This is a genomic window from Pseudoalteromonas sp. 120-MNA-CIBAN-0494 (assembly GCF_040308885.1).
In the GTDB taxonomy this organism is placed as follows: Bacteria; Pseudomonadota; Gammaproteobacteria; order Enterobacterales; family Alteromonadaceae; genus Pseudoalteromonas; species Pseudoalteromonas nigrifaciens.
Genome location: NZ_JBEOOE010000028.1, coordinates 1 through 45229 on the forward strand (window position 1 = coordinate 1; position 45229 = coordinate 45229).

Consider the following 45229-nt stretch of genomic DNA (forward strand, 5'->3'; position numbering starts at 1 on the left):
CTTTATTTTTCGAGTCAACACTTTGTTTTAAACTTTCTTTTTGGAAGATTTAAAACCGAAGTTTTATTTAACTCTCTGAGTAGTTCGCGTCTCGCTAGGCGTTGTCCGCTGCGCGTCGCCATATCCCGTCTCAGTGGGGTCGCATTATAGGGAGCCGCAGATTTTACGCAAGCGTTTTTATCGCCTTTTTTGCATTTAATTTTTACCCCAAAGATACACAAGCCAGACCCACAGGTTACCCACAAAAGCCTGTGGACAAGTCATTTTTTTACCTCGATTACTAAACTATTTCTCAAGCTTATGCTAAGTTGCGCGACAGATTTAAACTCGTTGATTAGGCAAATAGCATGACAGATATAATAAACAGTATAAGCAGCCTCTTATGGGGCCATGTTTTAGTATACTTATTAATAGCAGCAGGGCTGTTTTTCACCATTCGCCTTCGCTTTATTCAATTTGTACAGTTTCCTCACATGATAAAAGTGATGTTTTTGAGTCGTAGAGGTTCAGGCGATGGCATCTCTTCATTCCAAGCCTTTTGTACTTCACTCGCAGCGCGTGTTGGTACTGGTAATATGGCAGGTGTTGCAGTTGCACTTTATTTAGGTGGTGCTGGGGCTATTTTTTGGATGTGGCTTATTGCTTTAATTGGTATGGCGACTAGTTTTGCCGAGAGCACATTAGCGCAAGCTTATAAAACGCGTGATGAACAGGGGAACTTTCGTGGTGGCCCTGCTTATTATATGGAATATGGTTTAGGTAAGCGCTGGATGGGCGTTATTTTTTCACTGTGTTTAATATTAGCGTTTGGTTTTGTATTTAACGCAGTGCAATCAAACTCTATTGCAGCTGCATTTAAAGTCGCTTTTGATATTCCGAACTATGTAGTAGGTATTGCTTTAGTTATTGGCTCTGGGATCATTATTTTTGGCGGTTTAAAAACTATTTCTCGATTTGCAGAAATGGTAGTGCCTTTTATGGCTCTTGCTTATTTACTAGTGGCTTTGTACGTTTGTGCTTTAAATTACTCTGAGCTACCTGGTGTTTTTATGCATGTTATAAATAGTGCATTTGGCATTGAGCAAGCAGGCGCAGGCGCAATTGGCTACGGCGTTATGCAAGCGATGATTCAAGGCATTAAACGTGGCTTGTTCTCAAACGAAGCGGGTATGGGTAGCGCTGCTAACGCAGCTGCAACAGCAACACCTAACCCTCCCCACCCTGCTTCACAAGGGTATGTGCAAATGTTAGGCGTTTTTGTTGATACTATTGTAATTTGTAGCGCTACTGCGGCATTAATTTTATTATCACAACAACTTACTGCTGGCTCTGGTTTAACGGGCATAGCTTTAACTCAAGCAGCACTTGAGGAGCATGTAGGTAGCTGGGGTGCAATATTCGTTGCGATTGCTATTTTATTCTTTGCTTTCACATCTATTGTTGCTAATTACTCTTATGCAGAAACAAATTTATTATTTTTAGAGCATAACCATGCATACGGCATGTTGATTTTTAGATTGTTAGTATTAGGTATGGTGATGTTTGGCGCTATGGGTGAGCTACCATTAGTGTGGACTTTAGCTGATATATCTATGGGGTTAATGGCTATTGTGAACGTTATAGCATTATTTATGTTGTCAGGCGTAGTTGTTTGGCTTGCTAAAGACTACAACACGCAACGTCGTGCTGGGAAGTTACCAACCTTCGATCCAACTAAAAATAAGCATCTTGATAAAACAATTCCAAAAGGGATTTGGCATAAGTAATTATAGCTAATATTGGTTAAATTAAAGGGAAGCTATATTGCTTCCCTTTTTTTGCTTTTAAAACACACCCATTACTGGTTCGCTTTTACATACCTAATTACGCTTCACTCTACACCTTCGTACAATAACCTAAGCCTCAGAGACGCATGAGACCTAACCTCCCCCTCTAAACTTAGTAACGATGATCTGGCGATTTAAATGGTAACGCTTTGCCGATTACTTATTGCTAACGCCTAGTAATCGCTACTCATGGTAAGCATTTAGTTTTGCATTGTAATACGTTCTCATGCGGTAAATACAAAACCCTATACTAGTGTATAGAGTCCTCATGTTTTGATTAGTATTCTAACTAGATGAAGTGTAGCCATGTAGCTAAGCGCTGCGGCGTTATTTCGTTACGGGATCTTTGGCATTATCAGCAAGTGTGGCTATTTAAATACGTGTAATAACAATAAATAGCTAATTGCTTAATTGGAAATACTTATTTAGGTAAGGCTGTAGACTTTAAGATATAAATAAGCACTGAATCTAGCGTTATTTAAGGTAACTATTCACTTAACAGACTGGGTTTTATTGTAGTAACAAGATGTGTAGTTTTATTATAACGAATTGATGCGTAAATACTGACTAATGTTATTGCCAGCTTATAGCATTGTTATAAGTAGTAATAGCAAGAAAGTGGTGCCCGAGGCCGGAATTGAACCGGCACGACTTGTTAGTCGAGGGATTTTAAATCCCTTGTGTCTACCAATTCCACCACTCGGGCATCGAGTTTGCTAATTAAAGCGTGTGGAGTAAATTATATGGAGGCGGAACCCGGAGTCGAACCGAGGTAAACGGATTTGCAATCCGGTGCATGGCCACTCTGCCATTCCGCCTAAATGTATCCAAATAATTTGGAGCGGCACACGAGGCTCGAACTCGTGACCTCGACCTTGGCAAGGTCGCGCTCTACCAACTGAGCTAGTGCCGCATTTTATTCTATAAGCAATGGTATTTACTTATACTATAAATTAGTATTTTATTACTCTGCCACTTTATATAAAAGTGGTGCCCGAGGCCGGAATTGAACCGGCACGACTTGTTAGTCGAGGGATTTTAAATCCCTTGTGTCTACCAATTCCACCACTCGGGCATCGAGTTTGCTATTTAAAGCAAGTGGATAAAACTAATATGGAGCGGCACACGAGGCTCGAACTCGTGACCTCGACCTTGGCAAGGTCGCGCTCTACCAACTGAGCTAGTGCCGCATCATATTAGTTCTAAATTAAACATTTTATAAATTACACTTGGTAATGTAATTAAACCACAAAGTGGTGCCCGAGGCCGGAATTGAACCGGCACGACTTGTTAGTCGAGGGATTTTAAATCCCTTGTGTCTACCAATTCCACCACTCGGGCATCGAGTTTGCTATTTAAAGCATGTGGAGTGTTGCTATGGAGGCGGAACCCGGAGTCGAACCGAGGTAAACGGATTTGCAATCCGGTGCATGGCCACTCTGCCATTCCGCCTTAACAATGAGATAAACTGGAGCGGCACACGAGGCTCGAACTCGTGACCTCGACCTTGGCAAGGTCGCGCTCTACCAACTGAGCTAGTGCCGCATTTAATATTATTCAGTAAGCTTTCTATCAACTTGCAACGTATTGCAGTAAATATTCAGTAACTGATTAATTACCATTTAGTTTATCTTGGGGGCTATGCCCTCTCAACACGGACGCATTCTACAGAGATTATTAAACGCGTCAATACAAAAAATGCCACTTTCGAACTGTTTGATTATTTTTTATCTAATATGGTGCGTTATTAGACGTTTAGAATCAATTTTTGGTCAATTCACTCCATGCCGATACCAAATATTGCACCATAGAACTCAATGTTAGGAAGGTCGCAATATACAATAAACCAAAACTTAAATAATTCATCCAAGCATCGTATTGCCAAATTAGACCGATAATGGCTAACATTTGTGCTGCTGTTTTTATTTTACCCATATTAGATACAGCTACGTTATCACGCTTACCTTGTTCTGCCATCCATTCACGCAGTGCAGAGATAACAATTTCGCGGCTTATTATAATAAGTGCCGGGATAGTCATATACATAGACTGATAATGCTCTGATAACGCGACTAAGGCAGCGCACACCATAACTTTATCGGCAACGGGATCTAAAAACGCACCAAAGGGAGTTGATTGCTCAAGTTTACGTGCTAAATAACCGTCGAGAATGTCGGTTATTGATGCAAACCAAAAAATAAAGGCGGCAGCAAAAAGCGCCCATGAATAAGGCAAATAAAATACCACCAAAAAAATGGGGATAAGAAAAAGTCTAAAGGTTGTGAGTGTGTTTGGAATATTCCACATAACTGCTTGGGTATGTCTTTTTTGCTATATTCGCATGAAGGGCTAACCCTTGTCATGCAAATGGTTAAATATCTTGTCAGCCATGTCAGGGCTGATCCCCGGTACTTTCTTTAACTGTTCTATATTAGCAGCTTTTACCCCTTGCATGCCCCCTAAATATTTTAATAATGTTTGTCGGCGCTTAGCACCTACGCCATTTATTTCTTCTAATAATGATTGCGTTCGTTGTTTTTGGCGCTTATTACGGTGCCCCGCAATAGCAAAACGATGTGATTCGTCGCGTATATGCTGAATTAAATGCAGTGCAGGTGCATCTGAATCCATTGGAATAGTTTTTCGACCACCGTCTATTAACAGTGTTTCGAGGCCGGGTTTACGGCTTGTACCTTTAGCTACACCAACTAACAAGGGCATTTTTGCATGTGGCCAAGTAGCAAAATACTGCTCTGCACGCCCTAATTGCCCTTTACCACCGTCTATAAAAATCACATCGGGTATTTTATCTTCATCAACTAATTTGTTGTAGCGCTTATTAAGCGCAAACTCCATGGCAGCATAATCATCTCCACCGGTTATTCCAGTCACGTTGTAACGCCTATACTCTTTAGTATTGGGTCCTTGTGAATCAAATACCACACAGCTAGCAACCGTGTTCTCCCCCATAGTATGGCTTATATCAAAACATTCCATTCTGGTTATATCATCAAGGCGTAGGGTAGCTTTTAATTGCGCATAGCGTTTATTAATAGAGTCTTGGGTGCTTTGCTTAACGGTAATACTATTTAATGCGTTTTTATTGGCTAACTGCAAATACTGGGCACGCTCACCCCGAGTAACTACTTTAAGAGTTACTTTACGCTCACTTATTTGCGTAAGTGCTTGGCCTAATACGTCGCTTTCTTGTATTTCGAACGGCAAAATGATTTCTTTTGCGATACGCCCAGTTGCCCCCGGCGCTAAATAGTACTGGCCTAAAAACGAAGTCAATATTTCTTGTTCACTTGAGTCTTTTGGCACTTTTGGAAAGTAGGTTTTACTGCCCAATACTTTATGGTCGCGGATCATCAATAAGTGAATGCCATTTAAACCATTTAGGTGTGCAAAGCCTACAACATCCATTTCTGCAAAATTACCCGAAATAGACTGTTGTTCCTGCATTTTACGCAGCAACATTATTTGGTCACGCACTTTTGCAGCCAACTCAAAATTTAGCTGCTGGCTAGCTGCTTCCATTTTTTTAATGAGATCGGCGATTACCTCATGTGATTTACCCGTTAAAAACTTACGCACATAATCAACTTGCTCAGTATAATCTTCATCTGAAACTTTATTTACACACGGGGCTGAGCATCGTTTGAGTTGATATTGTAAGCATGGTCGGCTGCGCGCACGGTAATAAACATCTTCGCATTGACGAATGGGAAATATTTTTTGCATCAGTCGTAAGCTTTCTGATACCGCCCCCGCACTTGGAAATGGGCCAAAATACTCACCTTTTACTTTACGACTGCCACGATGAAACGCTAATCGAGGATGTTTATGATTAGTAAGTAATATATAAGGATAGGATTTATCGTCGCGTAATAAAATATTGTAACGAGGCTGATACTTTTTTATCAGATTGTTTTCAAGTAATAGCGCTTCGGTTTCGGTATTAGTAAGCGTTACTTCAACATTACAAATATTACTGACTAAAACACGGGTTTTGCTGTCGGTGATGTTACTTCTAAAGTAACTACTCACCCGTTTTTTTAAATGCTTTGCTTTACCAACATAAATTACTTGATTGTCACTATCGAGCATACGGTAAACCCCGGGCTCACTCGATAGTGTTTTTAAAAACTGGACGTGATCAAATTCAGACATAAATTATGATTAGTACGATACGTCTATATCAATCATTTTATAGCGAATAGCTAAATGAGTCAGCTCTACATCGCCACTCACATTTAGTTTTTCAAACATACGATAGCGGTAGCTATTAACTGTTTTAGAGCTTAAATTTAAACGCTCAGCTATACTTTGTGCTTTTTCACCTTTGGTGATCATTAGCATTATTTGCAGTTCTCGCTCTGACAAACTCTGAAATGGACTTTCATCTGTGCGCCCACTTACCTGTGCTAATGCAATTTGCTGTGCAATTTCAGGTGCAATATAACGCTGCCCGGCATGCACACAGCGTATAGCACGTACCATTTCATCAGACCCAGCACCTTTAGTTAAAAAGCCATGCGCGCCAAGCTGCATTACGGTACTAGGATACGGATCTTCACAATTAACAGTAAGCACTATAATTTTTACATCAGGGCAATAACGACATATCTTTTTCGTCGCCTCAAGGCCACCAATACCGGGCATATTCATGTCCATAAGTACTATATTGGGTGAGTGTTGACGACAAAATTGCACAGCCTCTTCACCTGTTTTAGCTTCTCCAACAACTTTAAAGCCTCGTACATCGTCAAGAATCCGCCTGATCCCTGTTCGTACCAACTCATGGTCATCAACTAAAAGTACATTAATCAATGGAACATCCTCACTAGCCTAATAAAATGCAATTTAATAATATTAATTTGCCACAGTAACACAGTTAAAATAAAACAATAACCGATATTATTTCATCGTTTAAGGTGTGTTAATACATGTATATTAACAGATTAACACACCCAGTTTATTATGCTTTTTCGCTAAAGCGATCTACCCACAAAGCAATAACGCCATCACCGGTTACGTTACACGCAGTACCAAAACTGTCTTGGGCTAAATATAGTGCAATCATTAAAGCTACTGCGCCTTCATTAAAGCCTAGCATAGTTGTTAATAAACCCAGTGCCGACATTACTGCACCACCTGGTGCACCTGGTGCGGCAATCATTACTACACCTAACATCATAATAAATGGCAACATGCCCATTAATGAAGGTGCTTGCATGCTTGGTGATAAAAACATGACCGCCATTGCACAGGTTACAATTGTAATTGTAGAGCCCGATAAATGAATTGTCGCACAAAGCGGAACCGTAAAATTGGCTACGTCTTCTTTTACGCCATTCGACTTACTTGATTGTAATGATACTGGAATTGTTGCAGCGCTAGACATTGTGCCCAAAGCGGTAAAGTACGCTGGTAGCATATTTTTAATTAATTCGATTGGGTTGCGTTTTAGTAACAAGCCTGTAGATACATATAAAACAGTAAGCCATAACCAGTGCATAACCAACGCTGCAATAAGTACTACGCCAAATGCTTGTAGGGTATCAACAACTGTTCCTGCTACCGTCATTTCGGCAAATACACCTGCAATATAAAATGGTAATGCCGGTATTATCACCTTAGATAATAAGCCATCAACAATATCACGCCCCTGATCAGACACTGTTTTAAGCGTAGTCAATTCAAGCTGGCTCATGCCAATACCAAATATAAATGCGCTCATTAATGCAGTCATCACGCCCATTAGTGGCGGAATTTCTAAATCAATAAAACTACCAACTTGTGTCGCTGATTCAGCTTCAAATGTAATACCGCCACTTAAAAATGGAATTACTGTGCTAACCAGTAAAAAAGCCAGTGTGCCAGCAATAACAGTAGAGCCATAAGCAAAACCAACTGTTTTACCTAATAAGTGCCCTGACCCTTTTGGTAGTCCAGCAATACCCGATGCAATAAAAAATAAAATGATCAGCGGTATAGTAAAGGAGATCAATTGTCCAATCAGTTCTTTAACAGTATATAAAAGTTCAACGCCTATTAGTGGTAAATAGAGTCCAGCTAAGATACCGGCCACAATACCGGCAATTAATTTTAAGATTAACTTCATTGTGATTGCTTTCTTGAATTTAGATACTGTGTTTTTATCATGTTTTGCATAGCTTGTATCATAAAACTGTTCAACTGCAGTTCATTTGCACAAATAAGCAACAATACGGTGAGTATTAAGTCTTTAATAGATTAATTGTTAGAATATAAATAAATATAACACGCCTTTCAAAAGTTTATTTTTCTACTTAATCTGAACTCTGATTAAGAGATTTACTAACGTATTGAATCATAGTTATATTTAATTTTATTTTCTCTAGCCAGAAGTTTTCAATGAAAACAAGGCGAATTTACGCGTCAATAGCTGGCCTATTGCAAGTAAATTCAACGCAATTAGCGCTGAAAATAGCTGCTTGAGATAGATTTATTATCCGGAGCTCAGGTTCCTTAAGTAACACTTGTAATGATCACGAGGCCAAGTTTTTATTTAATTAGGGTTTATTTATCTTTTAAGCGTCGTTAGCGTCAATTAATGGGCAGTAACCACATTAAGAAGGCCCTGCATAGCTCAAAAATCAACCACACCACGGTAAATTCAAGCTTGAGAAATAAACACATCCTCGTTATAAGCCCAATAAATATATGTTATAGCCAAACTTTACTTTAAATTTTTTAAACTCACAGTAAAGTATGCTTATATAGTTAATAGCAAAACTACTAACATGTTAAGCGGATTGTATCCAAAGGAACATTATGTCTACTATTTTTGAAGATAACTCACTAAGCATTGGTAATACACCGCTGGTAAAACTTAACCGTGTTACCGGTGGCAACGTATACGCAAAAATTGAATCTCGCAACCCAAGCTTTAGTATAAAATGTCGTATTGGTGCATCAATGATTTGGGAAGCTGAAAAATCAGGGCAGCTAACGAAAGATAAAGAACTAATTGAGCCTACATCTGGTAATACCGGTATTGCGCTGGCGTTTGTGGCAGCATCTCGTGGTTATAAACTAACCCTTACCATGCCAAATACTATGAGTTTAGAGCGCCGAAAACTGCTCAAAGCATTAGGTGCAAACCTAGTACTAACCGATGGCGCAAAAGGTATGAACGGTGCAATTGATAAAGCAAAAGAAATTCAAGCAACCGCTCCCGATAAATATATTTTATTACAACAATTCGAAAACCCGGCAAACCCTAAAATTCACTTTGAAACCACCGGCCCTGAAATTTATGATGCCCTTGATGGTAAAGTAGACTTTTTTGTTGCAGGCGTTGGTACTGGCGGTACTATCACTGGTGTTAGTCGCTACCTTAAAAACGAAAAAGGTCTCAATGTAAAATCGATTGCTGTTGAGCCAACAAATTCACCGGTTATTAGCCAAACGCTAGCAGGTGAAGAAATTAAGCCTGGGCCACATAAAATTCAAGGTATTGGTGCTGGCTTTATTCCTGGTAACTTAGATTTAAGTGTGATTGATGGTGCAGAGCAAGTATCTAACGAAGATGCTATTGCGATGGCACACCTACTAATGAGACAAGAAGGTATATTAGTAGGTATTTCATCTGGCGCAGCGGTTGTTGCGGCGAAACGTATTGCTGAAAAGCCTGAAAATGCAGATAAAAATATAGTGGTTATCTTACCAAGTGCCACTGAGCGTTATTTATCAAGCCCCATGTTTGATGAAGAGTTTAGTGAACAAGAGCTCGTACAATAAGTATTTTGTTTGAAAAAAGGATGCTCTTAGCATCCTTTTTTATTACTTATTTATTCACCCCCCTTTACATCCGTGCAATAAAGCCACACACTTTGTAAAGAATGAATAAATTATATTGATGATGAAAAAACTAACCTCTTTTTTAAGCTTAACTTTTTGCCTATTTATTATTAGCTGCACTGAAGAAGTTGCCCAAGTTAATAGCACGCCGGGCGATGCTGCAACGGCTTATTTTGACGCGCTTTATAATCAAAAAAATCTGCATAAAGCCAGCACTATAGCAACCCCAAACCTTGCCCGCATTATGAAATCATATGGTACTGCTAAGCAATTTTCTCGCACCTTATTAAACATGCAATATGATCAAGTGGTTATAGAAGTTGATATGTCTAATATGAGCTTACGGGAGCAATATGGCGACTCGGCTAAAATTAATCTTATATTCACCGGCACTCTAAATGGTAAAAAAATTGATGATATGCGCAGCGTTAAAATGCGTCATAAAAAAGGCCTATGGTATATAGATAAAATAGTGACCGATCCTTACGCTCGTTAACTTAAATGAATTAAACGCAAAAAGGCCTTACATTTGTAAGGCCTTTTTCGTTTTAGTTATTACTTAAAGCACTGCGTTATAGCTCACCAGGTTGAAAGTTATCAACTGCTATGGCTTGCTTTCTTAATTTATTAGCATGATGCATTGCATCGGCATCGGTTTGCTTTAATAAATCGTTTTCAAGCGCATAATTAATCGCCCCCTCAATATCAAGCGTAGCGGGCACCTTCCCTTTACGCTGCCATTGTTTTAGATCTTTAAATTGTGTTTGCATATCATGCATTGCTAAAAATGCACTTTCCATTACACCCGTACCCGCGTTTTCATCCACATAACATAAATGCGTTAAACGGTTTCTAAACACACCTGGTTGAGTCATATGTTTACAAATACTTTGTGCAATGGCATCACTTGGTTTGTGATAATGATTACCGAGTGGGAATACAATACGTTTGAGCACAAAGTTAACCACAGGGTTTGAGAAGTTTTTAAAGAAACCATCAAATGCTTGGCCAATTTCATACAATGACGTTTCTATTGCGTATTTAACAAAGGGTAAGTCGGCTTGTTGACGCCCTTCGTCTTCAAAACGTTTTAGTACGGTTGACGCTAAGTACAAATGGCTTAATACATCACCTAAACGTGCCGATATCATTTCTTTACGTTTAAGTTCTCCGCCTAACATGAGCATGGCTACATCTGTACATATGGCAAGGCCACGGCTCATTCTTGTCAGTTGCTTATAGTAAACTGCTGTTTCGCCACTTACCGGTGCTTTAGCAAAACAACTACGCGTTAAACCATGCACAAGTGCCATGCTGGCGTTGCACGCGGCAAACATAATATGGTCCATTAATAAACCATCAAATTGCTCTAATGCAGCGTCATCATCTTCCATCGCTGCCGCTTCCATTTCTTTTAATACAAACGGATGACAACGTGTGGCACCTTGGCCAAATATCATTAAATTACGGGTTAAAATATTAGCGCCTTCTACCGTAATCGATACTGGGATCCCCATATAGCCATGCGCTAAATAGTTATTTGGACCAACCTGAATGCCTTTACCTGAATGAATATCCATCGCATCGTTCATTACTGTACGACCCATTTCAGTCATATGGTATTTAGCAATAGCGGTAACAACTGAAGGGCTGAGTTTTAAATCAATTGCACCTGCCGTCATTAAACGACACGACTCAAGCGCATAGGTTAAACCACCAATACGTGCAAGTGCTTCTTGTACACCTTCAAATTGACCAATAGACACACCAAACTGTTGGCGCACCATGGCGTAAGCTGAGGTCATTTTAGCGGCTAAATGCCCTGTTGCTGTACTTAATGCTGGCAATGAAATGCCACGCCCTGCACTTAAACACTCAACCAACATGCGCCAACCACGTCCAGCGCCTTGCTGCCCGCCTATAATCCAATCCAGTGGAATAAACACATCTTCACCGTACGTTGTGCCATTCATAAACGCCATATTTAGTGGGTAATGGCGCTCGCCAGTTTCAACTCCAGGGTGATCAGTAGGGATAAGCGCACAGGTAATTCCCAGCTCTTTTTCTCCACCTAATAAACCATCAGGGTCATACATTTTAAAGGCAAGCCCTAAAACCGTTGCCACAGGCGCAAGCGTAATATAACGTTTTGACCAATTTAAACGCAGGCCTAAAACCTCTTCGCCATTATGCTCCCCCATACACACCACGCCTGAGTCAGGAATGCTTCCTGCATCAGATCCGGCTTCTGGACCTGTTAGTGCAAAACAAGGTACATCTTCACCAGTCGCCAACGTAGGCAACCAGCGGTTTTGTTGCTCTGTAGTACCGTAATGTAGCAGTAATTCACCTGGGCCTAAGCTATTAGGTACCATTACGGTAACAGCTGCTGTTAAGCTTTTTGTGGCAATTTTTGACACTATAGTAGAGTTTGCAATCGCAGAAAATTCACGCCCACCAAATTTTTCAGGAATTATTAATGCAAAAAAACCTTCCGATTTTAAGTAATCCCAAACATCTTTTGGTAAGTCTTTATCTTTTTGCACAATTTGATAATCGTCAAGCATAGCCAATAAAGTCTCTACTTGATTATCCATAAAGGCGTTTTCTTTATCACTTAGCTCAGGCTTAGGAAAGCGGTGCAGCTTTTGCCAGTCTGGGTTACCACTAAATAACTCACCATCCCACCAAACATCACCAGCTTCCATTGCCTCGCGCTCGGTTTGTGATAACGGCGGTAATACTTTTTTAAACATTTTAAAGGTAGGTCGACTGATTAAATTGAGGCGAATATTTTTAACTGCAAATATAACCACCACCACGACCAGCAATATAATAAAAAATGTCATGTGCATATTCCTTGATACATTGAATGAAAATAGTGGTTTAATTATGACCGTTCTCAAGTTAAATACAATCATTCTTCAGTCGTAAGTTATGCTTAGTTTATTTAAAAATCACCTCTTTTAACTTTCTGCATAGCTTTAGTTATTATTTTTAACTCAATTACTTACTTTAAAAATACAAAAACCCCGCTTAGTATTAAGCGGGGTTTGTTTTTACTCTTAAGTAAATTAACTATAAGCCTTAATTAAAACTGAAAACGCATGTTAGCAAAGTAAGCATCGTTGCCTGAATCATCAGCATTGTTACCGTAACCAACTTTAATACCTACATTTTCATTAATGAAATGCTGAGCACCAAAGCTGTAAGCATCTTGCTTGTTGTAGTTAGCAAATACAGATGTTGCTTTTGAGAAGTAGTAGTTAGTTTCTGCTACCCATTGGTTTTGGGCATCATCAATGCTCTCGTATTTACCTTCAAACGTTAAGAAGTTACCTTGTTGCAAGTCAATAAAGTATTTAGCTGCTACTGCACGGTAATCAAAGTCGTCATCAGCGGTTACTGTTACACCAATGTAGTCAGTGCTGTTTAGCATGTGGTTGTAAGCTAAATCAAATAACGCAAAATCTTCACCGTTTTTGTTTTCAACTAAAGTTACTTTAGCCAGTAAGTTTGGGTTAAAAAAGAAACCACCTGAAAGCGTGTAAAACTCATTGTGCGAACCAGTATCAAGGTTACTGTAAGATGCACCTACCACAAAGTTGTTAATAAAGTATTCGCCACCAACTGAAGTTACGTCACTAGAGTCGTCGTCAGCGTAGCTGCCATATACATTACTTTGTTTATTTATGTATTCAAACTGATCGTACGGGCCTAATGTTTTTTTAGGCGATAAATAGTAAATAGAATCCACCGCAACGGTATTGTTATTGCTGCTAGTTTCATGCTTAAAGCCTAGGTTACTAATTGACTGATAGCTATCTGCTGCCATTGCAGTGGTTGCAGCGCTAGATAATAAAATACTTGAGATAATAACTGCTAACTTTTTCATTATGATAAATCCCTATTTATATGACTTTTTTATGTCTTAGCTGGGTAGCTGAGATCGAGGGACATGCTAACGCTGTGAAACTGAATGAAAACTTAACTAAGCACTTGTATTCATTAAGTTAATTGTAATGAAGTGTAGGTATGTGTAAGATTAAAGTAATTGCAACACCATGCTAACAACCACTTTAACTAAACTAAGTATTACAGTGCATATTGGCTAATAATACGATAAACATCATTAATATTATCGCCAGACTTAAAGTCTTTACTAATAGGTGTAGAGTCTGAGCCAACCCATATTTTCAGCTCGGCATCTAGATCAAAATGCCCTGCGCTTTCTTTACTAAACTTTGTTATTTTTGAATAAGCTATACTGATCATCTCCATTTTAGAACCAGTAACACCTTGTTTATCTATCAAGATCAATCGCTTGTTAGTAAAAATAAACATATCGCGTATTACTTTATAAGCCTTTTCAACCTGTTCGCCTTCTATTAAGGTATTTAATAATACTTTTTCTAAGTCGGCATCATCTACTTCGCTAGCGTTACCCATTAACCCACTGAATAATCCCATTATAATTTCTCCTGTTTAAAAATTTGATTCTCTAGGGTGTGTCCGTTCACAAGCTGCCTATATTGCCAGTTATGCTGATGGCAAAAGTTAAGCAATGCAATATCAAGCGGTTCACCTGTAGGCTGGTACTCAATTACAAACTCTTTATGTTGGCTCATATATACACGGCTTATACCTGCAATCGATTGCAACTGTTGCTCTACATTTTGATAATTTTCATTAAGCATTAGGGTATAAAAATGTGTATCTGACTTGTTTTCTTTGGTTTGATGCTCGCTTAAAACGCCTTTATCTAAATGCAATACTTGCGAGCAAAGTCGCTCCAGCTCGGTTAAATCGTGCGAGCTTAAAATAAAAGTAGCCTGCTCACTTAAATCAGAAACCAGCTCGCGTACTTCTCTGGCATGAATAGGATCAAGCCCCGCAGTGGCTTCATCAAGCATCACTATTTGCGGCTCACCAATAAGCGCCTGTGCTATGGTTACACGTTTACGCATACCGTGGGATAAGTCCCCTGCACGCTGCTTTGCAATCTCTTTTAGACCAACCAAGTCAAGTACACGTAGCGCCTCAGTTTGGCTTTGCTTAGCGCCCATACCCTGTAGTTTTGCATAAAAGGCAAGTTGCTTGTCTATATTAAAACGAGGGTCAAGCTGCGCGTCTTGCGGTAATGCACTTACTTTATTAAATAAAGCTGCGCTGCCAGGCTTATGCCCTAATATTTCAAGACTGCCTTTACTGGGCGCTATATAGCCGCATAACAAACTAAATAAGGTGGTTTTACCCGCGCCATTTGGCCCAACAAGCGCCACTGGCGCACCTTTATTTATTTCAAAGTTCACATTATTAAGCGCAAGTTTTGCGCCATACGATTTACTCAAACCGCTGCCTGTAATTAATGCTCTCATAGTGAGCTCCTTGCAAAAACACGCTGAGCAACGCTTAGTAATACCGCTGTTTGGATCAGTGGAATAGCCACCGCGCTTAGTAATGGTAAATTTTGTCCAGCTAATAGCTCTATTTGTACACCCGGAAATAAATAATCAAGCATACCTAATGCGGGGATTTGCCACTGCAAAATACCAACAACAATACCGCCTGCCGTAAAATATAAAATTGCCAACACTATAGATAAACGCGATGAGCGAGCAAAGGTATTTATCAACGTCATAAGAGCTACAAATGGGCACAGAGTAACCACTAATATTAAAAATATAGAAAGTGCGCGGGTAAAGCCACCAGCAAGTAAACTAGGATCTCTAAACCCCAGCACAGCGAGCGTAGCCACCAGGGTAATACCTACCAAGCATGCTAATACCGCTAATTGCCCTAAAAAACGGCCAAAGAGTATTTCAAAACGTATTGAACGCAGCGATAAAAAACGAAGTGTGCCACGCTCTCTATCGCCTACCGTTTGGTCGCTGCAAATAAACACACTAAATATCGGAAAGCTATACAAAGCAATCAGCCAATACATAGCAAATTCGGCCTCAGGCCAATCAAGTAATTTACTTAAACCTATGGAGCCAGATATGTCACGGGCAATTTGTTCAAAATCGGGCGCACTTACAATGCCTACCGCTTGCCCTATCGGGTAGCGCAGTATTATTAGCCACACCAATGCAAAGGCAGCTAATGCAATGAGCCCACGTTTAGTTAAAAACATACGTACGAGCTCAAAGCCTGCTATTTGCGTTAGTCGCCCTATGTTTATCGGTAATGGTGTTGCCATTGACTATCCTTAATGACTTTTTGTTTTCAGTATATTTATCCACACTAAGTGTAAATACCTTGAATTACCAGCAAAAAAAAGCTCACTAATGGTGAGCTTTGTAACAATACATTTTAATCTAACAGCATAAATTACATTAAAAATTATAAATGCTGCTTATAAACCTCAAGTGCTTGGCTTAAGTCGTTGATTAAATCGTCTACATCTTCAAGGCCTATATGCAAACGAATAACGGGCCCTAAATCCCAACCTGTATCCGAACGCAGTCCTTTCATGGTTAAATTAGCGGTTACTAAGCTTTCAAAGCCGCCCCACGAAAAACCCATTTTAAAATAGTGTAGGCTATCTAAAAACGCATCTATGGCAGCCTGATCCCCTGCTTTCATTACTATTGAGAACAAACCATTACTGCCATCAAAGTCACGTTTAAAAAATTCATGCCCCGGGCAAGTAGCAAATGCTGGGTGGCGAATATGATCAACAAGCTCATGTTGCTCAAGCCATGTAGCCACTTCTATTGCTGCTTTTTCGTGTTGATTTAAACGCACAGCCATAGTGCGTAAGCCCCTAAGTGCTAAATATGCATCGTCTGCGCTAGTGCATTGCCCGAGTAAATAGGAGTTTTCGCGCAAAGTTAGCCAATACTTTTTATTAGCAACAGCCACGCCCATCATTACATCAGAATGGCCTACTATATATTTAGTAGCTGCTTGAATACTAATATCAACACCGTGCTCAAGCGGACGATAATGCAAACCGTTGCCATAGGTATTATCAAGCATGGTCATTATGTGGTGCTCGTTTGCTACTTTTACCATAGCCGGTACATCTTGAATTTCCATGGTAATAGAGCCCGGCGATTCCAAAAACAATACCTTGGTGTTTGCTTTAATGTAGTCTTTAATTCCCGCGCCTATAGTAGGTGGGTAATACGTAGTGCTAATACCCAGGCCGGCTAGAATTTTATCGCAAAAATCACGAGTAGGTTCGTATACATTATCAACCATTAAAATATGGTCGCCGGTTTTTAAAAACGACAGCAAAGTTTGGCTAATTGCAGCTGCGCCACACGGATAAAGTACACACCCTTCGCCGCCCTCAAGCTCAGTTATCGCCTCTTGCAGCGCAAAGTGGGTAGTTGTGCCTCTACGGCCATAAAATAAGGTTTTGTCACCACATGTTTTAGCGGCTTTTTTTAATTCTGCTACTGAGTCAAATACTATGGTTGATGCACGTTGCACAACCGGATTAACTACACCGTGGGTATAGGCTTTTTTACGTCCTGATGTAACAAGTTGGGTATTTTTATTGCTTTTGCTCGTCATGCTTAATCCTTATTATTTAGCCAGTACTCAATTAAATAGCGAGAAATAGAATCTGTTCTGGGAAGCTTTAAATGCTCCCCTTCGTCATGCCAATTACCAAACTGGCGTAACTCTTCACGACTAAACCACTTAGCATCGTCAAGTTCGTTTTTATCAACATTAATATCTTCTGTAACCGCTTCGGCAAAAAAGCCCAGCATTATTGATGAAGGAAACGGCCAAGGTTGTGATGCAACATAACGTACATTATTTACTTCAATACCCGCCTCTTCTTTTACCTCACGAGCAACTGCTTGCTCGAGTGTTTCACCGGGATCAACAAAGCCCGCTAACGACGAATACATACCGCTCGCCCACGCAGCTTGACGACCTAGTAAACAGCGCTCTACCCCATCGGCAAACACTTTAGTAACCACCATAATTACTGCAGGATCAGTGCGCGGAAAAGTAGGGTGTTTACAGTTTTCGTTTTCGCATACTCGCGAATGCCCGGCTTCTACTAAATGATTTTTACTGCCGCAACGTCCACAAAAACTATGGGTTGCATGCCAATAACATAAGCCGCGTGCAAGTGCCGCTATTGAAGCGTATTTAATGGTTACTTGAGGGCCGTATTGGCGTATGTCAACAAACTGTGCGCCGTCAATTAAAGGATCAAGTATGCTCGTATCTAGCTTAGATACATCAAGAGCAAACACCCCATCTTTTGCATTGTTTAAGCCAACAAAAATAGCATTCGTTAAATCTAAATGGGCAACCTGTTGATACGATAAATAACTAACTTTTGGGGTATCTTTAATAAATAAGGTTTGATTATTTTTAACTAAAACCCACTTACTTTGCGCCGACATATGCGCTTTAAGCCACTCTGGGTCGTTACGAAAATTTGAGCCTCTGTCTAGTGGCATGTTGCTGTAATGAAGCATTTAAATCCTTAGGTACACGTTATGTTTTAAAATTACCATAACCCTTTAGTAAACCCAATTTATTAGCGCGATAAAAAAAGCCTAAAATAGGCTTAATTGCTATATAACACTGCAGTATTAAAAAGTCTCATGTTGCAGGGGCTAATAGCCTATGTGAGTGTTATTTTTTGGCTATTTAGTAAACCTTGATTTAAAGCAAAAATGTATTGTCGATTAAATGAAATTGCTCAGCACTTTGTTTTAATGCCTCTGCGGTTAACCTATCAGCGCCATATACATCACACGGAACATTATATTGGCTTTTTAAATGCCCCAACAATAAAGCAAAGTCGCCATCACCAGAGAGTAAAATAACTTTATCAAGGTTTTTACCATGCTCAAGCATATCAATGGTTATACCCACATCCCAGTCGCCTTTGGCACTGCCATCGCGGCGTTGAATAAATGGCTTAAGTTTTACCTCAAAACCAATTGCACGCAAAATATTTTGAAACTGGCTTTGTTTTTCATCCCCTCGGTAAATTGCATAAGCAAACGCACATTCAATATTATATTGCTGCGCCATAACTCGCCAAAATGCGTTGTAATCAAAGTTTTTTCCGTAACTTTCACGGCAAGTGTAATAAATATTTTGTACATCGACAAAAATACCTACACGGGGTTTGGTATTTTGCAGCTCGTGTTGTGAAGTCATTTAATTTCCTAATCAGGATTTATAGTAATGGCGTGGTGCTATTAAAATAAGTGTACCTTGCATTTTTTATTTAAGTAACCTAAATTGGTTACTTAACTCCATGTAACCAATTTAGGTTACATTTTAAAAAGTAACTATTTCGAGGCTCATATGATTGGTGTGATCAGCGGCGACATTATTAAATCACAAACTATTCCTCAGCAGCAGTACGATGCCATGCTTTATCAGCTAGAGCAAAGCCTAAGAAGTATTACCACACAGCGCACTCATTGGAATATATACCGAGGCGATGCCTTTCAATTACAGTTAAACAACCCAGAGCAATTATTTAAAACCGCTATTTTAGTGTATTTACACTTAAAAGCATCGGGGTATGAACTACGCCAAAGTATGGCTTTAGGGAAAATAGATAATCCGCGCAGCGATATAAAAACCGCAACCGGCTCTGCCTTTACTCTCTCTGGGCAAGGGCTAGATAAAATAGCCAATCAACGCTTTATTATTAATATTGCAGAGCAACAACTCGATGAGAGCTTAAGCCTTAATCTAGCCTTTGTAGATGTGTTACTCACTAAAATTACGCTAAAGCAGGCCAATGCCTTGTATGTGTACTTAACTAAAGCCGACAACAGCCATGCCGCTGTAGCTAAAGAGCTAAAAACAAGCCGGGAGAATGTTACTAAATTGCTTAATTTAGCGCATTACCAACTAATAGAGCGTTTTATTAAATACACTCAGCAATGTATCCAAAAAATAATCGCAGGAAGTAAATAATGGCATTTTCACTCTTACTCGTTGCCCTTATTATTGGCCACCTACTCGCCGATTTTTACTGGCAACCCATGAACTGGGTAAACGACAGAAACACCCGCCACTTTAAAGCAAAAAAACTTTACTACCATGTATTAGTTCACGGCGTGACTAGCGCACTAATTATTACGCTTTGGGAGTATACCTTTGGCTGGCAACAACTGAGTAGCGTATTTCTTGCCACCAGTATTATCGTGATTAGCCACTACTTTATTGATATTGCAAAATCGTACTCTAATAAAGGCGTAGTGCCTTTTTTATTCGACCAAATTGCACATATCATCATTATTATTGCGATAAGTATTTGGCTAACTGACAATCTGCAGTTTACTAACAGTGTAATGGCGCTATTAACCAACTCAAAAGCGCTGTGGGTTATAGCTGGTTACCTCATTATTTTAAATCCCAGTGCCGTATTTATAAGAATGATGTTAGAGCGTATAACCAACCACTTTTCAAGTGATGGTAGCCTGCCCTTAGCTGGACAAAGTATTGGCATGCTTGAAAGAGTACTGATGCTGACGTTTATCTTATTAGATCAGTTTGCAGGGCTAGGGTTTTTAATTGCCGCTAAATCTGTATTTAGATTTGGCGATTTAAGTGCCAGTAAAGATAAAAAGCTCACCGAATATGTAATGCTAGGCACACTACTTAGCGTAAGTGTTACCTTATTTGTAGGATTAGGAATTAATTACTTAATCAGCTAGCCTGTAATAATAGCAAAGCATACACACTAAAAAATCCCCATTAAAAAACGCGCTACTTGTAAAGCAAGTAAGCGCGTTTTTTGTATCAGCGTTTAAAAGTATTATTAATCGTTGTTACTTGGACGACGACGGCGCTGAGTATTACCACCAACAGATTCGCGTTTTGCCCATGGGCTTTGCGCTTTATCATCCGTTTTAGCTACTGGCTTTTTAGAACCGCCTCTGCGCGCACCCGTACCGTTTCCGCCATTATTAGGCTTTTTATTATTTGGCTTGCTGCTGTCAGATTTAGGCTTATTAAATGGCTGATTGGTCTTTTTAGCTTTTTTAGGAGCGATTGGACGCGCATCTAAGTCGCGCTCTGGTACTGGGTTAACCGGCTCAAAACCTTCTTCGGTAGCACGAGGAATAAGCTCACCAATAAAGCGCTCAATGCCGTATAAATCCACTGCATCTTCCGTGGTTACAAACGAAATTGCATGGCCCGATGCACCGGCGCGGCCAGTACGGCCAATTCGATGCACGTAATCTTCGTATACGTTTGGTAAGTCGTAGTTAACAACGTGTGGAAGCTCCACAATATCTAAACCACGGGCAACAATATCGGTTGCAACTAACACACGTACTTCACCGCTTTTAAAACCATCAAGGGCTTTAACACGTGCGCCTTGCGATTTATTGCCATGAATAGCCGCGCCAACAATATCATCGCGCTCTAGTTGTTTAACTAAGCGGTTTGCACCGTGCTTAGTACGGCTAAATACTAATACTTGCTGCCAATCGTTAGTACGAATTAGGTGGCTTAATAACGCTGTTTTACGTGGTTTATCTACCGCGTAAACACACTGAGTAACGCTTTTAGCTGTGGTGTTTTTTGCAGCAACAGAAATTTCAACCGGATCGTTTATCAACCCTTTTGCCAGTGCACGAATTTCGTCAGAAAAGGTTGCCGAAAACATTAAGTTTTGACGTTTTGCAGGCATTTTTGCAATCAGGCGTTTAATATCATGAATAAAGCCCATGTCGAGCATGCGATCAGCTTCGTCAAGAACTAATACTTCAACACTATCAAACTTAACCGCATTTTGATTATGTAAATCGATTAGGCGCCCCGGAGTTGCCACTAAAATATCAACCCCTTTGCGCAAACGCTGCATTTGTGGGTTAATTTTAACGCCACCGTAAACTACAAACGAGCTTACATTTGAATGCTTTGCGTACTCTTCAACATTTTCACTAACTTGCAAAGCAAGCTCACGTGTTGGCGTTAAAATAAGTGCACGCACATGGTTACTTTTAGCTTTAGGACCGCTAGACAAACGCTCAATAAGTGGCAGTGTAAAACCCGCTGTTTTACCTGTTCCTGTTTGCGCTGCTGCCATCACATCACGACGCTCAATAATCGCCGGAATTGCTTGAGCCTGAATTGGCGTTGGCGTTTCATAGCCCTTCTCTAAAACCGCATTAACTAAAGACTGTGATAAACCTAAACCTTCAAAACTCATATAAACTCTCTTTTAAATAAGGCTAAACTAGCCAGTTGCGCGCATTATACCTATAACCTGCAATATTGCATAAAAATATTCACATCCAACTTTTAGTACTCATTTTTTGCTACTATTAACTACCGCTAAAAATAAATTAAAGAGTTACTTATGAGCTTAAAAACCCAAGCAAACCAAATAACTTTAGTTGAGTGTTTACATAATGTAGAGACTAAGCGGGAAGATGAGGCGAAAACATTACTCGCCCTATTTACAAAAGTCACTAATGAGCAAGCCGTTGTATGGGGTAAGGATATTATTGGCTTTGGCCACTACACCTATAAACATAACTCTGGCAGCAGTGAAAAATGGCCACTCACTGGCTTTTCCCCGCGTAAAACCAAGCTATGTATTTATATAATGCCCGGCTTTGAAGATGAGACGATTAAAACCCTACTTAACCAGTTAGGAAAGCACAGTTTAGGTAAAAGCTGTTTATATATTACAAACCTAGCTAAAGTGGATTTAACGATACTCGCGCAGATTATTACAAGGTCACTCAACATTATGCAGCAGCGCTACCCGCAGTTATAAAACGCAAAAAACGGCTAAAAAGCCGTTTTTTTATATCGCGATATTTACTAGTTATTTAACGCCAAGCTCACGTAAACGCTCTTGCAAGTAACTATCAGCAGTATAGCGCTCTGATAACACCACATCTGGGCGAGGGTGTAAAAATAGTGGTAATGAAATACGCGACTTACTAGACGCTTTACCTGTTGGGTTAATTACCCGATGAATTGTTGAAGGGAAATAACCACCCGACGCTTCTTGTAGCATGTCACCAATATTAATGATCAAGCAACCAAAATCAGAAGGAACATCTAACCAACCGCCTTCGGTATTTTTAACTTGTAAACCCGGTTCATTAGAAGCAGGTAATACAGTTAGCAAGTTAATATCGCCATGCGCAGCTGCACGAATAGCACCAGGCTCTTCATCGCCGGTCATTGGTGGGTAATGTAAAATACGCAGCAATGTTTGCTCAGAATTAGCAATCATATCTTTTAAGTCAATCGAAAATTTAGCACGCACATCTGCTGGTGCTTCTGCTTGTACCCAACTTAAAAGCGTTGCTGCAAACTCATTAGCTAAACGATAGTACTCACGTATGTCTGCTTCTAACTGGGCAGGTACACGGCCTTTAGGATAAACATGGAAATACTCTTTAATGTCTTTAACTTTACAGCCTTTTGCCACTTCAGATACCGAAGGCGGAAAATAGCCATCTTGGGTGTCTTTAGAAAATAAAAAGTCCTGCTTTTGATCTGAGTTAAAAAAGTCTTGCCAATTTTTATAAATAGACTCAACTAAAGATTGCGGAATTGGATGGTTTTTTAATACCCCAAAGCCGGTATTTCTTAATGATTCAACAAATTGAGCAGCCGCATTGTCCGCTTTATAATCAACAGTAGGTAATTGCATTGTACATTCCAGTGAATAGGTTGTGAGAGATCATTTACATTATAGAGGTAGATTACTCTATTTAAGCAGCAAAGCCTGTATTATTACCACCGTGAGGATAGACAAACAGCCCTAAAATCATAAGGACATATGTCCGCACCTTGGCTAGGTGAGCAATCGAGTTGATCTTAATCAAATTATAAATAAAGATTGAAATAACATCACTTCGCACCTATCTCTGAACTATGATAGTAATGTTTATTATTTTGTACTTAAATTTAAGTATTAAGGCTTCTCATGCGACAAAAAGTATCTTTTAAAAGTGGTGATTTAAAATTGGCAGGACAACTTGAACTGCCCTCTGGTGAAATTAAATTTTACGCCCTATTCGCACACTGTTTTACCTGTGGCAAAGATATAGCGGCGGCAACACGTATCAGCCGTGCACTCACACAACAAGGGATTGCAGTATTACGATTTGATTTTACCGGCTTAGGTAATAGCGATGGCGACTTTGCCAATAGTAATTTCTCATCTAATATTCAAGACTTAGTAGCGGCCGCTAATCACCTGCGTGAACATTTTGGTGCGCCGCAGCTACTTATAGGCCACAGCTTAGGTGGAGCAGCAGTGCTGGCCGCTGCAGAGCACATACCAGAAGTATCGGCAATTACTACCATAGGTGCGCCGTCAGATGCACAACACGTAGCACACAACTTTAAAGCCCACCTAGATGAAATTAACGCAGCTGGCGAAGCTAAAGTAAATTTAGCAGGCCGCGAGTTCACTATTAAAAAACAATTTATAGACGATATAGCTAAGTACGATAAAAGCCACATAAGTAAACTTAAGCGCGCATTATTAGTAATGCACTCCCCTATTGACGCGACTGTAAATATTAGCGAAGCCGAAAAAATTTACGCATCAGCTAAGCACCCTAAAAGCTTTATTAGCCTAGATAACGCCGATCACTTACTTACTAATAAAAACGATGCCGACTACGCAGCAGATATTATTGCCACCTGGGCCAATCGTTATGTAAATTACGATAAAACTAAATATACGGCTAAATTAAATAATGGCAGCGTATTAGTAGAAGAAAAAGACCATGTATTTACTCAGCACGTAAGCACCAAAGAGCATACCTGGCTTGCTGACGAACCACTTAAAATGGGGGGCAAAAATCTAGGCCCAGATCCGTATGAGCATTTACTCGCGGGGCTTGGCGCGTGTACCTCTATGACACTGCGCATGTATGCGAGTCATAAAAAGTTACCGTTGGAACATGTCAAAGTTGAGCTTGAGCACACTCGCGATTATAAAAAACAAGACGGTGACGCAGAGCAAGGCCAAGGTGTTGAAGCTATTACGCGTAAAATCACCTTAACGGGCGACTTAACCCCCGAGCAACGCGCGCGCCTTCTCGAAATTGCTAATAAATGCCCAGTGCATAAAACCCTGCACAATAACCCACTGGTGATAAGTGAATTGGTAGAGTAACGTATAATAATTTTAATTCTGTATATAAAATAGCGCAGTTAAAGCTGCGCTATTTTTTCATCTTGTTAAGCTAAATAATTAATTATTTTAAATGTGTGCGATAATAACCGTCATTGTTCCAATATTTTTAGCAAAAGAATCCATCCATGAAATCATATAACACCATTGCAGAACGAATTGAAATTTTACAAAGCCGAATCGAAGCCTATAAAGACGAAATTGAAGTATTAAAAGCTGAACCTAAAAGTGATAACGAACGCATTATTTTTAAGTTTATTGAAACCGGCAGCACGGGTAAAACCAAAGACTATGTACGTGGTTTAGGCATTAAATCGTCTCGCGATAGCTTATATTCGTCGGGTGATGTAACTAAGCTAATTAAAGATGGCGCAACCGATATTTCGCCAGCGTTGCTTGAAATAGCCAGAGTGCTTGCAAGTGCACGTAATAAAAATGGCCCTAGCTGTTAAAAAAGCTTAATTAGCCGTGTAGTAACGGCTAATCCACCAGCTCCACACCTAATCCGCTGAGTAAATTCAACGCTTCAAAACGCTCAAATTTAGCCTTGGTTATTTGGTTGCTATTTAAATCGATATTAAATTGCGTGGCACCAACAAAGTCGCACTGGCTTAAATTAGTTTGAAAAAACTCGCTATCACGAAAATCAGTACCGCTAAATTTACTCTTAGCTAAATTTGCGTGCCTAAAGTCTACATTTTTTGCAAAGCAATCTGTTAGTTTAAGTGCTTTTAGAGTTAGTTCAAAAAAGGAACTGTGGCTAAGCTCACAGTGACTAAAACTCACAGCAGCATTAACACTAAGCTGCGGCCAGTTTATATCACTCCACTGTATACTGTTTAATTTACAATGACTAAAGTCAACATTTTCGAGTGAGCTATAACCCCATTTTAGTGATGCTAAATTGCATTTTTTAAAGCTGCATTCTATAAAACGGCAGTGTTTAAATTGGCCATTTGAAAAGTCGCAATCTGTAAAAGTACAGTCTTCAAACTCTATATTCTCAAAAACCTGCTCTGTCAGTGCTAATGCTGTAAATTGTTGATCAAAATAGTGATTATTATTTTCTATAGACACGGTCTGAATATTACCTTAACGCGCAAATTGAGCTTTTTTAGGGAGATCTTTTTTCAGCGCGAGTATCGCTATAAATATTAAACCCAGAGGTAAAATTAGCGATAAACAGCCACCAACAAAAGCAATGACACCTGGATTAGTACTTTTTCGTTTACCTAATTTATAACTAATAAAAGCAAAAATAGGCACTAATAAAAGTATAAAAAAAGCGATAAACTCGCCAAAAAGAGTGATGTTAACTGACATAAGAATTCCTTTTCATCTGTATGATTATTGCAGTACTAAATTTAACCATAAAAAAACCCTTAAGCCTACACTTAAGGGTTTAATTTTTAATTATCTAACGCATATTTACAAAACACTGTAAAAATAATTTACTCTGCGCTTAGTACCGCTTTTTCTACTACGCTAATTGCAAGTTCTGCTAACGAATCAGCATTAGGCTTACTTGGCGCATTGGTTAATAAACACGACGCCTGCGTAGTTTTAGGGAACGCAATAACGTCACGAATGTTATCAGTACCACAAAGCAACATAGCTAAACGGTCAAGGCCAAAAGCTAAACCAGCATGTGGTGGCGTACCGTATTTAAGTGCGTCAAGTAAAAAGCCAAACTTGTCTTGTTGCTCTTGCTCATTAATACCTAAAATTCTAAACGCAGCTTCTTGCATATCAGCATTATGAATACGTACCGAACCGCCACCTACTTCGTAGCCGTTTAATACCATATCGTACGCATCTGAAATAGCAGCCGCAGGGTTTGCTTCAAGTTCACTTGCGCTCATGTCTTTTGGCGCAGTAAATGGATGATGTACAGCGTGCAGCGTACCTTCGTCATCTTCTTCAAACATTGGGAAGTCTACAACCCAAAGTGGTGCCCAGCTATCAAGGTTAGTGATTTCTAAATCAATACCAATTTTAACGCGCAGTGCGCCCATTGCTTCATTTACTGTGTTGCGCTTATCGGCACCAAATAAAATAATATCGCCCGACTGTGCATTAGTACGCTCAAGTAACTGAGTAATTACATCTGCAGTTAAAAATTTAGCTACTGGTGACTGCACGCCTTCTGCGCCCGCAGTGTGATCGTTTACTTTCATCCACGCCATGCCTTTAGCGCCGTAAATACCAATAAACTTAGTGTAATCGTCAAGTTGTTTACGCGAAAGCTTAGCACCACCTGGTACAGTTAATACCGCAACACGGCCTTTTTCGTCATTTGCAGGGCCTGAGAAAACATTAAACTCTACGTCTTTAACTAAATCGGCAATATCAACAAGCTTCATTGGATTACGTAAATCAGGCTTATCTGAACCGTATAAGCTCATTGCTTCGCTGTAAGGCATAATTGGAAAATCGCCTAAATCTACATTTAACAATGTTTGCCACATTTCGCGGATCATTTTTTCAGTCATACCACGTACTTGATCAGAGCTCATGAACGAGGTTTCAATATCTATTTGAGTAAACTCAGGTTGGCGATCGGCACGTAAATCTTCATCACGGAAACATTTTACAATTTGGTAGTAACGGTCAAAACCCGACATCATCAACAATTGCTTAAACAACTGCGGCGACTGCGGTAATGCGTAAAAGCTACCTTTATGAACACGGCTCGGCACTAAATAATCGCGCGCGCCTTCTGGCGTTGCTTTAGTAAGTACGGGTGTTTCTATGTCTAAAAAGCCGTTTTCATCTAAAAAGCGACGCACAAAGCTGCTTGCTTTAGCGCGTAATTTAATGCGGTCGCTCATTTCTAAACGACGTAGGTCTAGGTAGCGGTATTTTAAACGACGCTCTTCAGAGTTCACTTGGTTAAAATCAAGTGGTAATGGCTCTGAGCGGTTAATAATATTAAGCTCAGTACCTAAAATTTCGATTTCGCCTGTAGGCATGTCTTTATTTACTTGGCTATCTGGGCGTGCACGTACAATACCTTTTAACTGCACACAAAATTCTTGGCGAAGCGTGTTAGCTGAACTCATTAACTCTTCAATGTCAGAATCGAATACAACTTGTACTAAACCTTCTCTATCGCGTAAATCGACAAAGATAAGTCCACCAAGGTCACGTCGTTTGTTGATCCAGCCACATAGTTCAACTTCTTGATCTATGTGAGTTTTATTTAGCTGTCCGCAGTATATAGAGCGCATAGTTTTCCTGTCAGATAAAAGGAGTGCAACGGTCAAAAAACATTCGTTTTAAGTAGGGTAAATCTTTTTTATAAATACGAATATAAAAATAACACCGCTAGCAATTCAAAATAATCAAATTAAGCCCTGTATTATACGCAAGTGATATGAAGATACTAGGGCGGGTGTCGTTTTTTGCATCGGATTTAAAGCAGCATATTTTATTATTTGATACACTATAGCTACTTTATAATTAGGCGTTAGTTTGTATGCTATATATTGGGTGCCCACAGTGGTCAAGCAATGCGTGGAAAGGCAATTTATTTTCGAGCCAATGTAAAAATACCGATATGCTAAGCCAATACGCGCAACATTTTAACTCTGTAGAGGGAAATACCAGCTTTTACGCCGATCCATCCCCAAGTACTCTTTTACGCTGGGCAAACAGTGTACCCGACGATTTTAAATTTACCTTTAAGTTTCATCGGCGCTTTAGCCATGAGCTAAAGCTGACTAATGTACACAACGAGCTAACCGCTTGGCTTAACTTATTTGCACCAATTTTAGAAAAAACCGGGCAAATTATGCTGCAACTGCCAAGTGCCTTTGGCCCTAATGATTTACCCAAGTTAGCGCAATTTATTAGTCTATTACCCAAAGAGCTAAACTTTGGGGTAGAAGTTCGCCATCCGGCATTTTTTCAAAAGGGTGAAGCCGAAATAGCGCTTAATCAATTATTAATGGCAAATAACATAAACCGTATAGCCATGGATACCCGCGCCCTATTTGCAGTTAAAGCGAATACAGAAGCGCTGATTGATGCACAACAAAAAAAGCCGCATCTGCCCGTGCATGCTATTGCTACAAGTGAGCAACCCATGGCACGTTTTGTTATTGCTAATTTACAAAGTGAATATAAAACCTTTTATAAGCCTTGGCTTAGTAAAGTAAAACAGTGGCTTGATGAAGGAAAAACGCCCTATGTATTTTTTCATACCGCAGACAACCGAGAAGCACCATTATTAGCAAGGCAGTTTTGTAAGGACCTAGGTTATAACCACAAGGTACTAAATCCATTTAGCGGCGAGGCAGAAGCCCACCAGCAAGCACTGTTTTAAATAACCACTTACAACAAATAAAATGTTAGAACTTAGAGAGCAACATGAGTGAATATGCACGTTATTTTACCGGCTACCCTGCAAACATTGTTGAGCAAGTATTAAATCTAATCAGCAATGATAAAGTAAGTAACTACTTACTTAAAAAGTATCCGCAGGCACATAATATTACCAGCGACAAAGCACTTTTTAGCTACGCCACAGAGCTTAAAAAACAGTATTTAAAAAATGCCCCGCCGTTTGGTCGCGCCGCATTTAAAAAGCAAGGCGACATGGTCACTAATGCACTTGGCACGCACACCTGTCGTATGCAAGGTAAAACTCGCAAGCACGATTTGGCCATCAACAGTGATTTACTGCGCGCTCCCGAGCCGTTATTAAAAGCCTTAGTGGTACACGAGCTCGCTCATTTTAAAGAAAAAGACCATAACAAAAGTTTTTATAAACTTTGTTGTCACATGGAGCCAAGTTACCACCAGCTAGAGCTTGATTTACGCATTTTTTGCGTGGCTGTAGAGCAAGGCAATAATCCTTACTTAAAATGAGCTAATTAAATTGCCGTAAACGCGCTAGTAAATGCACATTAGCTAAGGCAAAACTGTAAATTTAGTTAAACCTATAAGTTGCCCCGATTCTGTTACTACTTGCACCTGCCATTTACCGACAGAATCAGTTGGGAAATTTACTTTATGGGTCCACGCTCTATAACCTTGCTCTCGCCCACCACTTATATTTAGTGTGATCCGATCTACTTCTTTATTGTTGTATAGCCACACATGAAATATCTTTTCATTTAATCCTCTGGGCGCTTTAACAGCAGTCCACGTATATAACCCCTGATGATGTAGTGAATAAGAGTCTAATTGCTTAATATTACCAATAGGTTGGCGTTGCTCTAAATCAACCTCGTGCGATAAAGTAATATCGGTTAAGCGCAAAGCCGCTGGCGGCACCCAGCTACGTAGTTGCCATAAGCCAGCACTCAATATACACAAAATCACTACCAATAAAGGAAATCGCCACCAGCGGGTATTAGGCATTAAGTTGCCTAAACTGGGGAGGGTAAAAATAACAGCAGTAACCAAAGCAATTGCTAAGCTTTGGCTAGTAGTTACATTAAATAAAATAGGCAAAGTAACCAATATAACGACAAACAATGCAAAGTTATGAAACACCGCAAATAACATGCGATTTTTTGCTAACTTTTTATAATACAAAGGATCAATTACCGATATGACTGCACACATTATCATTAGCGCGGTAAAAATAGCTTGCGGGTGATCCCACTGCGTTACCGCTAAAAAAAATGGCAAAGCAAAAAACAGGCTTTCTTGTTGCACCATTTGTAAAGCAAAGCGCATAAAGTTGGGCGATACCGCGACACCAAATCTTTGCTCTACTTTATCGCGCAACCAGTTATCAATAATTAACCATACCCAGCTCACTAGCAAAAATATGGCAATAAATTGCGAAAACGATTCTTTTCGCTCAACTAACACATAACTTGCCACACCAGAGCAAAATGCTATTACTGCTAATAATCCCGGCCGCTGTTGCATTGCGATTATAAATTTTGTTATTAAACTTTTAAAATAGTCCATCTAATTTGGGGTCCGTACAAGTGTGCATGCTAAAGCGCTTAAAAACATAAGCGTTTTATCTTAAAGTAATTACCTGAACAACACATAAATAGCATAAAACCCCTTAGCTTATTAACAATATAATAATCGGTAGTAATATTAAGTGATGACTATTTTGGTTGTTTTAAATGGGTGCGCGAAATTTCTTCATTTACCCAGTGTAGTAACTGTTTTATTGCCTTAGATAGCACCTGATTTTGCCGCACTATATAACCTAAACTGGTGGTTGGGAATTGCGGTAAAGCCGTTACTGTATTGGTTAAATTAGCTTTAGAGCGCAGCGAAAACTCAGGAACAATTGCCACGCCAAAACCAGCTTCTGCCCAATCAATTTGTGCATCAACACTACCCACTTCCATAACCCGATAACTCGGTAAATTTAAAGACGGTAGCGCATTATCTAATAACTCTCGGGTGCGGGTATCGTGGCCTAATAAAATTAATGTTGGCGGCTCAGTGAGTACCATACTTTCATCGTTTTTTGCTTGCTGCCATAACGCTAAATTATTTCCCAGCGCACACCACTTTATCTGTTGGAGTTCACTAAAATGCAGTGGCTCACTTTCTTTTTGAGCAATTACAAAGCCTAAATCGGCTTCTGCACTTTTAACCAGCGCCGATGCCTGTGACGAGGTGGTATTAAGCAAGGTAAAATCAATCCCCGGGAACTGGGTTTTAAACAGCTGAAAAGGCTCTATGAGTAACAAGCGAGAAATAATATCACTGGCTGCAATGGTGAGTGTGCCTTGGCTTAAGTTATTTATTGCATTTAGATCAGACTGACATACCTTCAATTCCCATAAGGTTTTTTGCCCCGACTGTAATAAACGCAAACCCGCTTGGGTTAAACAAAAGGGGTTACGCTCGATTAACTTTACCCGCGTCATTTTTTCTAACTGCTTAATATGCAAGCTCACATTAGGTTGCGTCATGTGCAGTGCACTTGCCGTTTTACCAAAGTGCTTTAGCTCTGCTAATGTAACAAAGGTTTTTAACCAATGAATATCTAACATCTCACTTCCTTAATATTGCACACGCCATATGGAATCCTTATTGATATTATAATTATAATTAATTTCTCTTATTTTAACAGCCCGCATATCATATCAGCTTGTTCAATTTGGAGATTAAATTATGCCGTCAATTGTTGTTGTAGGTGCAAACTGGGGTGATGAAGGCAAAGGCCGCATCGTAGATTTTTTAGCTGAGAACGCATCAGCAAGCATTCGCTTTCAAGGTGGTAACAACGCCGGTCATACCGTTGTGAATGATTTTGGCACCTTTAAACTACACCAATTACCTAGCGGTATTTTTAATCCTGATTGCATAGCAGTACTTGGCCCTGGCATGGTAATAAGCCCTAGCGCCTTAAGTGAAGAAATAGCCGAAGTTAAAGCCGCTGGCGTTAATGTAAAGCTGTGTATTTCTGATCGTGCCACTTTATGTCTGCCTTTACATGCCCTTGAAGACACCCTTGAAGAATTACGTTTAGGCGACGCTGCTTACGGCTCGACTCGCCAAGGTATTTCGCCAGCGTATGGCGACCGAGTAATGAAAAAAGGCATTTTAGTGGGTTGGTTAAATCAGCCTGACGTTTTACTAGAGCGTATTCAATTTATGCTTGATTGGAAAATGCCACAGCTAAAAGCCTTATATCCAAGTTGTGATTTTTCGCAAACAGCTGAAGAAATGACGCAGTGGTTACTCGATGTTACCGCGCCTTGGCGTGCATTTATTTGTAATGTAACAGAGCCGTTAAAAGCACTACAAAAACAAAATGCTAATTTATTATTTGAAGCTCAGTTAGGTGCAGGTCGCGATTTAGTCTATGGCGAATACCCTTACACTACCTCTTCAAACGTAACGGCTGCTTATGCAGGCATAGGCAGCGGTTTACCAGCGCTTCGTCCTGAACGTGTTGTTGCGGTAGCAAAGTCGTTTAGCTCATCAGTAGGTACGGGTACTTTAGTTACTGCAATGGAAGAGCAAGACAATTTTCGTGAAAGCGCTAACGAATATGGCGCAGTAACTGGCCGCCCACGGGACATGGGCTACTTTGATGCAGTTGCCACGCGCAATGGTGTTGAACTACAAGCTGCAACCGAAATTGCTTTAACCAAAATTGATTGTTTATCGGGTATGAAAGATTTAAAAATCTGTGTTGCCTATGACGGCGATCATAGCGAAAACCCAATTTGGCCACAAACAGCTGCATTAAGCCCTGTATATGAAAATATGCAACCTTGGGATGAAGACATTACCGGTTGTCGTACCTTCGACAGTCTACCAATTGCAGCGCAACAATACGTTGAGCGCATTGAAGCGTTAATGGGCGTACCAATAACTATGGTGTCTGTTGGTCCTGAGCGCGAACAGATGATTATTCGCTAAATAGCGCTATTGTGTTTAAATAACTGTTGGGTTTGCATGTAACCCAACAGTTATTAATAAAGGTCACACTGCGCGTGGCTGATTTTATGACCTTAACCACATAATTATTTTAACTTATTCTTACAGCCCTAGCCCTGCCATAAAGTCGTCATCATCACTATCTTCTGCTTCTTTTTCAGCTTTAGCCTTGGCTTTTTCTGCTTTTTGTTTTGCTTCGTTTTCGATGATGTCGTCGGGATCTATTGCTTCGACAATGTCAAAGTCGTGTAATTTAATAAACTCAGTTTTATCCATTGCCAGCTCTAAATAAAATATATTTTGCTTACTGGTGGTAAACGTTACGCGGCGCGCTTGTGGGCGATCCATTGTGGTATCTACAGAAATTTGTACCTGTTTATTAATTGCCATCATTTTTGGCTGATTTTGGGTAATAGAGGTATGTAATTGCTCGCGTACTTTAGAGGTAAAGTCACCAACTATTTGGTTCATTAGCTCGCCTAATACGTTGGATACATCGTCAGACAAATGACTATGTGCTATTTCTTCCTCGGGCATACCCATGTTACGCATGTAATCGCCATAAATTTCCATTGCCGCTTGCGATGTGAAATTAGTAATTACTAGGCCAGTAAAGCCACCATCAAATAACACAAAACAGCCAATATCTGGGCGCATACAAGTACGAGTAATTTTTTGCACCATAGCGGAGTAACTAACACTATTGCCACTGGCCGATGTGAGTACCCCTGTAACCGAGTGACAAAGGGTTGCCAATATATCATCGGTGCTAATAACTTTACTTTTGCTCATTTAATAGTCTCATTTATACTTATTTTTCATTATTCTAGCCAAGCTACTTAATTTATCACTGACTATCCAGCATAAAATGTTAAAATAGCGCCATTATTTTCAAAGAGACTGGCTTCGTGACCATTAAAGACAGTATTTATGCCTCTGAGCAACAAGTTAAAGACTTTAGTTTTGATCAAAACGTAGTCGAAGTTTTTCCTGATATGATCCAGCGCTCTGTGCCGGGTTACGCCACTATAGTAAGTACTATGGGTAAACTTGCCGGTGAGTATGCGCAAAGTAACTCTAATCTTTACGATTTAGGCTGCTCGCTGGGCGCGGTTACATTAAGTATGCGCCGTAATATTCGCACCGATAACTGCCATATTATTGCAGTCGATAACTCACAAGCTATGGTTGAGCGTTGTAAGGTACATTTACAAGGCTTTAAGTCAGAAGTACCGGTTACCGTTACTTTAGGCGACATTAACGAGCTTGAAATTCAAAATGCTTCAGTGGTGGCAATGAACTTTACGCTGCAGTTTATTCCGCATGCACAGCGCCAAGCAGTCCTTGAAAAAATATACGCCAACTTAAAACCCGGCGGTGTATTGCTGCTGAGCGAAAAAATAAAAGCCGAAAACGAGCTGTGCGATAATTTACTAATTGACCTACACCACGACTTTAAACGCCATAATGGGTATTCGGAGCTTGAAATAAGTCAAAAGCGCACCGCTATTGAAAACGTAATGCGCCCAGATACGCTAAGCACGCACTTTACCCGCTTAAAAGACATTGGCTTTAGCCAAACTCAGGTGTGGTACCAATGTTTTAATTTTTGCTCAATGATCGCAATTAAATAAAGAGAGTAAGTAATTTATGTCTCAATGGTTTAACCAATTTTACGCTGCTATTGCACAAAGCCCACTTAGTCACTGGCTAGAAACTCTGCCTGCGCAATTAAAACATTGGCAGTTAGAGGCAAGTCATGGCGACTTACCACAGTGGCAAAAAGTGCTTAAAAATTTACCTGAGGTTAAAACTCAGCATGTTGATACTACTACTCAGGTAAAAATTGGCACTCCGGGTGAAATGACCGATGGTGAGCAAAAACAAACCCTGCATTTGTTAAAGCGCATGATGCCATGGCGCAAAGGCCCATTTAGTGTTCACGGTATTGAAATAGATACAGAGTGGCGCAGCGATTGGAAATGGGATCGCCTGCTTCCACATATTGAGCCACTCAAAGGCCGCACAGTGTTAGATATTGGCTGCGGCTCGGGCTATCATTTATGGCGTATGCGTGGTGAAGGCGCTCAGTTTGTAGTAGGCATTGACCCTTCTGACTTATTTTTGTGTCAGTTTCAAGCTATAAAACACTTTAATCCCGACGAAAACGTACACTTATTACCACTGGGTGTTGAGGCACTACCCGAGTTAAAAGCATTTGATACGGTATTTTCGATGGGGGTACTTTATCACCGTCGCTCGCCTATCGACTTTTTAGCGCAATTAAAAGCACAACTGCGCCCCGGTGGCGAGCTGGTACTAGAAACCTTAGTCATTGAAGGCGACGAAAATACAGTGCTTGTACCCACTGATCGCTATGCAAAAATGCGTAATGTATGGTTTATTCCAAGCACTGCGGCATTAAAACTGTGGATGGAGCGCGTGGGCTTTAAAAACGTACAAATTAAAGACTGCGCAATTACTACACTAGATGAGCAACGCAAAACAGCTTGGATGGAAAACGAATCGTTAGTCGACTTTTTAGATCCAAACGACACCAGTAAAACCATTGAAGGTTACCCAGCACCACTACGTGCTATTTTAACTGCTAAAGCATAGCGTTAACGGCAACATCAGCAAACAATAAAAAACGCCTACGGGCGTTTTTTTGTTTATTTAGCCAGCAATTAGCGGACAAGTGTCCTGTTAATTATTTCAATACTATATTTACGCTAGCCGCGGTTACGCAATTGTTGTAAAATACGCGCGTTTCTAAGCAACCCAAAACAACTATTTTGAGGAAAACCTGTGAGCGAACAAAAACAGTCTCTAAGCTATAAAGACGCGGGCGTAGATATCGACGCTGGTAATGCACTTGTTGAGCGTATTAAAGGTGTGGTTAAAAAAACTCGTCGTCCTGAAGTAATGGGCGGTATTGGTGGTTTTGGCGCACTTTGCGAAATTCCAGCAGGTTATAAGCAACCAGTATTAGTTGCCGGCACTGATGGTGTGGGTACTAAGTTACGTTTAGCTATCGATCTTAAAAAGCACGACACTGTCGGTATCGACTTGGTCGCTATGTGTGTAAACGATTTAATTGTTCAAGGTGCTGAACCGCTGTTTTTCCTAGATTACTATGCAACAGGTAAGCTAGACGTAGACACTGCCGCAGACGTAGTAACCGGCATTGGTAAAGGCTGTGAAATTTCTGGCTGTGCCCTTATTGGTGGCGAAACCGCAGAAATGCCTGGTATGTACGACGGCGAAGACTACGACATGGCTGGTTTTTGTACCGGTGTTGTAGAAAAATCAAAAATTATTGATGGCACTAAAGTAGCCGCGGGCGATCAACTTATTGCCCTTGCTTCAAGTGGTCCGCATTCAAATGGTTTCTCGCTAATTCGCAAAGTACTTGAAGTATCTAACGCAGATACAAGCGCTGATTTTGAAGGCAAAACATTAGGCGAAACATTGCTTGAACCTACTCGCATTTACGTTAAACCACTGCTTGAGTTATTCAAGCACGTTGACGTACACGCGCTTTCGCACATTACCGGTGGCGGCTTTTGGGAAAATATCCCACGCGTATTACCTGCCTCTGCAAAAGCAGTAGTAAAAGGCGATAGCTGGCAGTGGCCACCTATTTTTAACTGGTTACAAGAAAACGGTAACATTACTACGCATGAAATGTACCGCACATTTAACTGTGGTGTAGGCATGGTATTAGTTGTTCCAGCCGACAAACTTGAGCAAAGTTTAAGCATGCTAAAAGACTTGGGCGAAAACGCATGGCACCTTGGTGAAATTCAAGACGCAGCGCCTGGCGAAGAGCAAGTTGAAATTGTAGGTGGCGCTAAGTAATGGCACCCACTCGTCTTGTAGTTTTAATTTCAGGCGGTGGCTCTAATTTACAAGCCATTATTGATGCCTGTGAAAGTGGCGAGATAAATGCGCAAATAGCGGCTGTTATTAGTAACAAAGCAGACGCTTATGGCCTTGAACGTGCTAAGCAAGCTGGCATTGCTACACAAGTGCTGAGTCATAAAGATTTTGACTCACGCGAGGCCTACGATACACAGTTAATGAGCATCATTGACTCTTTTATACCGAATCTAGTTGTATTAGCTGGGTTTATGCGTATTCTTACTCCTAACTTGGTGCAAAAATATATTGGAAAAATGTTGAACATTCATCCATCTTTGTTGCCTAAGTACCAGGGGCTGAATACCCACCAAAGAGCAATTGATGCAAATGATGATGTTCATGGCGTAAGTGTTCATTTTGTAACTGAAGAGCTAGACGGAGGTCCGGTTATACTTCAGGCAAAAGTACCTGTACTCAAGGATGATACAGCAGACACATTAGCAAAACGCGTGCACGAACAAGAGCATATAATTTATCCTTTGGTGGTCAAGTGGTTCAGTGAACACAGACTAACTATGGAAGCAGATTATGCAGTTCTTGACGAAACAAAACTTCCTGCACACGGCGCGCAGTACCCACAATAAAAAAATAAGTGCCCTGCTATTATGTGTGGGCACTTTACTTCCAACTAGCCTTATTGCCGGCGAATTGACACAGTACGAAGCTAAGTATGATATTTTACGCAAAGGTAAAAATCATGGTGAAGCCGTGCGTGAACTCAAAAAGATAAGTGACGATAACTACGAGTTAACCTATCACAGCAATATTGAGTGGATGATTTTTTCTGACTCACGCCAGGAAACCTCTAAATTTACCTTTAAAGATGGCAAAGTGAGCCCGCATCATTATTCAATGATCCGTACCGGCACTGGTCCTGATAAAGATTACAACATTGATTTTGACGCACAAAAAAAAGTCGTTAACAGTAGCCGCAGCGAATACCCGCTTGAGTGCGAATGGACTGATGACTTTCAAGATGCTATTTCGTATCAGGTACAAGTGCGCGAAGGTTTGAAAAAAGGCGAAACCAGTTTTTCATTCCCGTTAATCGATAAAAAAGGTAATCGCCGCGACTACAATTTTGAAGTTGTTGCAACAGAGATGATTTCATTACCTATCGGCAACGTAGAAGCAATTAAAGTAAAACGCTTATACGATAATGACAAACGCCAAGCACTTGCTTGGTTTGCACCAGAAATGGATTACATGTTAGTGCGTATGTGGAAAGGTGAAAAAGGAATGGAACAATTTGAAGTGCAAATAAACTCATTTACCGTGACAACACCTGTCATTGCCCCACCTGCTGATATTAAAAAAGTAACAAGCCCAGAGTAAGCAATTATTTTTAGCTACAAATGGCTTTATTACTATTAGTTTATATCTTTATTACTATTAGTTTATATAAAGCGCGATGCAAATCGCGCTTTTTTTATACGTTTTTTTCGCGATTAAATCTAAAAGTTAAGCTTTATTATGCTTCACTTTGCTGCTGCGCAGAAGCTGGCAAGCCAAGAACTCGATCGAACGCCCATGTAAAAACAATTGCATAAACAAAAAAGAATATAAAAAATCCAAGGTTCGCTATAAACGCACTAAGCACTGAAATTTTCAACCACAGCGCCATAACCGGCACTAAAATTAAAACAAGGCCACCTTCAAAGCCAATTCCGTGTAATAAGCGACGATTGAATGAGCGACCTTTTATTGTTTGCTGAGACTCCCAGCGCTCAAATAACGCATTAAATACATAGTTCCAGCTAAGTGCTACGCTGGATAATACAAAAGCGAGGCCTATCGCTGAAGTTGCTGATTTATCAAACATAAAACTTATAATAGGGCCAACAAAAGCAATGGCAAATAATTCATACAACACAGCTTGTAGAATACGGCGTTTTTTAGGAGTCATAATATAATTCCGATAATAAATAATGTACTGGGTCAGCTCAATATAAAAGCCCGCGTCTACTTTACTACAATAATTTTTAGCGCTCTCAACTAAGCGCTAAAGGCAAAAAACAAGCTTAAATCAATTCACCCATCTTAAATAATACAAACTCACCCGGCTGCATTTTTTTCCAGCGCTCGTCGTTAGTCAGTGGTTTTGTTGCTATAACACTAACAATATCGTTGGGCGTGGTTTCTTCGTTAAAATCGACCACCATGTCAGCATCAATCAAGGTCGCTTTTCCAAAGGGCGCACGGCGAGTTATGTAATGTAAGTTATTGGTACAGTAAGCTAAAACAAATACGCCATCGGTCAGCAGCATATTAAAAACGCCCTTTTCACGCAGTGTATGCGAAAGCGTTGCTGCATAACGAAATACCGATGCCATATCCTCTGGCTTATTTGGGTACTTAGTGCGTATTTGATCCAGCAGCCAGCAAAAAGCCAACTCGCTGTCAGTATCGCCAACAGGTCGGTAATGATCAGGCTTTAAATCATGGTAATTAGATAACTGGCCGTTATGCGCATAAGTAATTTCGCGCCCCCACAGTTCACGCGTAAACGGGTGCGTGTTTTCAAGGCATACTTTACCGCGGTTACCTTGGCGAATATGGCTAATAACGGACACACTTTTAATCGGGTATGCTTTAACTAACTTCGCTATTTCTGACTGGTAGCTCGGCTGCGGATCTTTAAAGGTTCTGCAGCCTTTGCCTTCGTAAAATGTAATACCCCACCCATCTCTATGTGGCCCAGTATTACCGCCGCGCTCCAGCAGCCCCGAAAAACTAAAACAAATATCTGTAGGCACATTCGCCGACATGCCAAGCAATTCACACATAAAATAAATAACCTTTAAACCACGTATTAATAAATAACGTTATATTTTTATATTAAGCGTACACTATTTAGTTGTGTGTACGGGCGTCTATATTTACTTAAAAAATAACATTTTACTATTAGATTAAATTTTTTTTGTCGCTATGAATGCATAGACTAAAGCTGTAACTTACTTTATTAACGCTGACTCTATTAAATGAGCTGCTTTTTTACGGTTATTTCGATTAAAATTTAACTACGTAAGGTACTTGAAACTTAGCGTTACTAACGCTACTCTAACTAAGGTGGTCTGACCTCTAATAAGGAATTAGCAATGACACTCATATTTACACTCGGTTTAATCGCACTGCTCAGCGCAGCGGTTTACCACAGAGCAAGTTGGAACACCGCACTTGGTGTTTCTATTGCAACATTATTAATTGGTACCTTTGCGGGTGCTTTTGGTTTAATTAGTTGGATAATATTTTTAATTATAGCGGTGCCTCTCTCTGTTACTGGTATTCGCCAGCAATATATTGTTAAGCCTCTTTTTACTATGTTTAAAAAAGTAACGCCTAGCATGTCTGATACTGAAAAGTCAGCCATTGATGCCGGTACAACATGGTGGGAAGCTGATTTATTTTGTGGTAACCCAGATTGGAAAAAGTTACACCAATATCCAGTGCCTAAGCTAACTATTGAAGAACAAGCCTTTATCGATGGCCCTGTTGAAGTAGTGTGTAGTATGCTCGATGACTGGGAAGCAACACACGAACTTACCGATCTTCCTCAAGATGTATGGCAATATCTAAAAGATAACAAATTTTTTGCCATGATCATCAAAAAAGAATATGGCGGTTTACAGTTCTCAGCATTTGCACAGTCGTGCGTACTACAAAAGCTAACCAGTAAATCAACCTTACTTTCGTCAATTGTTGGCGTACCAAACTCATTAGGTCCTGGTGAATTACTCCAGCACTATGGAACAAAAGAGCAAAAAGACCATTACTTACCGCGCCTTGCCAGTGGCCAAGAAATTCCATGTTTTGCATTAACCTCGCCAGAAGCAGGTTCTGATGCAAGCTCAATTCCAGACTACGGTGTAGTATGTAAAGGACAATGGAAAGGTGAAGAAGTTGTAGGTGTTAGCCTTACATGGAACAAGCGTTATATTACGCTTGCACCTGTGGCTACGGTACTAGGGCTTGCATTTAAATTACAAGATCCTGATGGTTTAATTGGTGATAATAAAGAGCCTGGCATTACCTGTGCACTTATTCCAACCGATACTCCAGGGGTTGAAATTGGTCGTCGCCACTTCCCGCTTAATGTGCCGTTTCAAAATGGTCCTACGCAGGGTAAAGATATATTCGTACCGCTTGATTACATTATTGGTGGGCCAGATATGGCAGGCCAAGGCTGGCGTATGCTGGTTGAGTGTTTATCGGTTGGCCGTGCAATTACATTGCCGTCAAACTCAGCCGGTGGCATTAAAATGATTGCTGTTGCAACCGGTGCCTACAGCCGTATTCGTCGCCAGTTCCGCTTACCTATTGGTAAAATGGAAGGCGTTGAAGAGTCGTTAGCAAAACTTGCTGGTTATGCATATAGCTCTGATGCTGCAGTAAGCATGTCTACCGGTGCGGTAGATTTAGGCGAAAAACCTTCGGTTGTTTCGGCTATTATTAAATACCACCTTACAGAACAAATGCGTGACTCTACCCTGCACGCCATGGACGTACTTGGCGGTAAGGGCATCATGCTTGGGCCAAATAACTATTTAGGCCGTGGTTATCAAGGTGCACCTATTGCGATTACCGTTGAAGGTGCCAACATTTTGACCCGTAATATGATTATTTATGGTCAAGGTGCAATTCGCTGTCACCCGTTTGTACTTACCGAACTAGGTGCGTGCGAAATTGAAGACCGTGAAGAAGCGCTAAACGTATTTGATAAAGCATTAATGGGTCACATTGGCTTTACCATGTCTAACCTTGTGCGCACTAAATGGCTCGCGTTAACGGGTGCTCGTTTTACAAGTGTGCCGTACAAAGACGAAACCGCTGAGTTTTACCGTATAGCGTCGCGCTTTAGTGCATCACTTGCACTTATGTCTGACATTAGCATGGCAGTATTTGGTGGCTCACTAAAACGTAAAGAGCGTATTTCTGCTCGCTTAGGTGACTTACTAAGCTACCTATACTTAGTGTCTGCAACGCTTAAACGTTATAACGACGAAGGCCGTAAAAAAGAAGACTTCCCGTTAGTACAGTGGAGCTGTCAAGATCACCTGTATCATTGTCAACGCGCACTTGCTGATTTAATTAATAACATGCCTTCTGCTCCACTGCGTGGCGTATTAAAAGTATTGTTATTCCCGTTTGGCCGTCCGGTTCGTAAACCTACCGACCAACTTGAACACAAATTAGCGCAAATACTACAAGTACCTAGCGAAACGCGTAATCGTTTGGCAAGCTATGTGTATTTAACAAATGAGCCGCTTAACCTTGTAGGCCGTCAAGAGCAAACGCTTAAAGACGTACTTGAAGTTGAGCCATTATTTGACCGTGTATGTAAAGAAAAAGGCCTTAAACTGCCATTCTTTCAGCTTGATAAAGTAGCGCGAATGGGTCTTGAGGCTGGTATTTTAAGCCAAGCAGAAGCTGACAAGTTAGCAGCTGTAGAACAAGCTCGTTTAGACGTTATAAACGTTGACGACTTTGATCCTGCTGATTTACTCGCTGGTAAAGCAGCTCGTAATAATAAACCTAAAAAAACTGATGCCGCTAAATAAGCCCAGCATCTACTTTTAAGTTATAAAAGCCAGCACATTATGTGCTGGCTTTTTTATGTGTAAGATTTTGATACACTTTTGTTGTACATAAAACCAGCTACTTATTGCGTTTAAAAACTGTTCAGGTAAAACTGCTATAAATACTTTAACCTAAATTCGGGTTATAAAAACAACAGTAAAGGAACGTAACAATGAAGCAAATTATTAAACTTACAATAATTACATGCGCAGTTACCCTAGCGCTCTCTGGTTGCAGTGAATCAACCAACTCATCCTCATATACAGCCCCGCTAACCAGCTCTAAAGCGCATGTAAAAGAACTGAGCACCTACTCAGCTGAAACATTTTTTGATACCACCTCAATTATGGGGAGTAGCTTTTCACCCCATGGCGATAAAATTTTAGTCAGTAGTGATGAAAGTGGCATTTACAGCCTATATGAGGTTAATGTCCAAACAGGCGGCAAAACTCGCTTAACCGATTTTACCGACAGTACCTACCCTATCCGCTATTTTCCAAATGATGAGCGAGTGTTGTTTACCAAAGACACGGGCGGTAACGAACGCTTTCATATTTATGTACGCGAAACTGACGGCACAGTAAAAGACTTAACCCCTGGGGATGAAACCCGCGCTAGTTTTGCCGGCTTCACTAAAAATGCCAGCCAATTTTTTATTACCAGCAATCAGCGTGATGCTAAGTTTATGGATTTATATCGCGTTAATAGTAAAACCTATAAAGTGACGCCGGTTTATCAAAATACTTTAGGACTAAATGTAGGTGCAATAAGCCCAAATGGTCGTTTTATTGCGCTGTCTAAAAGTAATAGCAACAAAGACAGCGATACCTTTATTTTAGATACTTATACTAAAACACTAAAGCCACAGTTAATTTCAAAACACCATACACCTGCTCAATACAGCCCTGAAACCTTCTCTGACGATAACAAATACTTATACTACTCTACAGACGCTAAAGGCGAGTTTTCGCAGATGTGGCGTTATGACCTAGCTTCTGGCGAGCACAGCCCAGCTTTAGCCGATGACTGGGACGTAAGCTTTATTTATTTTTCAACGTCGGGGCGCTACCAGGTGAGTGGTGTGAACGCCGATGCCAGCACTAAAGTAACCGTGATCGATACGCAAACGAATAAAGAAATTGCCATGCCTAAGCTACCGGCAGGTAATTTACGGGGTGTGAGCTTTTCAGCTGATGAGCAAAACATGGCCTTTTATTTAAATTCAGACACTGCACCTAGTAATTTATTTGTATGGCAAGTAGGCAGTAATAACACGCAGCAATTAACTAATACCCTCAGTAAAAAAATTAATCAAAACGATTTAGTGCAAAGCACTATAGTACGCTTTAAGAGCTTTGATGGTTTAGAAATACCAGGTGTTTTATATAAACCCAAGCAAGCGAGTAGCACCAACAAAGTGCCTGCGTTAATTTGGGTGCACGGTGGGCCAGGCGGACAAAGCCGTACCGGTTATAGTGCGATGCAACAGCATTTGGTAAATCATGGTTACGCCATTTTTGCAGTTAATAATCGAGGCAGCTCGGGCTATGGTAAAACCTTTTTTCATTTAGATGATAAAAAGCACGGCACCGATGACCTACAAGATATTGTATACGGCAAAAAACATTTACAGAGCTTAGAGTGGGTCGATACCGATAAAATTGGCATTATGGGTGGTAGCTATGGCGGCTTTATGACCGCGGCAGCCTTTGCCTTTGAACCCGAAGAGTTTAAAGTTGGGATTAATATTTTTGGAGTAACCAACTGGGTACGTACACTTAATTCTATTCCACCTTGGTGGGAGAGCTTTAAAAAGTCGCTGTACGATGAAATGGGCGATCCGGCAACAGACGGTGATCGTCACCGCGCCATTTCACCGTTATTCCACGCTAGAAACATCATCAAGCCACTTATGGTTATTCAAGGCGCTAACGATCCGCGCGTGTTACAAGTTGAAAGTGATGAGCTTGTCGCTGCAGTTAAAGCCAATGGCGTACCAGTTGAGTATGTATTGTTTGACGATGAAGGTCATGGTTTTAGCAAAAAAGAAAATCGGATCACGGCATCAAACGCTTACTTGAAATTTTTAGAGCAGTATTTAAAAGCTGAATAAGTTTGCACTGATTAATTTATGCCTGCATTTTTATGTGCTAAGAAATGTAATTTATGATTTTGATTGTATTCAACTTGTTATTGAGGAAATAACAAGTGGCGGAGTGGACGGGACTCGAACCCGCGACCCCCGGCGTGACAGGCCGGTATTCTAACCAACTGAACTACCACTCCGCAGTGGTATGTGCATGGGGTAATGCACTTACTAATTTTGTTACTGATATCAAATGGCGGAGTGGACGGGACTCGAACCCGCGACCCCCGGCGTGACAGGCCGGTATTCTAACCAACTGAACTACCACTCCGCAGTGGTATGTGCATGGGGTAATGCACTTACTAATTTTGTTACTGATATCAAATGGCGGAGTGGACGGGACTCGAACCCGCGACCCCCGGCGTGACAGGCCGGTATTCTAACCAACTGAACTACCACTCC

Annotated in this window: 40 protein-coding genes and 11 tRNA genes; 18 read left to right on the plus strand and 33 right to left on the minus strand. The window is 40.4% G+C overall.

Translation table 11 applies throughout. The features are described from left to right. The first annotated feature begins 347 nt into the window (after positions 1-347). Positions 348-1766, plus strand: a complete 1419-nt coding sequence (locus AAEY55_RS14265; protein WP_011328579.1) for a sodium:alanine symporter family protein — start codon at positions 348-350, stop codon at positions 1764-1766. Between the two features lie 679 nt (positions 1767-2445). Here the strand turns inward: AAEY55_RS14265 and AAEY55_RS14270 are convergent. From AAEY55_RS14270 to AAEY55_RS14325, 12 genes are all read right to left on the minus strand, one after another. Continuing rightward, positions 2446-2532, minus strand: a tRNA-Leu gene (locus tag AAEY55_RS14270). Between the two features lie 38 nt (positions 2533-2570). Then, a tRNA-Cys gene (locus tag AAEY55_RS14275) sits at positions 2571-2644 on the minus strand. Positions 2645-2663: 19 nt separating this feature from the next. Further along, positions 2664-2739 (minus strand) — tRNA-Gly (locus AAEY55_RS14280). A 75-nt stretch (positions 2740-2814) separates the two neighbouring features. Continuing rightward, positions 2815-2901: transfer RNA gene (locus AAEY55_RS14285), tRNA-Leu, on the minus strand. A 39-nt stretch (positions 2902-2940) separates the two neighbouring features. Beyond that, a tRNA-Gly gene (locus AAEY55_RS14290) sits at positions 2941-3016 on the minus strand. 64 nt (positions 3017-3080) lie between these two features. Next, positions 3081-3167, minus strand: a tRNA-Leu gene (locus AAEY55_RS14295). 37 nt (positions 3168-3204) lie between these two features. Beyond that, positions 3205-3278 (minus strand) — tRNA-Cys (locus AAEY55_RS14300). Between the two features lie 17 nt (positions 3279-3295). Continuing rightward, positions 3296-3371 (minus strand) — tRNA-Gly (locus AAEY55_RS14305). A gap of 216 nt (positions 3372-3587) precedes the next feature. Beyond that, positions 3588-4133, minus strand: a complete 546-nt coding sequence (gene pgsA, locus AAEY55_RS14310) for a CDP-diacylglycerol--glycerol-3-phosphate 3-phosphatidyltransferase (protein ID WP_011328580.1) — start codon at positions 4131-4133, stop codon at positions 3588-3590. A 42-nt stretch (positions 4134-4175) separates the two neighbouring features. Continuing rightward, a complete protein-coding gene (gene uvrC / locus AAEY55_RS14315) occupies positions 4176-5999 on the minus strand; it encodes an excinuclease ABC subunit UvrC (RefSeq protein WP_089368515.1) in 1824 nt (607 codons plus the stop codon). Positions 6000-6008: 9 nt separating this feature from the next. Then, positions 6009-6659: a UvrY/SirA/GacA family response regulator transcription factor gene (gene uvrY, locus AAEY55_RS14320; RefSeq protein WP_011328582.1), complete on the minus strand. Its 651-nt coding sequence runs from the start codon at positions 6657-6659 to the stop codon at positions 6009-6011. Positions 6660-6807: 148 nt separating this feature from the next. Further along, positions 6808-7953 (minus strand): dicarboxylate/amino acid:cation symporter, encoded by a 1146-nt coding sequence (locus tag AAEY55_RS14325; RefSeq protein WP_089368517.1) that lies wholly within the window; start codon positions 7951-7953, stop codon positions 6808-6810. A 692-nt stretch (positions 7954-8645) separates the two neighbouring features. Here AAEY55_RS14325 and cysK point away from each other — a divergent pair. Both cysK and AAEY55_RS14335 read left to right on the plus strand, forming a co-directional pair. Further along, positions 8646-9614, plus strand: a complete 969-nt coding sequence (cysK, locus tag AAEY55_RS14330; protein ID WP_011328584.1) for a cysteine synthase A — start codon at positions 8646-8648, stop codon at positions 9612-9614. A gap of 121 nt (positions 9615-9735) precedes the next feature. Beyond that, a complete protein-coding gene (locus AAEY55_RS14335; RefSeq protein ID WP_179808249.1) occupies positions 9736-10170 on the plus strand; it encodes a hypothetical protein in 435 nt (144 codons plus the stop codon). Positions 10171-10246: 76 nt separating this feature from the next. Here AAEY55_RS14335 and AAEY55_RS14340 read toward each other — a convergent pair whose 3' ends face one another. The 8 genes from AAEY55_RS14340 to AAEY55_RS14375 form a co-directional block, all read right to left on the minus strand. Next, positions 10247-12523, minus strand: a complete 2277-nt coding sequence (locus AAEY55_RS14340) for an acyl-CoA dehydrogenase (protein ID WP_011328586.1) — start codon at positions 12521-12523, stop codon at positions 10247-10249. Positions 12524-12765: 242 nt separating this feature from the next. After that, positions 12766-13569 (minus strand): putative porin, encoded by an 804-nt coding sequence (locus AAEY55_RS14345; protein ID WP_179808248.1) that lies wholly within the window; start codon positions 13567-13569, stop codon positions 12766-12768. Between the two features lie 200 nt (positions 13570-13769). Beyond that, positions 13770-14144 (minus strand): PH domain-containing protein, encoded by a 375-nt coding sequence (locus tag AAEY55_RS14350; RefSeq protein WP_011328588.1) that lies wholly within the window; start codon positions 14142-14144, stop codon positions 13770-13772. Beyond that, positions 14144-15052: an ABC transporter ATP-binding protein gene (locus AAEY55_RS14355; protein ID WP_011328589.1), complete on the minus strand. Its 909-nt coding sequence runs from the start codon at positions 15050-15052 to the stop codon at positions 14144-14146. Before AAEY55_RS14355 ends, AAEY55_RS14350 begins: the two co-directional genes overlap by 1 nt. After that, the gene (locus tag AAEY55_RS14360) at positions 15049-15876 is read right to left on the minus strand and encodes an ABC transporter permease (protein ID WP_179808247.1); all 828 of its coding nucleotides are present in this window, start codon (positions 15874-15876) and stop codon (positions 15049-15051) included. Before AAEY55_RS14360 ends, AAEY55_RS14355 begins: the two co-directional genes overlap by 4 nt. Before the next feature lie 143 nt (positions 15877-16019). Continuing rightward, a complete protein-coding gene (locus AAEY55_RS14365; protein WP_179808246.1) occupies positions 16020-17201 on the minus strand; it encodes a cystathionine beta-lyase in 1182 nt (393 codons plus the stop codon). 2 nt (positions 17202-17203) lie between these two features. Then, positions 17204-18127 (minus strand): NAD(+) diphosphatase, encoded by a 924-nt coding sequence (gene nudC, locus AAEY55_RS14370; RefSeq protein WP_179808245.1) that lies wholly within the window; start codon positions 18125-18127, stop codon positions 17204-17206. A gap of 190 nt (positions 18128-18317) precedes the next feature. After that, the gene (locus AAEY55_RS14375) at positions 18318-18821 is read right to left on the minus strand and encodes an NYN domain-containing protein (RefSeq protein ID WP_086999215.1); all 504 of its coding nucleotides are present in this window, start codon (positions 18819-18821) and stop codon (positions 18318-18320) included. A 150-nt stretch (positions 18822-18971) separates the two neighbouring features. Between AAEY55_RS14375 and AAEY55_RS14380 the strand changes: the two genes are divergently transcribed. Further along, positions 18972-19595 (plus strand): hypothetical protein, encoded by a 624-nt coding sequence (locus AAEY55_RS14380; protein WP_041454486.1) that lies wholly within the window; start codon positions 18972-18974, stop codon positions 19593-19595. Beyond that, entirely contained in the window at positions 19595-20338 is a 744-nt protein-coding gene (locus tag AAEY55_RS14385) for a DUF3307 domain-containing protein (protein WP_350551885.1), read from the plus strand. Before AAEY55_RS14380 ends, AAEY55_RS14385 begins: the two co-directional genes overlap by 1 nt. A gap of 104 nt (positions 20339-20442) precedes the next feature. On the opposite strand, the gene AAEY55_RS14390 is transcribed toward AAEY55_RS14385, so the two are convergent. After that, positions 20443-21843: a DEAD/DEAH box helicase gene (locus tag AAEY55_RS14390; RefSeq protein WP_011328596.1), complete on the minus strand. Its 1401-nt coding sequence runs from the start codon at positions 21841-21843 to the stop codon at positions 20443-20445. 150 nt (positions 21844-21993) lie between these two features. Here AAEY55_RS14390 and AAEY55_RS14395 point away from each other — a divergent pair, with 150 nt between their 5' ends. After that, positions 21994-22416, plus strand: coding sequence for a DUF1801 domain-containing protein (locus AAEY55_RS14395; protein WP_011328597.1), 423 nt, complete (start codon positions 21994-21996; stop codon positions 22414-22416). Positions 22417-22467: 51 nt separating this feature from the next. Here AAEY55_RS14395 and AAEY55_RS14400 read toward each other — a convergent pair whose 3' ends face one another. Next, positions 22468-23307, minus strand: coding sequence for an isopenicillin N synthase family oxygenase (locus tag AAEY55_RS14400; protein WP_058373708.1), 840 nt, complete (start codon positions 23305-23307; stop codon positions 22468-22470). 276 nt (positions 23308-23583) lie between these two features. On the opposite strand from AAEY55_RS14400, the gene AAEY55_RS14405 reads away from it, so the two are divergent. Together AAEY55_RS14405 and AAEY55_RS14410 are read left to right on the plus strand one after the other, a co-directional pair. Further along, positions 23584-24786, plus strand: coding sequence for a bifunctional alpha/beta hydrolase/OsmC family protein (locus tag AAEY55_RS14405; protein WP_197182166.1), 1203 nt, complete (start codon positions 23584-23586; stop codon positions 24784-24786). Between the two features lie 146 nt (positions 24787-24932). Then, positions 24933-25256 carry a hypothetical protein gene (locus tag AAEY55_RS14410; protein ID WP_011328600.1) on the plus strand — a complete coding sequence of 108 codons (324 nt, stop codon included), beginning with the start codon at positions 24933-24935 and terminating at the stop codon, positions 25254-25256. 28 nt (positions 25257-25284) lie between these two features. Here AAEY55_RS14410 and AAEY55_RS14415 read toward each other — a convergent pair whose 3' ends face one another. From AAEY55_RS14415 to aspS, 3 genes are all read right to left on the minus strand, one after another. Beyond that, the gene (locus tag AAEY55_RS14415) at positions 25285-25881 is read right to left on the minus strand and encodes a pentapeptide repeat-containing protein (RefSeq protein WP_011328601.1); all 597 of its coding nucleotides are present in this window, start codon (positions 25879-25881) and stop codon (positions 25285-25287) included. 15 nt (positions 25882-25896) lie between these two features. Further along, entirely contained in the window at positions 25897-26127 is a 231-nt protein-coding gene (locus AAEY55_RS14420; protein ID WP_011328602.1) for a hypothetical protein, read from the minus strand. A 128-nt stretch (positions 26128-26255) separates the two neighbouring features. Then, positions 26256-28034 carry an aspartate--tRNA ligase gene (gene aspS / locus AAEY55_RS14425; RefSeq protein WP_350551890.1) on the minus strand — a complete coding sequence of 593 codons (1779 nt, stop codon included), beginning with the start codon at positions 28032-28034 and terminating at the stop codon, positions 26256-26258. A gap of 248 nt (positions 28035-28282) precedes the next feature. Here aspS and AAEY55_RS14430 point away from each other — a divergent pair, with 248 nt between their 5' ends. Together AAEY55_RS14430 and AAEY55_RS14435 are read left to right on the plus strand one after the other, a co-directional pair. Next, positions 28283-29131 (plus strand): DUF72 domain-containing protein, encoded by an 849-nt coding sequence (locus AAEY55_RS14430; RefSeq protein ID WP_011328605.1) that lies wholly within the window; start codon positions 28283-28285, stop codon positions 29129-29131. A 44-nt stretch (positions 29132-29175) separates the two neighbouring features. Next, positions 29176-29676, plus strand: coding sequence for a YgjP-like metallopeptidase domain-containing protein (locus AAEY55_RS14435; RefSeq protein ID WP_350551894.1), 501 nt, complete (start codon positions 29176-29178; stop codon positions 29674-29676). A gap of 42 nt (positions 29677-29718) precedes the next feature. On the opposite strand, the gene AAEY55_RS14440 is transcribed toward AAEY55_RS14435, so the two are convergent. Next, complete coding sequence (locus AAEY55_RS14440; protein ID WP_089368522.1) at positions 29719-30732, minus strand: DUF5924 family protein; 1014 nt, start codon at positions 30730-30732, stop codon at positions 29719-29721. A 149-nt stretch (positions 30733-30881) separates the two neighbouring features. After that, positions 30882-31784 carry a LysR family transcriptional regulator gene (locus AAEY55_RS14445; RefSeq protein WP_089368523.1) on the minus strand — a complete coding sequence of 301 codons (903 nt, stop codon included), beginning with the start codon at positions 31782-31784 and terminating at the stop codon, positions 30882-30884. Between the two features lie 121 nt (positions 31785-31905). On the opposite strand from AAEY55_RS14445, the gene AAEY55_RS14450 reads away from it, so the two are divergent. Continuing rightward, a complete protein-coding gene (locus AAEY55_RS14450) occupies positions 31906-33162 on the plus strand; it encodes an adenylosuccinate synthase (RefSeq protein WP_011328609.1) in 1257 nt (418 codons plus the stop codon). A gap of 120 nt (positions 33163-33282) precedes the next feature. Here the strand turns inward: AAEY55_RS14450 and AAEY55_RS14455 are convergent, their stop codons facing one another. Continuing rightward, on the minus strand, positions 33283-33972 hold the full coding sequence (locus tag AAEY55_RS14455) for a DUF3334 family protein (RefSeq protein ID WP_011328610.1): 690 nt from the start codon (positions 33970-33972) through the stop codon (positions 33283-33285). 116 nt (positions 33973-34088) lie between these two features. Here AAEY55_RS14455 and cmoA point away from each other — a divergent pair, with 116 nt between their 5' ends. The 5 genes from cmoA to AAEY55_RS14480 all read left to right on the plus strand — a co-directional run bounded on the left by cmoA (position 34089) and on the right by AAEY55_RS14480 (position 38439). Beyond that, on the plus strand, positions 34089-34814 hold the full coding sequence (gene cmoA, locus AAEY55_RS14460) for a carboxy-S-adenosyl-L-methionine synthase CmoA (RefSeq protein WP_350551899.1): 726 nt from the start codon (positions 34089-34091) through the stop codon (positions 34812-34814). 16 nt (positions 34815-34830) lie between these two features. Beyond that, entirely contained in the window at positions 34831-35799 is a 969-nt protein-coding gene (cmoB, locus tag AAEY55_RS14465) for a tRNA 5-methoxyuridine(34)/uridine 5-oxyacetic acid(34) synthase CmoB (protein WP_193038492.1), read from the plus strand. Between the two features lie 189 nt (positions 35800-35988). Beyond that, the gene (purM, locus tag AAEY55_RS14470) at positions 35989-37041 is read left to right on the plus strand and encodes a phosphoribosylformylglycinamidine cyclo-ligase (protein ID WP_011328613.1); all 1053 of its coding nucleotides are present in this window, start codon (positions 35989-35991) and stop codon (positions 37039-37041) included. Next, positions 37041-37688 carry a phosphoribosylglycinamide formyltransferase gene (gene purN, locus AAEY55_RS14475; protein ID WP_011328614.1) on the plus strand — a complete coding sequence of 216 codons (648 nt, stop codon included), beginning with the start codon at positions 37041-37043 and terminating at the stop codon, positions 37686-37688. Before purM ends, purN begins: the two co-directional genes overlap by 1 nt. Next, positions 37633-38439 (plus strand): DUF3108 domain-containing protein, encoded by an 807-nt coding sequence (locus tag AAEY55_RS14480; RefSeq protein ID WP_080516814.1) that lies wholly within the window; start codon positions 37633-37635, stop codon positions 38437-38439. The genes purN and AAEY55_RS14480 overlap by 56 nt, the downstream gene beginning before the upstream one ends. Before the next feature lie 136 nt (positions 38440-38575). Here the strand turns inward: AAEY55_RS14480 and AAEY55_RS14485 are convergent, their stop codons facing one another. Together AAEY55_RS14485 and AAEY55_RS14490 are read right to left on the minus strand one after the other, a co-directional pair. Continuing rightward, complete coding sequence (locus AAEY55_RS14485) at positions 38576-39010, minus strand: PACE efflux transporter (protein WP_350551902.1); 435 nt, start codon at positions 39008-39010, stop codon at positions 38576-38578. 115 nt (positions 39011-39125) lie between these two features. Continuing rightward, positions 39126-39890 carry a class II glutamine amidotransferase gene (locus AAEY55_RS14490; protein WP_011328617.1) on the minus strand — a complete coding sequence of 255 codons (765 nt, stop codon included), beginning with the start codon at positions 39888-39890 and terminating at the stop codon, positions 39126-39128. Between the two features lie 312 nt (positions 39891-40202). Between AAEY55_RS14490 and fadE the strand changes: the two genes are divergently transcribed. Together fadE and AAEY55_RS14500 are read left to right on the plus strand one after the other, a co-directional pair. Then, positions 40203-42662 (plus strand): acyl-CoA dehydrogenase FadE, encoded by a 2460-nt coding sequence (gene fadE, locus AAEY55_RS14495; RefSeq protein ID WP_350551904.1) that lies wholly within the window; start codon positions 40203-40205, stop codon positions 42660-42662. Between the two features lie 191 nt (positions 42663-42853). Continuing rightward, entirely contained in the window at positions 42854-44794 is a 1941-nt protein-coding gene (locus AAEY55_RS14500) for a S9 family peptidase (RefSeq protein WP_350551907.1), read from the plus strand. 96 nt (positions 44795-44890) lie between these two features. Here the strand turns inward: AAEY55_RS14500 and AAEY55_RS14505 are convergent. From AAEY55_RS14505 to AAEY55_RS14515, 3 genes are all read right to left on the minus strand, one after another. After that, positions 44891-44967: transfer RNA gene (locus tag AAEY55_RS14505), tRNA-Asp, on the minus strand. Positions 44968-45021: 54 nt separating this feature from the next. Then, a tRNA-Asp gene (locus AAEY55_RS14510) sits at positions 45022-45098 on the minus strand. Between the two features lie 54 nt (positions 45099-45152). Continuing rightward, positions 45153-45229, minus strand: a tRNA-Asp gene (locus AAEY55_RS14515).

Bases quoted from the DNA above. Each gene is read 5' to 3' on its own strand.
- AAEY55_RS14265 (WP_011328579.1), top strand. From the start codon at position 348: ATGACAGATATAATAAACAGTATAAGCAGCCTCTTATGGGGCCATGTT.
- pgsA (WP_011328580.1), bottom strand. From the start codon at position 4,133: ATGTGGAATATTCCAAACACACTCACAACCTTTAGACTTTTTCTTATC.
- uvrC (WP_089368515.1), bottom strand. From the start codon at position 5,999: ATGTCTGAATTTGATCACGTCCAGTTTTTAAAAACACTATCGAGTGAG.
- AAEY55_RS14325 (WP_089368517.1), bottom strand. From the start codon at position 7,953: ATGAAGTTAATCTTAAAATTAATTGCCGGTATTGTGGCCGGTATCTTA.
- cysK (WP_011328584.1), top strand. From the start codon at position 8,646: ATGTCTACTATTTTTGAAGATAACTCACTAAGCATTGGTAATACACCG.
- AAEY55_RS14335 (WP_179808249.1), top strand. From the start codon at position 9,736: ATGAAAAAACTAACCTCTTTTTTAAGCTTAACTTTTTGCCTATTTATT.
- AAEY55_RS14340 (WP_011328586.1), bottom strand. From the start codon at position 12,523: ATGACATTTTTTATTATATTGCTGGTCGTGGTGGTGGTTATATTTGCA.
- AAEY55_RS14345 (WP_179808248.1), bottom strand. From the start codon at position 13,569: ATGAAAAAGTTAGCAGTTATTATCTCAAGTATTTTATTATCTAGCGCT.
- AAEY55_RS14350 (WP_011328588.1), bottom strand. From the start codon at position 14,144: ATGGGATTATTCAGTGGGTTAATGGGTAACGCTAGCGAAGTAGATGAT.
- AAEY55_RS14355 (WP_011328589.1), bottom strand. From the start codon at position 15,052: ATGAGAGCATTAATTACAGGCAGCGGTTTGAGTAAATCGTATGGCGCA.
- AAEY55_RS14360 (WP_179808247.1), bottom strand. From the start codon at position 15,876: ATGGCAACACCATTACCGATAAACATAGGGCGACTAACGCAAATAGCA.
- AAEY55_RS14365 (WP_179808246.1), bottom strand. From the start codon at position 17,201: ATGACGAGCAAAAGCAATAAAAATACCCAACTTGTTACATCAGGACGT.
- nudC (WP_179808245.1), bottom strand. From the start codon at position 18,127: ATGCTTCATTACAGCAACATGCCACTAGACAGAGGCTCAAATTTTCGT.
- AAEY55_RS14375 (WP_086999215.1), bottom strand. From the start codon at position 18,821: ATGACTTCACAACACGAGCTGCAAAATACCAAACCCCGTGTAGGTATT.
- AAEY55_RS14380 (WP_041454486.1), top strand. From the start codon at position 18,972: ATGATTGGTGTGATCAGCGGCGACATTATTAAATCACAAACTATTCCT.
- AAEY55_RS14385 (WP_350551885.1), top strand. From the start codon at position 19,595: ATGGCATTTTCACTCTTACTCGTTGCCCTTATTATTGGCCACCTACTC.
- AAEY55_RS14390 (WP_011328596.1), bottom strand. From the start codon at position 21,843: ATGAGTTTTGAAGGTTTAGGTTTATCACAGTCTTTAGTTAATGCGGTT.
- AAEY55_RS14395 (WP_011328597.1), top strand. From the start codon at position 21,994: ATGAGCTTAAAAACCCAAGCAAACCAAATAACTTTAGTTGAGTGTTTA.
- AAEY55_RS14400 (WP_058373708.1), bottom strand. From the start codon at position 23,307: ATGCAATTACCTACTGTTGATTATAAAGCGGACAATGCGGCTGCTCAA.
- AAEY55_RS14405 (WP_197182166.1), top strand. From the start codon at position 23,584: ATGCGACAAAAAGTATCTTTTAAAAGTGGTGATTTAAAATTGGCAGGA.
- AAEY55_RS14410 (WP_011328600.1), top strand. From the start codon at position 24,933: ATGAAATCATATAACACCATTGCAGAACGAATTGAAATTTTACAAAGC.
- AAEY55_RS14420 (WP_011328602.1), bottom strand. From the start codon at position 26,127: ATGTCAGTTAACATCACTCTTTTTGGCGAGTTTATCGCTTTTTTTATA.
- aspS (WP_350551890.1), bottom strand. From the start codon at position 28,034: ATGCGCTCTATATACTGCGGACAGCTAAATAAAACTCACATAGATCAA.
- AAEY55_RS14430 (WP_011328605.1), top strand. From the start codon at position 28,283: ATGCTATATATTGGGTGCCCACAGTGGTCAAGCAATGCGTGGAAAGGC.
- AAEY55_RS14435 (WP_350551894.1), top strand. From the start codon at position 29,176: ATGAGTGAATATGCACGTTATTTTACCGGCTACCCTGCAAACATTGTT.
- AAEY55_RS14440 (WP_089368522.1), bottom strand. From the start codon at position 30,732: ATGGACTATTTTAAAAGTTTAATAACAAAATTTATAATCGCAATGCAA.
- AAEY55_RS14445 (WP_089368523.1), bottom strand. From the start codon at position 31,784: ATGTTAGATATTCATTGGTTAAAAACCTTTGTTACATTAGCAGAGCTA.
- AAEY55_RS14450 (WP_011328609.1), top strand. From the start codon at position 31,906: ATGCCGTCAATTGTTGTTGTAGGTGCAAACTGGGGTGATGAAGGCAAA.
- AAEY55_RS14455 (WP_011328610.1), bottom strand. From the start codon at position 33,972: ATGAGCAAAAGTAAAGTTATTAGCACCGATGATATATTGGCAACCCTT.
- cmoB (WP_193038492.1), top strand. From the start codon at position 34,831: ATGTCTCAATGGTTTAACCAATTTTACGCTGCTATTGCACAAAGCCCA.
- purN (WP_011328614.1), top strand. From the start codon at position 37,041: ATGGCACCCACTCGTCTTGTAGTTTTAATTTCAGGCGGTGGCTCTAAT.
- AAEY55_RS14480 (WP_080516814.1), top strand. From the start codon at position 37,633: ATGCAGTTCTTGACGAAACAAAACTTCCTGCACACGGCGCGCAGTACC.
- AAEY55_RS14485 (WP_350551902.1), bottom strand. From the start codon at position 39,010: ATGACTCCTAAAAAACGCCGTATTCTACAAGCTGTGTTGTATGAATTA.
- AAEY55_RS14490 (WP_011328617.1), bottom strand. From the start codon at position 39,890: ATGTGTGAATTGCTTGGCATGTCGGCGAATGTGCCTACAGATATTTGT.
- fadE (WP_350551904.1), top strand. From the start codon at position 40,203: ATGACACTCATATTTACACTCGGTTTAATCGCACTGCTCAGCGCAGCG.
- AAEY55_RS14500 (WP_350551907.1), top strand. From the start codon at position 42,854: ATGAAGCAAATTATTAAACTTACAATAATTACATGCGCAGTTACCCTA.